We start from the raw sequence: 56,927 nt of genomic DNA, 5'->3' as shown, positions 1-56,927 counted from the left end.
TCTCACCGCGGAGCCACGCGGACGCCTGGCCACCGAGCCCGGCGCAGCACCCGTCCAGGAGTGCCCCGTGGCTCAGCAGCGCTTCATGCGCCGCGGCATCACCAAGATCTACTGGTTGAGAGGTGTCGCCGCCGAGTCCAAGATCCCCACCCGTGCGGAGCTCTCCGCACCCAACGCCACCGACCTGACCGAGGCGATCAGCGACGTCGACGGCTGGTCGTTGACGAACGAGGCGATCGAGACGCCGGACATGGCGTCGACTTTCTCGTCGTCGATCCCCGGCAACGACAAGGCCGACAACTCGTCGATCACCTTCTACGAGGACCAGCTCAGCGACACCATCGAGACGCTGCTGACCAAGGGGACCGTCGGCTTCGTGGTCTTCCTGCGTAAGGGCGACATCCCGGGGTCCAGGTCGATGGACACCTTCCCGGTCCAGGTCGCCTCCCGCACCGCGCAGTACAACGCGGGCAACGAGGCTGCGAAGTTCCAGGCCGTCTTCTCCATCACCTCCCCGCCCGCGCTCGACGCCCCGGTCCCGGCTGCGGCGACGGCCTCCACGGCATCGGCCGCGAAGGAGAGCAGCTGATGGGCGGCAAGGGTGCGGCGTCCTGGGAGGAGAAGATGGAGCGGCTGCGCCGCCGCTCGCTGCCAGAGCGCGTTCTGCAGATCTGCGACGACGCAGCGCTGCGGGCAGCGTACGACGAGGCCAGTCGGGCCGCCGACCGAGCGCGGATCCTGGCCGAGAGCGACCCGGACAACGGCGTGCTGGCCGAGCGGGCGTCTGCCGCGGCAGACCGGTGCGAGACGGCTGCCGGCGCCCTACGAGAAGCCTCGGTGTTCCTAACCTTTCGCGCTCTGCCGCGGCCGGTCCTCGAGGAACTCCTCAATGCTCACCCTCCGACCGACGAGCAGGCCGCCGACGGTGCCGCGTTCAACCCCGACACCTTCCCAGCCGCACTCATCGCCGCCTCCTCCACCGACGGCATGAGCGAGGCCGAGGCCCGCGAGCTGCTGGACACCTGGTCCGCGCCGGACGCCAACGCCCTGTGGGAGGCCGCCTGGGAGGTGCAGCAGGAGTCCCGGACCACGCGGGCTGATCTGGGAAAAGACTGAAGGCCGACCCGTGGCTGCGGGCCGAGCTGGAGCTGTGCGAGCAGTACGGCATCCCTCACTCGCAGTTCCTCGGCGGGAACGGCCGCTGGAGTGACCTGGACCGGGCAAAGGCGCTGGCCTGGCAGCAGTGGCAGCGCACCCTGTGCCCGGACTGTCGTACCCGGCTCGACGAGTGGGACCCGGCCAGGGGAGGGGACCGACACGCGTACGTCACGGACACCGTCCGTTGCCCGGGCTGCGAGCTGATCGCCCAGGAGCGGGATCAGGTGCCCGAGGGGCGCTCCGGGTACGGCGTGAAGGTCACCCTGATGCCGCGACCGGCCTACGAGGCACTGCACCGCAACGGCCGTGACGAGCAGTGCGTGCAGACCCAGCAGACCGATCCAGCGGACGGACGGTGAGCCGGGCGGATGGCGACGTACAACCTCACCGTCCAGCTGACGGCACAGGCCAACAGCCTCATCACGGGGCTGCGTTCGGCCGCCGATGCCGCTCAGGCCCTGGGGCTGCGTACCCGCGAGCTCGATCACCGACTCGACGCGCTCGACGCCTCCAGTCGACGTACCTCCCGGCAGGTCGATCTCCTCGGCGCCCGCGCACAGGCAGCCGCGACCCGGCTCGGCGCCCTCGGTACGCGCGGCGGCCGGACGGGCGGTGATCTGCGCCGTGCCGGCAGGGACGCCGGCGTGTTGGAACGCTCCCTCAGCGGTGTCGGCCGCCAGGCCGGCGCCCTCGCACGCCTCCTCGCTGGAGGTGCCCTCGTCCTCGGCACCGGCCAGCTCGTCGAGGAGGGCAACCGCTACCAGCGGCAGATGAACGCGTTCCAGGCGGTGACCGGTGCGACCGCCGGGCAGATGCGGCGTGCCGCCTGGATGGCCAACCAGCTCGGCAACGACCTCACCCTGCCGGCCACCACCGCGGCAGACGCCGCCGAGGCCATGGTGGAGCTGGCCAAGGCGGGCTTCCGCACCGACCAGGCGATCACCGCGACCCGCGCATCGCTCCAGCTCGCCTCCGCCGCCGGGGTCAGCGCGGCCGACTCGGCCCGCTACCTCGGCGACGTCATGGACCAGTTCGGCCTCGGCGCCGACCAGGCGGCGCGTGCCTCCGACATCCTGGCCGCCACCGCGAACAACGCATCCGGCGGCATCATCGACATCTACTACGCGATGCGGTACGCCGGTCCGGTCGCCGCCGGCCTCGGCGTGAGCATGGAGGACGCGGCCACCGCGGTCGGCATGCTCGGCAAGGCCGGCATCCTCGGGCAGACGGCCGGTACCGCGTTGCGCGGCATGATGGCCAACCTCGCCGCGCCCACCAAGGAGATGCGCGAGGGCCTGCGGGCCCTCGGCATCCAGGCGTGGGACGCGCAGGGACGCTTCAAGGGTCTGCGGTACGTCATCGAGGAGCTGAGCCGCGCCCAGCACGAGATGTCCCAGCAGGACTTCACAGCCGCGGTGAAGAAGGCGATGGGCAAGCCCGCCATGTCGGGCGCCATCGCGCTCGCCCACCAGGGCACCGAGTCCTTCGACGCGCTCAGCCGGGCCGTCCGCGAATCAGGCGCCGCCGCGCAGATCACCGCCGCCCGCGGACAGGGGCTCGCGGGCGCGATGACCCTGCTGCGCAAGCAGACGCAGCAGACGGGACTGGCGCTGTACGACGCGATGGCGCCGGGCCTGGAGTACGTCACCCGGCTGATGACGCACGGGATGTCCGGGGCGACGCCGCACCTCGTCGCCGCCATCGAGTACGGGCGCGACCTGGCCACCCTGTACGGGCCGGAGCTCAAGGACAGCGCCCGTAGCGGCCTCGGCGAGCTGGTCGACGAGGCCGAGCAGCTCCTCGGCCCGCTGCAGGCCATCGGCGAGCACGGCCTGGCCGCAGGGCTGAACCTCCTCGTCAACGCGGTCCGCGCCCTGGGGGATGTCCTCGCCAACGCCGCCGAGGGCGCGGTGCCGGTCGCCTCCGCGCTCGGCGTGCTCGGCGACGAGTCCAGCGGCGCCAGCACCGGCCTCGACCTCCTCGTCACGACCGCCGACCTGGCCATGTCGGCGGTTGCCGGGCTGTCCGCCGTACTCGTCCCGGTGGGGGAGGCCGTCGGGTCCCTGGTGCGGGCTTTCGGCTCGCTGCCCGGCCCCGTGCAGACGGCGGTAGCCGCCATGTTCCTCGCTAGGCGCCTCACCCCGGTGCTCGGCGGACTCGCCTCCACGGTGAGCGGCCGGCTCACCGGGGCGTGGCGGAGCTTCGGCGCGCAGATGCAGCTTCAGCAGAACCTGGCCGCGCGTGCCGGGATTTCTCTGTCGCGGTACGCGGCGGCGTTCGCCGTCCTGGAGACGCGAATTCCCGTCGTGGGACGGATGGGCGCGGCCTTCCGCAGCGCCCAGGGACCTACCAGCGGCTTCACCAGCACCCTCAACGGCGCGGTCCGGGCGGCCGGCGTCGGACTCCTCGGCGCTGGACGTGGCCTGGTCGCCTTCATGGGAGGGCCGTGGGGCGCCGCGATGGTCGGGGCCACGTTCGTCCTCGGCCTGCTCGCCGACCGGCAGCGGAAGGCGGCCCAGGCCGCGGCCGAGCACCAGCAGCGGGTGAGCTCGCTCACCGACGCCCTGCGCGAGTCCGGCGGTGTCATCGACGACAACGTCCGCCGCGCAGCCGCCCAGACGCTGCTCGACACGCAGGTACGCGACGGCAAGGCGAAGCTCGTCGACGTCATGGAGCGCGCGGGCGTCTCCATGACCGAACTGACCGATGCCTACCTGGGGCAGGGCCGGTCACTGGGGGACCTGCAGGCGCAGCTCGACGCCACGGCGGAGGCGAACGTCCGGTGGCTCGCGACTTCCGGAGGCGCCGCCAAGGCGTACACCGACGAGGGCCTGAAGGCCAAGGAGGCCGCCGACGCCCTGGGAGGGCTCAAGGGTGAGATGAGCGAGTCGGTGAAGAACGCCCGGCGTCTCGCCGAGGCCGGCAGCGGCACCGGGGACGGCGCGAGCGCCTACGACCGGCTCAAGAAGGCCGTGGGGGAGCTCGCCGACACGACTGCCGACGCCGACACCCGCACCCGCGCCCTCAAGGACGCCCTCGACCTGCTGTCCGGCGGCAGCATCTCCCTCCAGGCCGCCGAGGCCCGCGTCAACAGCGCCGTCCTCGACGTGAACGAGGCCCTGGAGCACGGCGTCGACAAGGCCGACGGCTTCGGCAGGGCGCTGCTGAGCAGCAACGGCACGCTCAACACCACCACGCGCAACGGCCAGCAGCTCTACCAGTCCCTGACCTCCCTCAGCGACGCCGCCGCCGACGCCGCCGTCTCCGCTTACTCGCTCGCACAGCAGAACGGCCAGTCGCTCTCAGCGTCCCTCTCCGCCGCCCGCGCACAGATGCAGAAGGCTCGAGCGGCAGCGGTCGACGCGGCCCAGGGATACGGCCTCACCCGTGAGCAGGCCGAGCGGGTGGCCGACACCCTCGGCCTGTTGCCGTCGAAGGTCTCGCTGCTGCTGGAGACCGACGGCATGGACACGGCGCTCGCCGATCTCCTCGCCGTCCAGGCCGAGTTCGACCGCTTCCCGAAGAAGACCACGATCCATGTGGACTCCCTCAGCGCGGAGGCGCGGAAGGACCTCGAGGACCTCGGCTTCAAGGTCAAGACGATCCCGGGCACTCGTCAGATCAAGATCACGGCACCGACGAAGGGCACCCGCGGCGCGCTGAAGGCGCTGATCGACGATCTCGGCCGGGTGCCCAGCCGCAAGCGCGTCAGCGTCACCGCGGTGACCAGGGCCGCCATCAAGGACCTCGAGCGCGTGCAGGCCCGCGTCCGCGCGACCAAGGGCAGGACCATCACCATGCGCGCCCCCACCGCGGAGGCCCGTCGGCAGCTCGAACTCCTTGGTTTCAGGATCAGGGACACGAAGGGCAAGAAGGTCACCATCACCGTGCCGACCGGCACGCAGAAGGCCAACGTCGAAGCCCTGGCCGGCGCGATCAGGAGTCTGCGCGACAAGTCGGTGACCATCACCACGCACCACGTGAGCGTCCTGGAGTCGATCGTCAAGCAGTCCTCCAACACCGCCGACCTGTTGCGTAAGCAGGCCGACAACCTCAGCAAGCACGCCGACGGGGCCGTGGTCGACTACTTCGCCGGGGGCGGCGTACGGCAGGAGGACCACGTCGCGCAGATCGCCCCGGCCGGCGCCTGGCGCGTCTGGGCGGAGCCGGAGACGGGCGGCGAGGCGTACATCCCGCTCGCTCCCGCCAAGCGCGCCCGCTCCCGGCGCATCGCGGAGGAGACCGTACGGCGCCTCGGCGGCGGCCCGGTCCAGTGGTACGCCTCGGGCGGCCTCTCCGACTGGTCGTACGAGGTGGAGTCCGGGCAGGAACTCGAGTCCGCCTCGACCATCCGCTCGCGCTCCACTCGCACGATCAAGCGGCACGGCGAGGAGGTCGAGGTCTTCGACCTGAACCTCTTCGAGAAGAACCTGCGCAAGTCCGCCTCCCGGGCCGCCCGGTGGCGCAGGGACCTGGCCACCGTCGCCCGTCGCGCGGGCAAGGACGTGGCCGACGCCCTCGCGGCCATGGGCGAGGACGGCGTCCAGCTGACCCACAAGATGGCCACGGGCACGACGAAGTACGTCCGCGACATGACCAAGCAGCTGGAGAAGCTCGCCGGCACCGCGAAGGCGTCTCTCAGCGACTTCACCACGCAGCTCAACCAGGCGGTCAAGGACCAGACGACGTTCGAGAAGAACCTGACCAGGCTCGCCGCCCTCGGCTACGGCGACCTGGCGGCGATGCTCGCCGAGCAGGGCGACCAGGACGCCGAGGAACTCGCCGGCGCCGCGGTGAAGGACCACAAGAAGGCCAAGAAGGCCAACGACGCCGCCAAGGCGGCCGACAGGACCCTCGCCGCCGATGATCTGGCCGACCTGCTGGACGTCATCAGCGCGATCAGGTCGCCGACGACGGGCATCCACAAGGTCGCCGACACCACCGGCCTGCAGGAGGATCGCGTCATCGAGGTCGGCAACCTCGGCAAGTCCCGTATCAAGGCCGCACTCGGCTCCCGCGCCGCGAAGTTCCTCCACGACCTGGCCAAGGCGAGCAAGGGCCTGGCGTACGCGAGCGGTGGCATCTGGGAGCCCGGCATCTACTCCTCGCCGACCGCGCTGATCAAGTTCGCGGAGGCGAGCACAGGCGGGGAGGCGTTCATCCCGCTCACACCGGCCAAGCGGGCGTCGGCCACGGCGGTGCTCGCCGATGTCGCACAGCGCTTCGGTCTGCAACTCGCCCCGTCAGAAGCGCCGTTCGCCCCCGTGCCGGTCCGTACGGTCGACGCCCGCCCCGCCGGCTCTGTTCAGGTCGTCGTCGTACGGGAGCAGCAGCCGCTGATCGGCACGATGCCCGTCACCGTCTCCTCACCTCAGGCCACCCCGCAGCAGATCGGCGCCGAGGTGATGCGCCGCCTGCGCAACGCGCAGAGGGGAGGCCGGTTGTAGTGGCGGACCTCGCCGAGTGGCAGATGGAGATCGCCGGCGTCCTCATCGGCGCCGGAACCGACGTGCTGGTGGGCGACGTCGAGGGCCTTGGCGTCCCGGAACTCCGTACACAGGATGTGGACAACCCGGCCGGTGACGGCGCCTTCCCGGGTGTCGACCTCTACGCCGCCCGGACGATCCGTATCGAAGCAGGTATCCGCACCGCGGGCGACCCGGCCGCCGCCCTCGACGTCCTCGCCCGACTTCACCGGGCCGCCGACGACCCCGCCGTCCGGACCGGTGCGGGCACGCAGACGGTACTGCGCGTGCGCTGGCCCGGCCGTACGACGCGCCGCCTGTACGGACGACTCCGCCGCGTCGAGGCGACGAGCACCACGAACACGCTGCACGGCTGGATCCCGCTCGACCTGGAGTTCGCCGCCCTCGACCCGCGGTTCCACGCCGACGACGCCTACGCCCTCACCCTGGCCTTGTCCGCCGACGGCCTGGGCGGCTTCCGAGCCCCGCTCGTCGTCCCGCTGACCACCGGCGTCGCGATCCCCGACGAACGGCGCGGCTGGGTCCGCAACGACGGAGACCTGGCGGCGTGGCCGTCCCTGAGGATCACCGGCCCGTGCACCAACCCGCGGATCCGGCACGTCGAGTCCGGCCGGGTCATCGAGCTGTCCGTCGCACTGCGGAGCGGACAGTGGATCGACATCGAGACCCGACCCGGCACCCGTTGGGTCCTGCGTGACGGAACGGGCAACCTCGCCCCTGCCCTGTCGTCCGCCTCCCGTCTGGACGCCTTCGTCATCCCGCCCGGCACCAGCGAGATCTGGTGGACCGCCCGCGACTACAACAACGCCACCCGGCTGGCCGTGACCTGGCGCTCGGCCTACGCGGCCCTGTGACCGCCCCACACCCTAGACCTGGAGGAGCTGTTCGTGACCCTCATCAACCCCCCGCTGCTCACACACGGCGGTACGCACGCCGCCCGTGCCTTCCGCATGATGGTCCGCGACCTCGCCCGGGGCTCGCAGGGCGTGACCGAGGGCGACGATCTCAAGGTGAGACAGCTGTCCACGCCCGGCGCCGGTGTGCGCGTCATGGACGGCTCCGCGGTGATTCGCGGCGCGGCGTGGGGGCAGGGCTCGTACACCCAGTACAACGTCGGCGAAGCCACGGTGCCCGTCGCACCCACGGGCGCCAGTGCCCGCTCGGACCTGGTCTGCCTTCGCGTCGAGGATCCGGAGTACGAGGGCACCCGCGACCCCGAGACGGACGAGATCGGCTACTTCCACGTGGTCAGCAACGTCTCGGCCACGACGACCACCGCGCCGACCGGCATGACCGCCATCCCCCTCGCCCGGATCGACCTGCCGGCCAACACCACCCTCGTCACCGATTCGATGATCACCGATCTGCGACGGATCGCGAACCCCCGCCGCGAAAGGACGCTCTACACGGCGTTCCCCGGCTCGACGAGCACGCTGACGTACTCCGACAACAAGTGGCACACCTGGCCGACCGCGGCCAAGTGGTCCGTCCCCGTGCCGCCCTGGGCCACCACGGCGAAGGTGGTGACCATCATCGCGGGGCTTCGACTGACCCGCGCGGACGTCTACGCCCGCATGCAGAACGTCCTCGGCGGCATCCTGCCGGGGCAGGACACCGCCGTCGACGACGACCAAGGCAAGGGAACGCGCCGCAACACCGTCGTCCTGGCCGACACCCTGTCCATCCCCGCCGCCCTGCGCGGCACCACGCAGAATCTGTACTTGCAGACGTACATGTCGAAGAGCGAGACCGGTGACCTGTCGGTCGACGGCGCCACGTCACTGGTCGCGGACGTCGAGTTCACCGAGGGCGTCCGGTGAGGCCGACGCGATGAGCACCCCGTACCGCTACAGCAGCTGGGATGCCCTGACCGGCGAACCACTCGCCTCCGACCTGCCGCTGTCGCAGGTCGAGTTCGGTCTGTCCCGCAACGCCGCCGGCGACTTCTCCGGCCGCCTGGAACCACGCTTCGCGCACCTGCTCAGGGAGCAGCTGGACCCGGGCAACACGCTTCTCACCGTTGAGCGGAACAGCACGCTGCTCTGGGGCGGCATCGTGTGGCGGGCCGAACCGGAAGGCGCCGCCTACCCGATCGAGGCCGCGGGCTGGGGCAGCTACCTCCAACGTCGCCACGATGTCCACGGCAACCTGAACGGCCGCGGTCCGTACACCTACGCCGACCCCTGTCAGGTCATCCGCGACGTCTGGGCGTACGCGCAGTTCCAGCCCGACGGCGACCTCGGCGTCACCGTGGACACCACCACCAGCAAGGCGAAGGCCGGCACCCCGGCCGAGCCGTACAGCACCGACTGGTGGGAGGCTCCCGTGCTCGGCGAGGTCGTCGACGACATGACGGAGATCGACGGCGGACCCGAGTGGACCGAGACGACCGGCCGGGTGGCTGGGGGTCGGCCCGGCGGCCGCATCCGTCTCGGCTGGCCGCGCCTAGGGGCCCGCCGGACCGACATCTCCTTCACGTCCGGCATCAACGTCGCCGCCACCGTCCCGATCACCTATGACGCCGACGAGTACGCCCAGGTCGTGATCGCCCTCGGTGCCGGTGAGGGCCGCAACCGGCGCCGCGCAGTCGATGCGGTCCGCAACGGACGCCTGCGCCTGGAGCACGTCCTCGAGGTCCCCGCCGAAAAGGGCAACGACCGGCTCGCCGCCCGGGCACGCACCGAACGCACGGCCCGTCAGGTCCTCGGCGAGGTCACCGAGATCCAGGTTCTCGACCACCCGGCGGCACCCGTCGGCAGCTGGCAGATCGGCGACGACGTCCGCGTCTCCCTCCACGACCAGTGGTCGGAGTTCGAGGGCTGGTGCCGCATCACCGCCTGGAAACTCCGCCCACCCCAGGGCAACGACCCGGAGCGCATCACGCTCACCCTCGCCCGTGCCGACCGCTTCACCTACGGGAGCTGACCACCGTGGCCGACGACCTCGCGAAGCTGGCCGCCCGCATCGCGGCGCTCGAACGCCGCCTCACGCAGCATTCCCGGACCTCCCGGCTCGCGTACTCCTCCCTCGAGGACGGCGCGGTCGAGGTGTACGACGCGGGTGGCTCGCTGCGTGCCGTCATCGGCCGGCAGCCGGACGGCACGACGGGAGTCAACGCGGTGAACGGCCCACCCCCACCGCGTCCCTCCGCGCCCCAGGTGGATCCGGTCCTCAACGGGCTACGGATCACGTGGGACGGCACCTTCGCCGACGCGGACGCCGCCCCGCTGGACTTGTCCCGCGTCCAGGTCCACCTGCTGACCTCGGCGGACACGGAGCCGGACGTGATGTGGCCGGCCGCGACGATCGAGGCGGCGTCGGGGGCGTCGGTCACCATCGCCACGAACCACTACGGCGCGCTCTGGGTCCGTCTGGTCGCCGTGAACACCTCGGGCGTCCCGAGCGCCCCGTCGAACACGGTCCAGACGTCGGCCCGCCGTGCCGCCTCCACCGACCTGGGCACCGGCGTGGTCCAACAGGGCCACATCGCCATCGGTGCCGTCACCACCCAGCACCTGGCGGTCGGCTCCGTCACGCCCGACCAGATCGCGGTCGGCCAGGGCACCAACCTGATCCCGGACCCCGGCTTCGAGGGCGCCGCCACCGCGGCCGCGGTGGCGGCTGCCGGAGCCCCCTGGTCCCTGGCCCGCGGCAGCCGCACCGGCGTAGGCGTCCGCGTGGACTGCCTCGCCGACACCGCCACCGACTTCACACTGCCGCTCGCCACGGTCCCGGTCCTGTCCGGCACCCAGCTCTACCTCGCCGTCGACATCCTGGTGTCCGAGGACCTCGACGCCCAAGCCGTGAAGATCCTCGCCCGCTGGGAGAACGCGGTGGGAACGGCCCTCGGCCAGGGAGTAGTCGAGAAGACCGACGCGGTGCCGGGCATGTGGCAGCGCATCACCGGCCAGGTCGCCGCACCGCCCGGCACCACCCAGGCGGTGATCACCCTGGAGGCGTCCGCCGCGTCGACCGGTTGGGCCGTCTTCGACAACGCCGAGGCGCACACCATCTTCGGCCGGGTGGTCGGAGGCGCCCGGGCCGAGCTCGGCCCCGACGGACTGCGCCTGTACGACGAGTCCGGAGAAACGGCGGTGTCCCTCGTCTCCGGCGCACCTCAGTACCTGACCCTCCGCAGTGGCGGCCAGGCCGTCGCGACCATCGACACCCAGGGCAACGCGGGCTTCGCCGACCTCAACGTCGCCGGCGAACTCACCATCGACGGCGACCCGGTGTCGGACCTGCTTGGCGCCGGCCCGAAGGGCATCGTCGCCCGCGCCCACCCCAGCGCCACCGTCACCTCGACGGGAACCGAGATCGGCTACTACGAGCTGCCGTTCACGGCGGAGGCCGGGCGGCTGTACCGGGTCCGTTTCGAGGCGACCGCGGACCTCGACAAGGCCACCGACGGAGAGATCCGCCTCTACCTGCGCGACGGCGGAACCGCCAAGCCCACGATCACCTCGACACTGCGAGAGACCACGATCCTCACCCCCGCGCACACCGGCCGCTACCAGCGCGTCGGCCTGGAGCACGTCACCAGCACCAGGACTATCGGCACCGGGCTGCACCGCCTCCTGCTGTCCTTCCACAACTCCGGCGGCACCAGCGGCCAGACTCTCGAACTCGGCCTCACGACGACCGGCCGCACAAACGCCTTCTACGTGGAGGACATCGGCCCGGAGATCCCTGTCACCGGCGGATACAACACCGGCGGCGGAAGCGCAGCCGACCCTGTGCAGACCTACACCAAGACGTACAGCGCCTCGTGGTCCGGTTCGTACGCCAACCGCTCCGGTTACAACTCGTACTACGGCAACGCCTGCCTGCAGGGCTACTACAGCAGCAACAACGGTGTCCAGGCTGCGCTGATCGGCTTCCCGGCGCAGCTGGCGACCGACCTGTCCGGCGCGGTGATCCAGAAGGCGGAGATCTACCTCTACTTCGACCACTGGTACAACGCCGGCGGCGGTACGGCCGTCATCCGTGCGCACTCGCACACCTCGCGGCCGACGAAGTTCTCCTGCGACGCCGAGGCCAAGAGCGTCACCTGGTCCCGTAACCAAGGCAAGTGGGTGGACATCACCTCGGTCTTCGACTCCACCAAGTGGAGGGGAATCGCCCTGGACCCCAACTCGACCAACCGCACGTACTACGGCCGCGCCCGCGGAGTCGGCCAGACGTACCCACCCAAGCTCCGCGTCACGTACACCAAGTGACGTCCGACGAGAGGAGACCCGGTGCCCGCCCGCTACGGGGACCTGATCACGAACGGCAGCTTCACCAACGGCTTCACTGGATGGTGGAGCGCCGATCCCGCCTACGTCACCACCGCCACACCAGGCACCGGCCTGGAAGCCACCGCCACCACCGACGCTGCCAACCTGTCGGACGCCCAGGTCGGACAGGACAACCTCCTGCTGCGCCCTGGCTGCCGCTACACCCTGTCGTTCACCGCCCGGGCGAGCCAGAGCGGCACCACACTGCGGGCCCAGGTCGCCATCGGCGCCGCCCCCTGGACGCCGGCGATCGACAAGACGGTGACACTGGGCCTGGGGGACACCTGCTACACGTTCGCCTTCACCTCGCCGCTCGACACGGCAACGGGGCGGCTCACCTTCCAGTTCGGCCAGTCCACCGCGGTCACCGTCTACCTCACCGAGGTACGCCTGACCTGCAGCACGGTCGGCGAGGGCTTCTACGTCGACCCGGACTCCAGCGCCGCGAGGTGGCTGGCAGCGAATCCGGACGACCCACGCGCGAAGAAGATCGAACGGTCCCTGGTTCGACGCCCCGCCGCTCGCTGGTTCGGCGCCTGGAACGAGGACATCAAGGCCGACCTCGACACGTATGTGGCGGCCGCGGCTGCGAAGGGACAGCTCCCGATCATCACCCTCTACAAGATGTCTGGCCAGGGCTCCGGCAGCGCCCCGTCCCAGGAGGCATACCGCTCCTGGATCGACGCGGCCGCAGCAGGGATCGCAGACCGCCCAGCCCTGGTGATCGTCGAACCGGACTCCCTGGCGCAGCTGGGCAACCTTCCCACCGATGCCGCCCGAGCTGAGCGCACAGGTCTTGTGGCCTATGCAGCCGAAGCCCTCGCCGCGCTGCCAGCGGCGACGGTCTACCTGGACGGCGGCCACACCACCTCAACCCGTCCCACCGAAATGGCCACCCGCCTGCGCGACGCGGGAGTCGCGCACGTCCGCGGCTTCGCGGTCAACGTCGGGAACTTCGACGCCGTCGACGTCTGCTGCACCTACGCCACCCAGATCACCTCGGAACTGACCCGCCTCGGCGACCCGGACACCGGCTTCGTCGTGGACACCTCCCGCAACGGCAACGGCGCCATGGACGCCGAGGGGCAGCACGTCGACTGGTGCAACCCGGCCGGCCGCCGCCTCGGCGTCGCCAGCTCCATCGGGGTCGGCGGAGCCGACTACCTACTCTGGATCAAAGTTCCAGGCGACTCAGACGGATCGTGCGGCTTGGGCGAGGGGCTCCCCGTAGGCACGTTCTCGCCGCTTCTCGCGGAACGGTTGATCGACGGCTGGTAGGGCATGACTCATCTCAGGTTCGGAAATCTCGGGCGCCATCCGAATTGCCTCAGCCCTATTCTGTCCACGATGATTTCACGGTGTCCCAAGCGGAGGCTGAACGCCTCTTCGTAGAAGTGAAGGTTCCGCGTCGGCAGGTCGGGGTGCTTCAGTAGTTCGACGACGCTGCGAAGCGACGGTGGGTCTCCAGCTTCGAGAAGGTAGCGCAAAGAAGTCGCGCAGATGCCCTGGACGGAAACCGGACGCAGACAGAGTTGCTGGGGCGTGCCGACACCCCAGGTCATGTCTAGTTCACTCAGCTGCGGCCATCCTGCCGGAAGCGTTGCCACCGCAGTCCCGGACTGTAGCTCGTCACGGACTCTTCCCAACTGGTCGGCGGCGGATGTGACCAGGGTCTCGACCTTCTCCACCTCCCGCCGCGTGACAGCGTCAACGGGCCATTTGACTTCGAGACAAAGTCCCAATCCATTCTCGGCATCAACAGCAATAACGTCGAGATCGCCAGCAGGCTTGCCGTCTCCGCGCCGCACCCTCACGTTGCTTCGCGCCTCCACCCCCGGGATCGACGCAAGCCACGTCTCCCATGCCTTCGCCCGCTTTCCAAGGTTCTGCCCAACACGACCGAATCGACTCGCATCGTGAGCTGCGGTTCTCAAAGCGATGACATCAACCGCCCTTGAGGTGATGAGCGGAGGGTTGAGAATGATCTTGTCTCCGTATGCGACGAGGGGCGCAGTACGTGCGGAGCGACCTACACGATAGGTCAGCCGCTCAAGCAGGTCATCAATACGAGAAGTCGGCACCTCGGGGTACAAGTTGCTCAGAGCATTGACTAATTCTTGCCGAGTAAGGTGAGCCAGCGTGGTCTCCAACCTCGTGGCGGAACGGGCGGCCAGTTCACACAAGTCGGCGAGTCCCATGACGCCAGCCAGGAGTGCTGCGGCCACCCCCACTGTGAGCCCACTGCCGAGGTCAAATGAGTCGGGTAAATACCCTTCGGGCGATGCGCTTCTCCATGCATCGATTGACACCATCGCGCGCTCTGCGGAGGCCCTCAGAACCTCCATTGGTGGCCCTTGTCGTGACTCAACGGCTCGCGTGCTCGCCCATTTTCGCTCCATCTCGGAGAAGGGCGGTAGCTCTTTGGGGCGCGACCGAGCCTCGAGGTACATGTCGGCAGCCTCTCGGGCCGGATCCCACGAGTGGCGTACACGAAGTTCCCTCCCTCTGCGCCTTACCTGGTAAGCCCCCACTCGAACGCTGTGCTCGATTTGCTCCCAGCGTGAGAACTCGAGAGCAATAACCAGCACCTCAAATGCCGCTTCCTCGTCACACTCTCCGTCTCCGAGCGGGAGTGCGTGATGCCATTGAATCAGTAACTCAAAGAGCGTCTCCCACGGAACATCGGATTGTATTCCAGAATCAATTTCCTTAGCTCTAAACTCAGCCGCCTTTCTCAGGAGTGTGTAGATGCGGCTCTCTCCAGCCCTCCACGCACGGTGGAGGTGCAGTGCATGCCTCTTGCTGGCTATCTCTTCCAACAACTCTTCGTCCGGTTTCATGCTTCTCCTTCTCATCTGCGGTATCTGACGGTCTGCAGTCTCGACCCAGGTCCCGGTTGGAAGCGCTACTGCAGTGCCGCTGCTCACACCCAGAAGAGGATCCTCGTGTACCGAGCCGGGCAGACGCCAGCAGATGAGCGTGGTTGGAGCCCGATGGGTTAGGCTCCCCGCGCCGGGTGACCCTCCACCCTGCGATCGGTGCCGGACAGGTGCTCGAAGGTTGCTCATTCCGAGGGACCGCCAGCTGGCTCCTGGCGCTGTTGCAGTACACGGAGGCGCGGGGGAGAAAGCGTCCCGAAGTGGCTCAGCCACTGTCCGCAGACCAGTTCCTCTCCGTCCTGAAGAGATCCGGCGTCCGCGTCGTCGAGCACGGTAACTGGCGCACGCACAACCGCAACCACAAGGGCGCCTGGGGCCCGGTCCACGGCGTCATGATCCACCACACCGGCCCGTACTCCACCGAGTCCGGCATGTTGGAGCTCTGCCGCACCGGCTACACCTCGCTGCCCGGCCCACTCTGCCACGGCGTGATCGACCGCGCCGGCACGGTGCACCTCGTCGGCTACGGCCGCGCCAACCACGCCGGCTCAGGAGACGACGACGTCCTCAAGGCGGTCATCGCCGAGAAGTCGTTGCCCCCGGACAACGAGGCCAACACCGACGGCAATTCGCACTTCTACGGCTTCGAGTGCATCAACACCGGTGGCGGCCAGACCTGGCCGCAGGCCCAGCTCGACGCGATGCACAAGGTCAGCGCAGCCCTGTGCCAGGCCCATGGTTGGAGTGCGCGATCGGTCATCGGTCACAAGGAGTGGCAGCCCGGCAAGCCGGACCCTGCCGGCATCACGATGGACGACTTCCGCACGGCCGTCACCGAACTGCTGGACGGAAAGCCGACGAGTGACACCCCGGCCGCAGACGAGCCGGAGTACGCCCCCTTCCCGGGAACCGAGTTCTTCCGCGCCGGCCACCGCTCGTCCGTGATCACGGCGATGGGCAAGCGGCTCGTCGCCGAGGGCTGCGGGAAGTACGCCAAGGGCCCTGGCCCCACATGGACCGATGCCGACCGCCGCTCCTATGCCGTCTGGCAGCGAAAGCTCGGCTACTCCGGCACCGACGCCGACGGCATCCCGGGCCCGACGAGCTGGGCCAAGCTCCGCGTCCCCAAGCCCTGACCCGGCCACCGAAAGGATCTCTGCCTCATGGCAACCCGCACCGCGCCCAAGCTCTTCGCCGACATCGCCGAGCGCGCCGTGCTGACGTACGTCGAGGCACTCCTCGGCCTCCTCCTGGCATCCGGCACGACCAACCTCATCCACCTGTCCGCTCTCGAGTCGGCGGCCATCGCCGCGATCCCGGCCGGCCTCGCCGTACTCAAGGGCGCCATCGGCTCCCTCCTCGGCCGCGCCGGTACCGCGTCATGGCTCCCAGCCGAAAGCGACCCCGCCTCCACCGCCACCAACTGACCGCAGGAGCAGACGCCATGCCCGACGGAGAGATCGCACTCGAGCTCGCCGAGCTCCGTCGCGCCCTCGAAGTCGGGCTGGCGCGTATCGACGGCCAACTCGCCCTCTTGGTCCAGCGATCCGACCAGATAGACAAGGCCGTCGAGGAACTCGACGCCCGCGTCACCGCTCTCGAACGCTCGCGGTGGCCGCTGCCCGCCATCAGCACACTTACGGGGCTTGCCGCTCTCGGCCTCGGTGTCTGGTCGGCGGTCGGCCGCTGAGAAACCACTTCACCCAGGCCGGCCTTCCTGCACTTGGCCGTGTGTCTGTACGAGCTGTCCATCCCCCCGTCAGCAGGCCAACACGCCGCCCCCACCTCAACTCAACCGCCAGCCAGCGATCTTGAAACCACCGTGTCATTCCTGACTCCGCCACTGACGGACATCAACCGGTGGATCGGGCTCATTCACAGCTAAGTCCGCCCGGGCTCGCGGAGTTGCGGTGCCTTCACGGCACGATGCTCTATACCCCCCGGTCGTGTTCGCGGACGTAGGTGTAGCCGCGGGGCAACTCATGGGGACCAGCAAGGCCGGCTCTCTGGTGGTCGTGTCGGTATGCGGCTCTCGCTTCGGCGCTGGCCTCCTTGCCCAGGTGGCCTATGCGCATCAGATGACCTGCTACTCGATGGGCGCTCACGGCGTTCGCCCCGTGCCCACCTGCTGTCGGCAGGTCCTCGTGGTCCACCTCGCACACAGTGGGGGTGTAGCAGAGCAGTTCGACCGGGTTCTCACCGACACGGGCGGGGTAGCGAAGCATGCCACCCGCGCCGAGGCTGCCCCACTCCCACGTCAGCAACTTCCGTGACAGAAGGCGCTGAATCGCGTTTCCGATCTCCGCTTGCGACGTCTGTCCGGGCTCAGCCCGTTCGGTGGCGTTGCGGATCAGCGCCGGTTCCGGGAGCAGTGCGCGGCCCTGTTCGTCGAGGTACCCGAGTTCTCGCAGCGTGACCAGGACAAGCTCCTCCGTACGGTCCGCTCGTACGTCAGCGGCGGCGAGGTCACGGGTCATGATCCGCGGGTCGTAGGCGTAGCGAACCATCGTGCCGGCGAAGATGACCGGCCTGGGCAGCCGGGTGTAGGCGATGTGAAGCCTCGTCCTCGCCCTCTGGTCCCACCGCGCGGCGATCCGGGTCCCTGGGAGGACGAACGAGTGCCATGACATGCCTGTGAGGAGCGGCTGTACTCCGTCCGTCTGGAGATTGGTTCCCGGCTGGTAATCGAGGATGGGCACACGTTTGGCGCCCTGCACGAGAGCGAGTTTGCCGCTCGGTACGCGAGCGATGTTGAGGGATGTCCCCGGTGCCCGCTCAGCCAGCTCGACCGGGACGGGGAACGTACCGCGCAGCAGATGCTCCGCACGTACGTAAAGGTTCCACGTCACAGTTCGGCCGGTGCTCACAACAGAGAATGGCAGCCCCCGGTCAGGCTCCTCGACAACCACGCGGGCAAGGTCCTGGGCTTCGGGTGTTGGCGGCTCGGCATGCCGCACTGCCGACGAGGACTCGGAAACGGTGAAGGGCTGGCCGGTCTTTCCGGACAGGCTCTGCTCCGCCGCTTTGGCGTTCGCTTCCACGCGCCCATAGCAGCCGTTGCAGAACAGGGCGTCGCCATGCACAGCGACGAGCCGTGCTCTCTTCGTCTGCGTGCACCGCGAACACATGAACTCTGCGGCCGCGCCGAGACGGACAAGTTGCATGCTGCCCCGGCGGGGGTAACTTTTCGTGATTCTCTCGCCGAGAAGCGTTCCACCGACGTTCACAACAGCCAGTCCCCCCAGACGAGCCCTCCCCAACTCTCCCCAACTGAGGCAGTGCCCCGGGCAGAGTGCGAGTCAGATCCCGGGGCACCGTTCCACAAGGGAAAGAGGACGTCAGCCTACGGTGGCCGCGCCGGGTCGGACAAGGCGGTCCTTCCGCCTCCTCGCGGGCGGGACGACACTCATAGCTGTTACCCGGGTTGGCAGAAGAGTGTTTCCTCAGGGCCTTCAGATGGCTCAGTCGCCGTGCCATAGACAATCGCGTCGATTCTGGCGCTGTGAGCGGTCCACAGATCCCGGATCAGGGCGGCGGCACGCCTCGCGTAGACGTCGACAGGGTCCTGTCGCGTCCCTGCTTCTTCCAGCCCCATCGGCAGATAGTCCCAGTTCACCCCCCATTTACCCCAGGACTTCATCGGTCGGTCGACCAGCACTTGGTGAAGAGTCGGGTCGGAAAACCAGATGCCGCAGAAGGGCATGTTGTGTTGGGTCCAGTTGTCGTCATCGTGGTAGCGGTGTTCCCGCACGGCGAGCCCGACCCCGGCTCTGGGCTCGTCCTGTTCGTCCAGCCACCGTTGGTGGGCCAGCAGCACGATGCGCTCGTCGCGCAACGTGTCCTTGCCCTGAACCTCTTCCAGGCGAATGAAGGTGCGGAAGTCGCTGCCGGCGGTGCCGCAGTGCTCCGCAAGTGCCTGTGCCGTTCGGTCTGGGAGTTCCCTGAGCAGAGTCCAAGCCGCCGCCTTGGCATCGCGGAAGGCGCGGTCGTCGCCGTGTCGCAGCCAGAACCGGGCTGCCGCCTGGGACGTGGCGTCCATGCGTGTGAGCCTCCCGAGCGTCTCCAGGTAGTCGGCCGCGGTACGGCGGCCCACGATCTCGGCGGCCCGGGTCGGCGCCGGAGCCGCCGCCAGCGTTTCACGCAGGTCGAACGCCACCTCCTTCAATCGCACCGGCCTGAAGGCGTGGTGATCCGCGTCCGAACCGTCGAGGGTGAGATAGATGAAGAGTGGCGAGTCGTGAAGAGCGTGGAAGTGGCCGGCCAGGTCTCTGGTCTGGTCAGTGCTCTCCTTGGCCCTGACCTTCATTTCGATGACGACCGGCGTACCGGCTACCCAGACGACGATGTCCGCACGTCGATCCGCGTGCTCAACGCTGCCCTCCAGCACGAGTTCCCTCTGGACGCGAATCCGCTCCGGGAGCAGAGACGCCGCGAGGTCCTCGCGCCCCGACCGTCGCAGGAGGGCACCGAGCATCCGCAGACCGAGTCCATGGGATCCCGTGGGGTCGAGCAGCCACCTCAGCACGCGGCTGTGCGGGACTTCACGCTCGTCCAGCCCGAGGACCTCCATGGCGGTGGCAGCAGGCGGATTCCAGAAACCCGCCGCTCGCAGAGAGCCGATCTCCTCGTCCGCGTCCGTCCAGTTCACGCCCATGACGCCCCCTCCCCAGAACGCCGCCGCCCGTAACGATATCGATCACAGCAACGGCAGTCCCCTGAACGGTCATCCTGAGACGTACGGCGGCGGCACTTGGCACGGACCCGGCGGTCACCGGTCAGGCCGATGGTGGCCATCGAGCTGCTCGCCGCTCAACTACACTTGACGCATCAAGTGTCATGTATAGACGTACGGAGTCGAGAGGTACCGAGAATGACCGCGAGGCGGTTCCCATATCTTCTGGGGCACGCAGAGATCGCGTTCCTGTACGGCGTGGAACGGCAGACCTCCCAGCTGTGGAAGACCCGCGGCGTGCTTGGTGAGCCGGACGTGGTGATCTCCGGGAACCCGTACTGGCTCCTGCCGACCGTGCTCGGCCTCGCCGAGGACGGGACACGCGAGTACCTGCCGGAGCGGCTCGAGGAGTACAAGGCCGGCATCGACGGCGGGTACGAGGTCAGGGACGCGGCGAAGCTGCCGGACCTCGTCGGCCTGAAGGAGATCCCCTGGATCTTCGGTAAGAAGTACATGGACGTGTACCAGTGGCGGGTCCGGAAGAGCTTCGCGCCCGAGGATGCGGTGATCTCCGGCTCGCCGCTGTGGCTTCTCGACACGGTCCTCGCGGATGCCGAGCAGCGAGGACGAGTCACGGTCCAGGAGGGCATCGACCGGATCCGGGCGGGTGAACGTGAGCAGATCAAGCCCCGTGGTCGAAAGCCTTCAGCCGAGCCGAAGGCTACCCCGCCATCGCTGCCGACGACCCGAACGTTCACGCCCGCGGAGCACTCGGTCGAGGACGTGACCGCCTTCGTCTCGGAGCTCTTCGCCGGCGGGTTCTCCCTGAGTGTGCGCCCTCGTCGATAGCGGACACTTCCGTGGTCACAGCCACTCGATGTGCTTGAGCGTCGGAACCACACGGGTGGTCACGTACAGCATGACGGGGGCAACCTCACTGGCCGGGTCGAGGAGCGCACAGAGTCGGTTCCTCTGCCTCCCTTCCTCCCCGAGAATCGTCTCCCTCGTATCGATCTTGGTGACGCCGTGGTCTCCCAAGGCATCCAGGAGTTCGGCTCCGCAGGCGTCGACCAACTCGTCTGCGCTGCACCACTTCTGCTTCGGCCACCCCTCGCGGTCAGGGTCGGGAAGTACGAGGTAGACCGCCATCCGATGTTGCCAGCGCCCACGATCTTCCCAATTGTCCACCCCTGCACGTTTCTTGCCGAGAAGGGCTGACAGCGGCTTCGGCATCGTGGGTACCTGTGTCGGACGGGCTGTGACTATGTCACGCTCGCCTGTGCGCCACTGCCTGTCATGGACGAGCAGGTCCGGGTGACCACTGATGCCAAGGTGCCACACCGTTGCAATCCCGGTGGAGAACGCCCCGGAGAGGGTTTCTCCCTCGATGGGTGAACTCCCAGGTTCCTTGCTGAAAGTGAGTGAACTGCCCAGCTTGTACATGAATATCGCTTCCCCCTGGCCGCACTCGATCGACGACAGTCGTCCGCCTGCAACAGCTGCATCGTGACCTTCATACCCGTCCGCCATGGGGGAGGTAGAGGTTTCCTGCCTCCCTTCAGCCTCACGTGAACCGGAAGTTTGTGCACCGCTGGTCATGCAGCTCTAAGGTGGGGTCTACATGTGTCCCAACAATCATCAGTCAGGTGACGTTGCTGATGCATCAACAGCCCGAACTCCCGCTGGGGATAACCAGTCGCGAGCGACCGCCAGCAAGGCGGCCTCCCGGAGGTGCAAGTCTCGACGAGCGCTTCGACGCCTTCCACTCGGCACACCCGTGGGTCTACGAGGCCCTGGAGGAGCTGATGGTCGAGTGGGTCAAGTCGGGTGGCGGGCCGATCGGCATCAAGGCGCTGTTTGAGCAGCTTCGCTGGTCGTCGCGGCAGGTCGACGGCGGTGAGCCGTTCCGACTGAACAACAACTTCACCTCGCGCTATGCGCGCCTACTGTGTGCTCGGCATCCGGAATGGGCGGGAGTGTTCCAGTTGCGCCACCTCCGCACGCGTGGCCGACGAGAGCTGGAACTTGACGCCGGCGATCACGTGAAATAGTTTTTTATTTACACTCTCACCGTCTTTGACATGTGTCGTAGCAGTGTGAGGCCAATGAAGGGTAGACATGTTCGGAGGGGACATGGCCGACGCTCCGGTCACCTGGCTCGCGATCCGCGAGGACCAGAAGGCGTTCGAGGACCAGCAGTTACGCGCGCTGCGCGCGGCGTTTCCGGACCTGGTGGAAGCCAGCCCGGCTCAGCTGGGGATCTTCTTCCACTACTGCAAGGCGTCCGGGCTCGACCCGTTCGGTCGGCAGATCTACATGATCAAGCGGAAGTCGCGCGGCGAGATCCGATGGACGATCCAGACCGGCATCGACGGGTACCGGTTGATCGCCCGGCGCGCTGCCGACAGGGCCGGCGAGTCCATCGCGTACGAGGACTTCGTCTGGTTCGACGCCGAAGGCGGTGAGCACAGGGTGTGGCTGCGCGAGGAGCCCCCGGCCGCCTGCAAGGCCGTCGTCTGGCGGGGGAACTCCCGGTTCCCGGCGGTCGCCCACTGGCGGGAGTACGCGCCGAAGGTGTGGGACTACGAGGCCCAGGAGTACAAGCTCGGCGGACTGTGGCCGCAGATGCCCGCCAGCCAGCTCAGCAAGGTCGCCGAGGCACTCGCCCTGCGCCGGGCCTGTCCCGCGGACCTGTCCGGCCTGCACGTCGACGAGGAACTGCACGCGGCGGACGCCGAGGAGACCCGCCTGCGCGTCCAGGCCGCCGCCGCGCGGCTGCAGAAGGGCGAGGGGGAGGTGCCGCACGACTCGGCGCGCGACGGCGAGCAGCTCTCGTCCGATGCCGTGGTAGAGGGCCAGGTCGTCGAGGAACGGAGCGACGACGGAACGCTGAGCGACGAGAAAGCAGGGGAGGAGTCGGAGTCTCATCGGACCGATCCCCACGCCGAACTGGACGAAGTACGCCGTGAGGTGCAGCAGCTCGCAGGCCGTCTCGGCATCGACTTCGACTCCGTCAACGAACAGTGCTTCGACGACTTCGGGGTCTCCTATCAGGACGCCGACGCTGAGCAGTTGAGGGCTCTGCTCAGCGCACTGCAGCCGGGAGACGACAGCGTCGGCGACGCGTCCACACAAGCCGACCCGACAGCCGAGGCCCCGCGCACGCGCCGACGCGCGTCGGCCAAGAAGGCGGCGCCGCGCAAGGCCGCCGCGAAGAAGGCGACGACGCGGAAGACCTCCGCGGAGACGCCGGCGGCGCGGAAGTCCTCCCGCAGCAGGACGACCATCCGCCCGGCGAAGTAGCCCTCCACCAGCCCGGAGCTCCCAGCCGGGCAGGCCACCCAACAGAGTGCGAGATCTCCATGACCACCGACAGCACCGTCGACAACCTCGGCGTCCCGGTCCCCGACCTGTGGAAGGGAGCGCACCGTGACGACCGCACCAGACCCCGCTCCCGGCAGCGCCTCCTGGGCCCCTCGTCGATCGGCCTGTGCAGACGCAGGGCCGCCTATGAGGTTCACGGCACCTGGCCGACCGACCTCGCCGACAACATGCACGCCGCGATCCTCGGTACCTGGCTGCACGAGGGCATCCTCCGCATCCTGCGGGAGCAGTACGGCGCCTGGACGGAGCTGGAACTCACCGACGGCGTGATCCTCGGGCACGCCGACGCCTACTGGGCTCCAGGCCACCTCCGCCAGGCCGCCGACCAGCGGACGACTCAGGGCTTACCACCCGGCGACCTGGGCGTCGTCGAGGACGTGAAGACCAAGAGCACCCGTGCTCTCGACGTCGTCGTACGTCAGGGACCCAGCCAGGCCGAGTGGTTCCAGGTCCACCTCTACGCCCACCTGTTGAGGACCGGCGGCCTCAAGGACCATCCCGGTCTGCCGACCGGCGAACCGCTCCCCGTCGACGTCGTACGGCTCCGGTACGTGGGCCGTGAGTACGGGCAGGTCGTCGTGCACCAGCGCCCGTACGACGAGGACGTCACGAAGCAGGCGCTCGCCTGGGCCGAGGACGTTCTGACCAGCCCGGAACCGGAGGCCATGCCGCGCGACCTGGACGGCCCCGGTTTGTCGATCATCTGCGACAACTGTCCCTTCAGGACGGCCTGCTGGAAGCTCGACCAGCTCTCCGACGACCGCGCTCCGCAGACAATCCTCGCCGAGGACACCACGGCCGTCACCGAGGCGCTGCGCGCGTACGCGGACGCGGCCGAGGTGGAGAGCGCCGCGAAGAGGCGCAAGGCCAAGGCCCGCAAGATCCTGGACGCGGCCGACGCCGGCACCTACGGCGCCTTCAAGCTGTCGTGGAGCGGAGGACGTCCCCGTCCGCCGGAACCGGACCCCGAAGCGATGATCCGGATCCTCGAGGGCCTGGGCATCGACATTCCGATGCGATCCGGTGGGCGGACTTCCCGCACGATCAGCGTCTCCCGCGTTCCCGAGACCGGCTGACTTCCACACGCCCCAGGGCCACCCCGCCGCCGGCGCAGTGCGCAGGCGGCACCCCGGCCTACTCCTGATCACCGGACACGTCCTTGGAGGGGGAACCATGTCCACATCCACGTCCGCACCCCGCGACCGCCTCGCCGACGCCCTGACCCCTACGTACCGCGAGCGCTCGAGGTCGGCCTGGCACGGCCGTGACCTCGACGGCGAGGGGTGAGCCGGTGTCGCGCACCATCCACGCACTCCGAGCGCACAACGTGACGTCCGCGTCGGCTGTCGAGGGCACGGACCTCACCCGCAGGCCCGCGCGTCGCGTCTACGTCAGCACCACGACCACGGGGGTGCCCGGGATCGACTTCCTCGCCGTCGAGCGGGTCGTCAACGGGGACCTCCCACTGCCCCGCTTGAACGAGGCCGAGCAGGAACTCGCCGCCCGTCTCATGACCCGGGAGGCGCTCGGCGCCGAGGAGATCGCCGAGCGCCTCAACGTGGAGCCCCGCATCGTCAACCGCTGGCGGGCGGCCTGGAGGAAGGAAGAGGAAGGCAGTTGAGCATCGAGGCCATGGCCTGGGCCTTCCGGCAGAACATCGCCAAGCCCGGCGCGAAGCTGGTGCTGCTGGCGCTGTGCGACTTCGCCGACGAGTCGTGGTCCTGCTTCCCCGGACAGGCGACGCTGGCGGAGAAGACGAGCCAGGGAGAGCGCACCGTACGCCGACACCTGGAGTGGCTGGAGCAGGAGGGGTTCATCGTCTCCCACGCCCGGTTCTCGGACGGGCGCCGCACCAGCAACCGCTACACGATCCACGTTCCGCGTGCGCAGAGACCGCCGTCGGCGTCGCCGACCTCGTCGACCACCGGATCCGGCACCTCCGCCCAGAAGCCCAGGAGGGCTGACGGGGAGAGGGGCGGAAGGAAGACGAAACAGGCGGCCAGGATGGCCACCGGCCAGTCCGGCCACCGGCCAGATCAGGCGGAGGAACCGGCCGATCTGGCCGGGGAACCGTCAGATAACCACCAGGGCTACGCCCCCTTACCCCCGGGTGACGGTGACGTCCGCGGTGATGCCGTCGGAGACTGCCCGGCTCACCCGGACGCCCCTGCCGCCAACTGCCGCGGCTGCGGCACCAGCACCCGCGCCCGGCGCGCCGCTGCTGCGGCTCAGGAGAAACGCGAGAAGGACATGCGCGCCCGTCGCCGGGACCGCCAGTGGTTCGAGGAGGACCGCAAGCGACGGGCCCTCGCCGCCCAGCTCGAGGAGAGCGGCGCTCTGGACGGGCCGCGCCGTGCCGTGCGGGAGGCACTCAGGTGCAGCCAGCTCCCGAAGACCAAGTCAGTCGATAGACAACACTTGACACAAAGTGATCAAGGTTGATAAAATGTTATCAACATCATCGCTCAACAACCCTCGGAGGTCGACCAGTGTTCCGGCAACTGACTCCTGGCGAGTGGCGAGCGCTCGTCGACGGACTCGCCGCCCGGGGTGTGACTCCCCAGCAGTTCGCGGAGGCCCAGGAGAAGGCGCGCTCGATCAGCGAGGCTCTGGCTCGCGCCTACAGCGAGGAGGTGGGGCATCCGGTGACCCCGGTGCAGTTCGTGGCCGACGTCCTCGGCGTCGAGGGCGCCGGTCGGCTCCTCGCCTGCGCCCTGCGTGAGACCACCGGCCGCCCGGACCTGTATCGGGACATCTGACGGAGTCAGGTGTTTCAGTACGCCCCTGACATGTGTGGTGACAAAGGACTGATGCCGGTCGGAAACGGTCGGCACCCCGACAAGAGCACGAGGAAACCGATGACCAGCATCCCCCTCTCCGACATCGCCGAGATAGTGGCCGCCGCCCGCGTCCAGGGCCCGCCCGCCCTCCGTACCGATCCAGACGGCAGACCTGTGCGGGTCCTGACGCTGCGCGGCGCACGCCACGGCGAGTTGTTCGACTTCACGCTCGACGACGGTCACCGCCGATGGCGCCTCGAGTCCGTCAGCCACGAGAGCGGCATCGACATGCACAGCCGCACGCTCGGCAAGCGCCTGTCGGCCCGGCTCGACGCGCTGCACGGCATCGCGGCCGAGCACTTCGGACAACGGCTCCCGTCCCTCCCGTAACGCCCGCACCGACCACGGGCCCGGGCAGCGCCGGACCCACAACCACGAAGGAGAGAGCGAAGTGGACCAGCCCACGCGCGAGCAGTTACTGCACGCCGAAGCCGCCAGGTATGGCATCGCGCCGGCCGTGATCGACCGCGCGGTCGGTGTCATCGCCGCCGTCCAGCGCCGCGACCGCGCCGACTTCCGGCAGAACTTCGGCGGAGAGCTGACCCCCGACCGATGGCTCGCCGCCTACGGCGTCTCCGGTTTCCGGGAACTGTGCGCGTACGCGGCCCGCAAGGCCGGGCTCGGCGAGGACGGCGACCTGATCATGCGCATCGTCTCCGCCGTCGCCCCGCCCTCCGAGCAGCACGCCGACGACCGGCCCCTCCAGTTCTGGGCCCGCCCCCTCACCGACCCCGACGAAGCGACGTTCCCCGCCTACCGCGTCACCTACGAGGACCCGCAGGTCGACAGTGGCACCGGCTTCGACTGGTCCGGAGCCCTGTTGCGCCGCACCCTCAGCCAGACCACCCGGCACGGCCGGGGCGCCGCGAGCCTCGAGGAGGCCACCGGGGTCGTCGTCTTCACCGACGGGGAACTCCCCGGGGCCTACGTCGCACGCCCCGCTCCCGGCCACGCCCAACCCACCTGCGCCCGCTGCGGCCAGTGGGAGAGGGAGCACACGCTCCACGAACGCTTCGGCTCCTGCCCGCAGTTCATCGCCCCGGCTGCCCAGCAGGTCGGGGTCGGCGCGCCCTAGCACTCCACACCCCCGCCCGGGGTCGCGCCGGTGCGAGCGGCTCCGGCCCCGGGCGGTCCGCCCTCGAATCACCTCATCCCGCAAAGGAGTTCAGACATGTCCCGAACACCGTGGCGCGTCGGCGGCGCACAACGGCAGGGCCGACGCGAGGTGCAGGCGGACGCTTTCGCCGTCACGGGCGACCGGGCCACAGGCCGTATCGCCGTGGCCGTGACCGACGGCATCGGCGACACCGCGGACGCCGCCGACGCGGCCCACCTCGCCGCCGAGGAAGCCGCCGGCGCGACGCTCGTCGCCACCCCCGAGGTTGCATGCGCCAGGGCCCGCGACAAGCTCGCCGCCAGCAGCATCACCGCGGACGCGTCGATCGTCGCCGCGCTGTTCGACCCCGACCACAGCCGCATCCGGATCGCGTGGGCCGGCATCTGCCGCGCCTACGCCCTCACCACCGGCGGGGAGCTCCAGCGTGCAACGTACGACCACACGCTCGGCGAGCGCATCCGCGAGCACTCCACACACCGCGGACCGCTGCGGATGTACGACCGCAAGCTCACCCGCACCGTCGCGCGCCACGAGTTCGTGACCACCTCGCTGCCGGCGGAGACCACCACCGCGGTCCTGCTGTGCACGGACGGCGTCAGCCAGAGCGTCGACGAACGAACCATCACTACCGCTCTCCGCTGCGCCGACCCGAACGACGGCGCCGAACTCCTCGCGAGCGCGGCCGGCATCAACGGCGCTGACAACGCGACCGCCCTCGTTCTGCGCCGAGAGAAGTGACCACCGAACTCAGACAGGAGTAAACCCCCATGCCGAGAAGACCACTTCGGCCCACCGAGCTGCCGCTCAACGAACTCGCGACCGCCTACGTCCAAGCCGGCGAAACGCTCTACCTCGCGATCCACGACGACATCGCCGCCCGCGTCCGTATGGCTCACCCCGAGGCCCAGCACCTCGAGATCGGCTTCGACTCCGACGGGGACCTCCGACTGCACGGCATCTGGGGCGGCCAGGAACCCGGGATCGGCCACTGCCGCCTGCTCTACGACCCCCAGAACGACCCGCAGCAGGCGTGGCGCGACGGCCCGCTGGACATCGACGAACTGGTCAGCGACCTCGACCGCGTCCTGGACGCCTCGTTCCTCTACCGATGGGGCGTCGTGGAGCCGCATCCCGTCCACGAGTACCGCGACCGCCGCTGGATCACCTTCCCGCCGGCCGACCGACCCGCCGCCGTCGCGGAGATCGTCCGCAGGCACGTCCCCGAGGCCGAGTCGCTCATCTGCCGATTCGAGGCGAACCACAGGGGCATCGCCGTCGGCTTCGAACAGCTGACGCTCAGGGGCGGCGAAGCGGTCAGCATCCCGTGTCCCCGTTGCTCGCCGGAGACAGAGGAGAGCCCCTGGCCGCACGACGTCTCCCACCACCTGGCCCGCATCCTCGGCCAGCTCTACGCCCTGCCGCACCTGCGCAGCCGGCACCTCACCCCGTGCGTGGAGGTCACCTCCGAGCACGAGGGTCAGATGTGGCAGCTGGTCTTCCCGTACCAGCCGTCCGCCTCGCCCAAGGTCGCTCACCCGTGACAGCCGTCCTGCCCTGGAAGGGGTTACCCCCGATGACCGAATCCGCAGCGCAGCGGTCCGCCACGGCCCTGCGTCACCGGAAGCTCGCCGTCGACGCCTTCAACGCGGCGCAGGCTCAGTACGAGATCGCGGTCCTGGACCATGTCACCGCACAGCTCGTCGAGGCGTACCCGACGACGACCCATCTGACCTTCGACCAGTCCGCACACGACCGGAGAGTGCGACTGCACGGCCTGTGGGCCACGCGCCAAGGCGCCGAGGAACTGCTCCTCGATGTACGCCAGGAGGCCGAGGACACGGCGCTCGACCTGGAGGAACTGGCAGACGATCTGAGCGACGCGCTCGCCGGGCCACGCTCCGCTGCCTGGACCGCCGTTCGTCCGACACCGACGCCGGACAGACGCCGGGTGCTCGACCTTCCGCCGGCCGACCGCGTCGTACGGATCGCGGAACTCGTCCGCGCACACCACCCGAACGCCGGGCTGATCACCGTCGACCTCGCGGGCGACACCTGCCGAGTACTCGACGTCACGGGGGCGGACACCGAGGAGCTCAGCCACCTGATCGCCGGACCGGCCCCGGCTGACCGCCGGCACCCGCTGTGGCCTGCGGAGACCGAGCGGCAGATCGCGGTCCTGACCCGGCAGATCCACGCCCTTCCGCACCTGCGAGCGCAGCACCTCGTCCGCATCGGTGGCCCGACGGAGCACAGGGCGTTCCTCCTGCTCCCACAGATCGAGCCCGAGGCGGAGACCGAGACCGACCCCGACAAGGAATGACCTGTCATGCCCCTGCACATTGAGCGCACGCCGGCGCCCGCGGTTCCCGCCGTACACGCCCAGACGATCGCGGCGAACGTCCTGAACACCTGGCCGACCACCATCGGCCTGACCGTCGAGTACCTCGCCCACCACGACCAGGGGCCGCAGGGTGCCGTCACCTTCGCCATCGTGCGCGCCCAGGAACCGTGGCCCGGCCCCGTCCTGATCCGCTGCGACGGCTACGGCCACATCACCCGCGGCTGCGAGCACCCCCGCCCCGACGGCGAGCCCTGCTGGCACCCCTCTGCGCAGCACCTCTCCCTGCGGGACCAGGGCCGGTGTCCGCGGCATCTGCCGCCCCTTGCCGTCCACGACTGGGTGAGACACCCCGAGCAGCCCCTGTACGGGCGCGTGACCCGCGTCGCCCCGGACGGCACCGTGGCGGTCGACTTCGTGAGCGGCGAGCTCACTCTCCACGCCGCCAGCCTGCTCCGCGTCCCTCCGCACATCGCGGCGGAGCTCGACCGAGCACCCCTCGACGGCCCGGTCCACGTCATCGACGACTGACCGGCCCGGCCACTCCGGCGCCGTGTGCGAGACGGCCACCGGAGACGACACCACACCTTCCCAACGGAAAGAGAGCACTCAACATGCGAGGCCACGCCGTGGTCACCCTCAGCTTCAGCGGACCCGTGTACACGCACGAGCTACGCCCCGGCGACGTGTTCGCCTTCCCCGACGCACCGAGCACGCCGCTCGCGGTGGTCGGCGTCAGGGAGACCGTCGTCCACCCCGATCTCACGCTCCTCGCCCTCACCATCCCCGGCCGGACGGAGCCGCTGCACCTCCCGGCGAGCACCCCGGTCCGAGCGCTGCGCATGGTCCGTACCGTCTCCCTGGCCTGCCTGCTGTGCCGCCAGCCCCAGGACGTCGAACTGGACCTCCCCCGTGACGGCGAACCCCTCTCCCTCATCTGCGCCGACCACGTCCCCGACCTGGACCTGAGTAAGGAGGCCGAGTGATGGCCCTCCACTACCTCAGCGCCGTCCAGCTCCTGCGCCGTGCCGACGAGGCGAAGGCCCGCGCCCTGTACGCCGACGTCATCGAAGCCCTTGAACAGCACTGCACGGACGTCGGCGTGGACTGGTGCGGCAACGAGCTGCACATCACCGTCCAGCTCTCGACCGACGGCGAACAGTACGTGGCGATCGCGGGCCGCGAGTCACTGCCCTGGCACGACGACCGCAGGCAAATCGGCGGCTGGCTGGCCGAACACATCGACAAGACGTACGGCACGTCCAAGGTCATCTACGACACCACCACGGCCGAGGACGAGCCACCCGGCGACATGTCCCTGGAGCCCCTCGCCGAGGAGGTCGGCTCCTACGTGAACGGCTGGCGCGCCGAACACGGCGGATAGCGCCAGCCCACCCACACCACATCAGGGGGCCGAGCCCGTCACCACCCGGCCGGCCCCCTACCCCACCCATGCCTGATTCACGAGAAAGGGCACCCTTGTGCTGACTCTCACCGTCGGCGACGGACCGGCCCTCGAGGCCACCGAGTTCGCCGACTTCGACACCGGCCAAGCCGTCTACCGCGTCACCGACGTCGGCGCCTTCACCCTCGGCTGGGACCCCGACCACCACCCCGAGGCCGACCAGGACCCCATGGAGGAGATCCTTCAGGTCGCCTACGGCACCGGACCACTCGGCTTCCAGATGGACGAAGCCCCGGTCCTCTTCGGCGTCACGCTCGCCGGCGCCGAGTCCTTCCCCCGCTCCGCTCTCGTCGCGGGCGACCTGCGGCTCCGTCCGCACCGGCTCATCATCAGCGCACCCGTGCACGCACCGAGGGGAACGGCCCGCCGAGCCTCCGCCATCGTCTCCGCCCTGGCCAGACACTGGCTGACCCAGCCCTGGACGCCGGAGCTGCGCCGCGCCCACGAGCACCACTGCGCGCCGCGCTCCCTGAACCGTTACGGCCAACTCGTCGCGCAGCACGAGGAACGCATGCGGAGCCTCTGCGAGGCCCACACCTACTACGTCCAGCGCGCCGAACGCGCAACGGCGATCCTCCAGTCGGGCCCGGTACCCGCACCCGAGGGCGCTCCACCGCACCCGTTCGCCTCGGCCGAGACCGCGGGGCGGTGAGCAGCGTGGTCCAGTTCGACCTGTTCGGCGAGGTGGAGGAGAAGCTCCAGGAGCGCACCCGGCGGCGTGAAGAGGAAGCCGCCAGGCGGCCCGAGCCTCGGCCCGCCCGCAGCCCGCGCCGCAGGCGCCGTGCCCTCCCGAGCGACCCGCACAGGCACGCCGGCTCAGTTGCCGAGAGCGTGATCGCCGCGTGGTTCAGCCACTACGGCGGCAGCCGTATGGACGTCCCACTGGGAACCATCGCCGCCCTGGCCTTCTTCCGGGAGCCGCTCGTCGCCGACTGGCTCCTCACCCTGGAACCCGCCCAACTGCCCCAGCTGCTGCGGGAGATCTGGGCAGCCCAGTGGATGACACGCCCCGACCTCGTCGAGGTCGCACGGCCGCTTCACGACTGGGTGGAGGAAGACCCCGACGAACACCAACTGCGTGCGGTGCAGGCCGTCGTGCACACCGCAGTCCACGGCGGCCTGTTCGACCTCACCGCCCGGGACGATCCGACCGAGCGGTCCGAGGCCGACGTCCTCAGCCCGCTCCTGACGGGCCTGCGCCACAAGAGCGACAAGAAGTGGCGCGGCGAGTACCACACCCCGTCCTGCGTCACCGACCTGATGGCCGAGGTCCTCGCCGTCGGCGACCAAGGATCGACCATCCGCGAACCAGCCCTCGGCACCGGCGGCATGTTCCGCTCCGTCGCCCAGACGCTGCGCTTCCGCGGCCTCAACCCGCACGACTACACCTGGCTCGGCAACGACATCGACCGCCTCGCCACCGCCTGCGCCGCCGTCAACGCGATCCTCTGGGACCTCGGCCCCAAGACCGTCATCTGGTGCGCCGACACCCTGGCCACCAAGGACGCTGGCCTCACTGAGGCCCTCGACCAACGCGCCGCGGTCATCAAGCACCGCAATGCCGTCGTCGAGCAGGCCCTCTTCGAGCGGCGAGCTCACCAACTGCTCCAGGCCCTCAACCAACTGACCGAGGGAGCCGCAGCGTGAAAGCGCCCTCAACCTCGACCCCCTTGCGGAAGCCCGACCCAACCTCACGGACCCGGAAGGAAAGCGCATGAGCCCAGCGAAGTCGAACGCGCCCAAGGACACCGACGCGCCGAAGAAGCAGCGTGTCTTCCCAGCGGACTTCGAAGAGTTCGTCACCGCCACCGCGGCGGGACTCGGTGACGGATGGACCGTCGACACCGACAACAAGCCCAATCCGGGTGTGTCCGCATACCTCGTCCACCCCGACGGCCGCCGCATCGGCATCAAGCACATCTGGAAGGGAGCGGCGGTGCAGACCTGGGCACTTGACGTGCCGCCCCGCACGTTCGACAACGAGGTGGACGCCGAGGCGCACGCCTGGAGCGTCAAGCAGCTCACCCCTGGCGTCCGCTACAACGTCGGCGTCTGCTTCACGAACAACCCACCCGCCGCGACCACCGCGCGGAACATCCGCACCCGACTCCTGCCGGCGTTCGACGGCAAGCGCCCACCGCTGCGCGCCTTCCCGAAGAAGCGCTCCCGACGCGTCCCGGCCATGGAGAGGGACACGGCAGCTACGGGCCTGACGGAGACCAACAAGGGCGAACAGGCGGCGACCGAACCCGAGCCGCAGAAAACCGCCGCTCCGGCGAAGCCCGCACGACGCACAGCCAAGAAGGCACAGCCCGTCGGATCGGAGGCCGAGTCGAAGAAGCCGCCGACCATGCCCCGCCCACGGCGCTCCACGGCGCTCCACGGCAGCGGCCACGAAGGCCAAGAAGGCGCAGGCCGCCAAACCGCGGCAGCCTCGAGCGACCGACACCAGCACCGGTAGCTGATCAACACCCAGGGTGCGGGGCGTCTCTCACGTCGCCCCGCACCCTTCGCATGTGGCTGAGCCTGAGAAGCACCGTGCCACACACCCTTCTGGGCTACTCGGCCGGTCGCGGACCAGCGCTGCAGTAGTACCTCCTACGCGCCTGCTCGACCGCGTCGCGCGCCACCCCCCGCTCCGCGCCGTTGACATTGAGTGGCGGACGCAACCGGGAGATCAGCTCTCCTTCTACCGCGAGTGGATCAGCATGCTCGGTCCAGGTGAGGGCGAGGTGCCTGCGCATCCACTCGCTGAGACGCTCCTCGTCCTCCGGCACGAGGACCACCCGGTCGGTCCAAGCCGTCCAGTAGCCCTCGGTAGGCATGAGCAGCCCCGCCAGCGTCCGACGCAGAGTGGAGCTCCCGGAGCGCCTCAGATGGTTCGAGGCGACCCGGCTCCGCAACCGAGTGGCCTTGCCGAGATAGAGCAGCCGTCGGTTCGGATCCGCGAGGTTCGCCGGTCCCGGAAACGACGGCAGAACGCTCGGTGCCGCCCACCAGGCGTACAGCCCCGCTGTTCTCGGTAGCGCGGCCGCCGCCTCGCACAAGGAGAGCGGACTGGTGAACAAGGCTGTGATGGTCCGTTGCACGGCCGTCTCCTCCGGCATGGCCGGAGGATAAGGGCACAGCGGAAGGTTCGCACTGCCTTCTGCAGAGCAGGGGCGGACTGCGGCTCAGACGTGCCATGGTCTCCCCACCGTTATGAATCCTGGGGAGATCATGCGCCTGACGAGGGAAGTGCGCCAGCAACTGCTGGTGCAGAACGAGGGCTTCGAGCTGCAGACCAGCTACGAGGGAAGGAACTTTCGCGAGTACCGGCGGTACCGGATCACGGGAGGCGAGTTGCGCATCCGCTCCAGCGGCAAGACGTCATGGGCAGACAGCCGCTTCGACAACGAATACGTCGCCACCGACGAGCAGACACACCGGTTCCTGCGGGAGCACCTGGATGAGCTGAACACCGACGGGCTGTAGGGGAGTCCCAAGCCGAACGCACAGCGCCCGCACCGAAGCCTGATGCGGGGCGTCTCGGCCGCTTCCTCAGCCACGTCAGGGGGAGCAGCATGCCGATTTCACGGAGTCTCCTCGGTTACGCGAAGTGACCGCTTCGGGCGTCGCGGCGGCGCGGAGAAAATGGCGAAAAGTGAACGGGCTCCATCCAGTGTTGCCGAGCCGAAGGAGGGGCCAACGCCCTGCCCGGAATGAGACTCCGTCGCCTGCCGCTTCGGGTCCTGGCCTCCGACGTGGTCGTTCACCGTGACCCCGCGGTGCGACGCTCCGTACCGTCCATCACTGCCCCGCCCCGGGGAACGGGCTGAGGAAACCAGGTCGATTCGGGCGGGCCGGGGAAGCGCTGGGGAAGTACCGTCCGTGACCGTCCGGCATGATCACGCACAAGCTGACACGATCTGACAGGTGCGAAACCGCAGGTGGTAGCCGTTCCGCTACGCAGCCTCCAGGGCACCCGCTCCAGCGCTGGCCACGGAGCGTGTGCACTTTCGAGCCTTGATCGTCCTCATAATCCGTCGGCCGTGGGTTCGAGTCCCACCCGCCCCACCGCGCACTACGCGGGCAGACCCGTCTGACCAGCGATAAGGGCAAGGCCCCCACTCCCGCGGGGGCCTTTTTCGTGCGGCAAGATCATCAGCTCGGCCAGTGCTCGGCCGAAGTGAAAACCCACCACTCGGGTGGCCCGGCTGCCCGTGCAAGGGGAGCGGTGGGCTGGCCAGCGCTGGAGCGGAGCCGCCCGGTCAGGGGCTGCTGCTACCCGGCCGTCTTGCACTCGTCGAGCCAGGGGAACCAGAAGCACAGGCAGTCGTGGGCCGGGTCGTCGGCGGTCGGGGACGGTGAGGGGCTCGGGGGCGTCGTCGACGGCGACGGGGCGGGGGCCTGAGTAGGCGGTGCGGTCTGGGCGGGCTCGGTGGCGGACGGCTGCGGCATCGTGCCTGGGGCGCTCGGGGCGGCGGGAGTGGGCGCGGGTCCGTCCTCCTCGTCTCCGCCCCGGCTCGGACTGCTGCTGGGCGTGCCAGAAGCCGTGCCCTTCGAGTGAAAGGAGGTTGGTGGTGGCCCCCCGGCCTGAGCGTGATCGCCGGCGCCTCGTACACGGCCGCCGGCTGGCCGCGCGGGGGCAGGCGCAGGCTTCGGCATCCTCGCCCAGCGGATCCACGCCGTCGCGATGCGCTTCGCCGGCTGATGACGACCGATGTCGAGGAGCCAGACCGTGCTGTGCATGGCCGGCCCCGGCCTGCGGCCGTGTCCCGGTCCGCAGGCGGCCGTCGGCACGGTCCGGGAGGCGGCGGGGCGGGGGCGGAGCGTCGGCGGCCCTGGGCTGCCGAATCGCGGGGGGAGCCGGTGCTGGTGGTCGCGCGCCGACGGGCGGATGATCATGACAATCCCGCTCCTGCTGCGGTGTTCGCCGCGCCCCGGAGGCTGGGACAGTCAGAAGGTTGCAGATTGTGTTATACAATCTTAACCTATAATTTTCTCTCTCTGAGGCGCAGGTCACAGTGAAGTATCAAGGGCGATGCTTCACTGATCGGTCGAATCCGACTGGAGGCGTAGAGGGGAACGCTGGCCATGCATTTACCGCACGCGCAGCACGTTCTGGCGAGACCGGGTGCCCAGTCCGTGTCTGTCGACACCTTCGCCCAGCGGATCTTCGGCTACCTACCACGAGCCGACCAACGCCGATGGGCCCAGACCTACCTGAAAGGGCTGCTGCTCACTGACGGCAGGAAGTCGATGCGGCGAGTGGCGGAGTCCGTGTCCGGCTCGCCCACCGTGTGGTACTCGCTCCAGCAGTTCATCAACAGCAGCCCGTGGGAGTGGGGGCCGGCTCGCGACGCTCTGGCGCAGTGGATCGAGGAGCGGTCGTCCGTGCGGGCGTTGACCATCACGCCCGTCGCCCTGCCCAAGCGCGGCGACCAGTCCGTGGGCGTGCACCAGCGATTCGACGTCTCCAGCGGGCGAACCGTCAACTGCCAGCTCGCGGTCGGCCTCTTCCTGTCCTGTCCCGGGGCCAATTTCCCCGTCGACTGGCGGCTCGTGCTGCCACGGCGGTGGACCGACGAGCCCGGTCTGCGCCGGCGCGCCCGCATACCCGAGACCGAGAGCTACCGTCCCCAGTGGAGACACATGGTGGACCTGCTGCTGGACGGCCATGTCGGCAGCACCTGTTCGCCGGACGTGCCGGTGGTGGCCGACATGGGAGACGCGACCGAACTCGCGGAGCTGACGGACCTTCTGGACAGCACCGGGCGCGACTTCATAGTCGCCATCAACCCCCGGCTGGTGGCACCTCGCGAGGGCAGGGTGCCGGAACAGCGCTTGCCCACCCGCCTGCAGAGAATTCCCTATGGCCGAACTCCCTATGACAGAACCGCCCATGACGCCCTCCGCCGCAGGACCGGGCGCGTGGCCGGCCACCGTCCGGCCGGGCCGGACGTGCGGCGTACGTGGAGCCAGCACACCGCGGCCGTCACGGGTGCCGACGGGAGGTTCCGTCAGGCCCAGGTCCTGTCCACCCTGCTGAGGCAGCCGGCCCGCAAGCCGCAGCAGGGGAGCGGTGAGCGTGAGCAGTGGGCGTACAGGTTGTTCACCGAACTCGCCGCGGACGGACGGCCGGGCTCCCGGATCTGGTTCACCAACCTCACCCACCACCGGCTCGACGAGCTTCTCGAACTGACCCGCCTCTACGTCAGTTCCACGGTCACCGCCGACTGCATGGACGGTCGGTACGAGCTGCTGGACTTCGCCGGGCGTTCCTTCCCCGCCTGGCACCATCACATGACCATGGCTTCGGCGGCGTACGCCCATCTGCGCCTGGCGGACTCCGGGTGCCCGTCCCTGTCGCACCTGGTCGGGCAGCGCGGCGCCTGAGAACGGCACCGGCCGGGGAGCTGTACGCTCCCCGGCCGGTCGGCGCGTTCTGACCTCACACCGCCGCGGAGGTGCTCCCGACCTCGGATGCGGTCGCGCTGCCCAGCAGGCGCAGGGCCGCCTCGGAGGGTGAGCCCGGTTCGGCCGTGTAGGCGATCAGACGCTGGCCGGACGAGCCGGGGATGACGAGGTTCTCGAAGTACAGGTCCATCGTGCCGACCAGCGGGTGACGCAGCTGCTTCACCCCCGAGGTGCACGTGCGCACCGGATGGCGGGCCCAGCGGGAGGCGAACTCATTGCACTGCACGGTGAGTTGGCCGACCAGTTCGGTCAGCCGACGGTCGTCGGGGTGCCGGCCGGCGATCAGCCGCAGCGAGGCGACCGCGAGCTGCGCCTCGTCGTGCCAGTCGGTGTACAGGGCGCGGTAGCGCTCGTCCAGGAACAGCATCCGCGTCACATTGGGCCGGGTGGCCGGTGTCTCGGGGCTGTCCGCGGGCAGATGCGCGGCGAGCAGCGCGTGCCCCAGCCGGTTCCAGGCCAGGATGTCGTTGCGGCGGTCCAGGACCAGCGCCGGCACCTCCGACATGGCCGCCAGTAGCTGTCGTGCCGAGCGGCTGGCCTGCTCCGCGCGGGGTGCGGCGGGGCGGTTCGCAGTGGTGGGCCGGGCCAGGTCCTTCAGGTGCGCGGTCTCGTCGTCGGTCAGCCGCAGGGTGCGCGCGATCGCGTCCAGCACCGAGTCCGAGGCGCTGAGTGCGCGGCCCTGTTCGAGACGGGTGTAGTGGGTGATGCTGACCCCGGCGAGCATGGCCAGCTCCTCCCGGCGCAGCCCGCTGACCCTCCGGCGGGTCGGATGCGGGGTGATGCCGACGTCCTCCGGGCGCAGTGCGGCACGGCGGGACTTCAGGAAATCCCCCAGTTCGGACGCAGTCTCCATCGATGCCTCCCGTTCACTCCCCTCCATGATGCCCGCCCGCCGCGCCGGTCGTGAGCGGTAAGGGTGGTCATGTGATGACCACCCTTGCGCTGGCTGCGCGAGACAGGGGGCTGGCTGGGGTCCCGGGCCGGGACGAGTCTCGTTCCAGCGGTGCGCACCACCGACGCACCAAGGAGCTCGAACGAAAGGGACTCGACGTCATGTCCGTCACTGATTCGGACACGGCCCGTACGGCCGTAGGAACGGCCCCAGCCGTCCTCACCCCGCGCCTGCGGCTGGTGCTGGTGCTGCTGCTCGCGGCCCAGTTCATGCTGGCCGTGGACTTCTCCATCCTGAACGTGGCACTGCCGGTGATCGGCGAGGGCCTGGGCTTCTCCCTGGCGCACCTGCAGTGGATCGGCACCGCGTTCGCCCTGTGCGCGGCGGGCTTCACCCTGCTGTTCGGCCGGGTCGCGGACCTGTTCGGCCGCCGCCGGCTCTTCCTCGGCGGTCTGATGGTGCTGGGCGCCGCCTCGCTGCTGGGCGGTCTGGCACAGAACCCGGAGGTGCTGATCGCGGCGCGTGTCTTCCAGGGGCTCGCGACCGCCGCGGTGACCCCGGCCGGCCTCTCGCTCATGACGACCTCGTTCCCGGAGGGACCGCTGCGGGAGAAGGCCCTCGGCCTCAACGGGGCCCTGATGTCCGCCGGATTCACCACCGGCGCCATCCTCGGCGGCCTGCTGACCGACCTGCTCTCCTGGCGCTGGGCGTTCTTCATCAACGTGCCCGTCGCCCTCGCCGTCCTGATCGTCGCCCCCACGGTCATCAAGGAGTCCCGGCCCGACGAGCGCCCGAAGCTGGACGTCCCCGGCGCCGTCAGCGTCACCCTCGGTCTGCTGGCCATCGTCTTCGGCCTCACCCAGGCCGGTGAGCAGGGCTGGGGCTCCGCGAGCGCCCTGCTGTCGCTGGCGGCCGGCGTGCTGCTGCTGATCGTCTTCTGGGCCGTCGAGCGCAAGGTGAGCGCCCCGCTGGTGCCGCTCGGCGTGCTCGGCAAGCGTTCGGTGGCCTGGGGCAACATCGCCGGTCTGATCGCCTTCCTCACCGAGACCTCCCTGGTCTTCCTGCTGACCCTCTACCTCCAGGAGGTGCTCGGCTTCTCCCCGCTGGCCGCCGGACTGTCCTTCGGCGTGCTGGGCATCGGAACGGTCGTCGGCGGCTCGATCGCCCCCAAGGTCATCGGGAAGATCGGCAGCAAGCAGACGCTGATCACCGGCGGCATCCTGCAGACCGTGTTCACCGCCGCCCTGCTCGGCCTCGGCGACAACGGCTCCTGGATGTGGCTGCTGCTGGTCGCCACCTTCGCCGGCGGTGTCGGCAACATGCTCGTCATCGTCGGCTTCATGGTCACCGCCACCTCCGGTCTCGCCGACCACGAACAGGGCCTGGCCACCGGGCTCGCGACCATGACCCAGCAGATCGGCATCACCATGGGCACACCGATCATGAGCGCCATCGCCACCGCCGCGATGACCGGAACGGGCGCCGCGGCCGTCCTCGGCGGACTGAAGACGGCCATCGCGGTCAACGCCGCCATCGTCCTCCTCGGCGTCCTCACCAGCGCCGTGTTCCTGCGCGGTGATCGGTCGAGTGCGCAGTAACTCGAACTCCCGACGCAACTCACGGCGGTACGAACCCCACGCCGGCCCGGCCGGTACGGACGAGGACTGGGCCGTACGCCCGGACACCCGGCGGTCCGGTGCGGTGGAGTGGCGGCCGAGCTGGCTGGACGCGGGAACCCACCGCATCCCGGTACGGATCTACCGGCCCGGACCGCGGTCGTACGGCTGGCTGGTCTGGGCGCACGGCGGCAGCTGGCAGGCCGGGGCGGTCGAGCACTGGCACGGGCCCGTCATGGACCTCGCGAAAGCCTCAGGGTGCACGGTGGTCAGCACCGGCTACCGACTGGCCCCCGGCTACCGGCACCCCGCCCAGCTGGAGGACGTGCTGACCACACTCGCGTGGGCCGGGGAACAGGCGGCGGACGGCGAGCCGCTGGCGGTCGGGGGCGACAGCGCGGGCGGCACCATCGCCGCCTGCGCGGCCCTCGCCCGCCGCGACCGCGACCAGCCGCTCGCCGCCCAGGTGCTGGCCTATCCGCCCCTGGACCCCGACTGCGCAGCCGCCTCCTACACCAGCGAGCCGGGCGCCTTCCCCGCGGCGGAGGACCTCCGGCTGGCCTGGGAGATGTACCGCGGCGGAGTCGAGACCGCCGTACGCGGCGGGACCCCGCTGTACAGCACCCCCCTGGCGGCGGAGCGGCTGGACGGCCTGGCCCCGGCGGTACTCGCGGTCGGCGAGCTCGATCCCGTCCGCGACGACGTCCGGGAGTACGCCCGGCTGCTGCGCGAGGCGGGCAACGCCGTATGGCTGAAGACCTTCCCCGGCACCCCGCACGCGGCCTTCCTCGCCGCCGGCGGCCCCGGTGCGGGGAACCCGGGGCTGCGGCGCTGGCTGGGCGCGGCGCTGCGTGAGCAACTGGAAGCACGGAAGGAGACACCATGACCACCACACCACCCGAGACGGTGCCGCAGCACATCGCGGCCCTGCTGCGCCACTTCGGTGACCTGCGCGACGGCACCCACGGCGAGAGCGGCGACACCGTGTCGCGCCGCGGCAAGGAACGGCACTTCGAGAAGGCCGTCGAACTGCTCCACCCGTACGCCGTCCAGGTGCTGGAGGAGTTCGACACCGTCCTGCTCCTCGGTACCGGCGAGGTGACGGCGAGCGGGATCCGGCGCACGCAGGACGGGGGCCTCGGGGCGAGCTGGACGCTGTCGTGGCCCGAGCAACGGGAGGCCGGGATCGCGCCGATCACCCTTCTCGCGTACTACGGCGGCGGCTTCCACCACCCCCATCTGCGGGGGGCGACCGTGCACGACTGGCCGCTGAACGTGTTCACTCCCGAGCAGGCGGCGGCCGAGGTGCCCACGCTGCGTGCGATCGCCACCGGTGATCTGCACAACCTGGTCTTCCAGCGGGACTACCAGATCGTGCCGGCGACCGTGCGGGGCGGGCGATGAGCGGGGCGGCCGCGCGGGCCCCGCGCCTGTCGGTGCTGGACCAGTCACCCGTCGGCACGGGCTTCTCACCGGCCGACGCGCTGCGAGCGTCGGTCGAACTGGCTCAGGCTGCCGAGGAGTTGGGACACGTCCGGTACTGGACTGCGGAACACCACGGTTCCCCGGGGTTCGCGGGCTGCGCCCCGGAGATCCTCGCCGCCGTCCTGCTGGGCCACACCCGGCGGATGCGGGTCGGCACCGGAGGGGTGCTGCTGCCCCGGTACTCGCCGGCGAAGGTGGCCGAGGTCTTCTCGGTCCTGTCGTCGGTGTACCCCGGCCGGGTGGACCTGGGCCTGGGCCGCAGCGGAGGTCCCGCCCACGACTATCCGCAGCGGGTGCTGGCGGTGCGGGCGCTGCTGGGTCTGGACGGCGCCGACCCGCTCGCCGGGGGCGAGACGGGGCTGGTCCCACCCGTGCGGCCACAGATGTGGCTGCTCGGCGCCGGGGCGAGTTCGGCGCTGCTGGCGGGCGAACTGGGGACGGGGTACGCCTTCGCGCACTTCCTGGTGCCCGGCCCGGCCCGGGAGGCCCTCGCCTCCTACCGGACGACGCTCGCCGAGCACGGCCGGGCGGTCCGCGGGGGCGTGCTCGCGGTACGCGTCGTCACCGCCGAGAGCGAGCAACGGGCCGAGGCGCTCGCGCAGAGCGTGCTGCTGTGGCGGGCCCGCAAGGACCTGGGCGAGGACCTGCCGTTGCCCAGCGTCGAGGACGCGCGCAAGCACCGGTGGGATTCGCTGGAGGCCGAGCGGGCCGCTGTCCGCCGGCGTTCCCTGGTGTGGGGGACGCCGGAGCAGGTGCGGGAGCGGTTGACCGAGCTGGCGGCCGAGCACGGGGTCGACGAGATCATGGTCAACACGCTCACCTGCGCGCCGGAGGACCGGTTGCGGTCGCACGAGCTGCTCGCGAAGGCCTTCGCGGAAGAGGCGCGGGCGGTGCGGGTGTAGCCGGCCGTCGTCGGTCGCGGGTGCGTCGAGGCTGGTCGCGCCCGCACCGCGAAGCCGCATGCCGATACGGGTCCGCGCCCCTGGAGGGGCGCTCATGGGGGCCGGGGTCCTGAACCCCGGCCCCCGTCGCTTCAGCGGCGGCTCAGAGTGCTCGTACCGACGTCGGCCGGGATTCGGCCGGGGCCGGCGTGGCCGGTTCCGTCGTGCGGCGGCTCCGGCTGAAGCGGCGCATCGCCGGCATTTCCACGAAGCGGTACAGGAGCCAGCCGGCCAGCAGTGATGCGGCGAAGAAGCCGATGATGAGCAGGATCGACGCCGGTACCGAGTAGGTGGCGCCGTCCAGGAGCGAGCGAAGGTAGAAGATCGTCACCCCCTGGACCAGGTAGAAGCCGAAGGAGACCTCACCCAGCCAGACCATCGGGCGGCTGCGCAGCCAGGTGTGCCGGCCGGCGACGTCGGATGCGGCCACCGAGGCGATCAGCGCGCCGATGGGGACGATCGTCACGGTGACGAACGTGTACTGGAAGGGCACCAGGAAACCGGCGGCGTACCCCAGTGCGCACAGCACCAGCGACTTGCCGATGCCCATCCAGCGGGGCCAGCGGTCGGCCAGTACGAGGCGCGCCAGCAGGACACCCAGCACGAACTCGAAGAGGCGGCCGGGCGGGAACAGGTAGCCGAACCAGAACTGCTTGTCGGAGATCGGGGTGATCGCCGACTTGGGGGTGTCGGGGACCAGGTAGGTCGAGACCAGCTGGACCAGCACCGTGCCGGCGGCCATCGCCGCGGTCCAGCCCCACAGCGCCCCCGCGCGGATCCTGCGGATCGGCACGATCAGGAGCGGGAAGAGGAGGTAGAACAGCAGTTCGCTGCCGAGGGACCAGCTCGGCGGGTTCATGCTGAGGTTGATGTCCGCCTGCGGGAAGAAGGTGTGCACCAGCAGCATGTTGGGCAGCCACTGGCTCACCGACGTGATGGTGGCGCCCGCGAAGAGGATCAGCGAGGCGAGGAACACCACCAGGTGGTTCGGGAAGATCTTCGTCATACGGCGGCGCCAGAACGCCACCATGGACTGCCCCGGCCGCGCCGACCAGGTCAGCACGAAGCCGGAGAGCACGAAGAAGAACGACACCCCGATGTAGCCGGTGTGCAGGAACGCCTTGGTGTAGGCCTTCGCGACGGCGGAGTCGGCGAACGGGTTGATCGGGTCGTTGGGCGGGATGGGCGAGTCGGTGAGGGAGGTGTGGAAGAAGAAGACCAGCAGGGCCGCGAAGAAACGCAGGCCTGTGAGGGAGGGGAGGGCGGCGACGCGGGCGCGGGCCATGACGATGCTCCTCTTGGGGAAACGTCCCGGGGCGGCCGGGCACGGCCGCCCCGGGACTCAGGGGGAGGGGGCCTACTCGGCGAGGTCGATCTCGTTCCGGTGGATCACGATCTTGGCGTCCTTGGCCACGTAGTAGTTCTGCACCGAGTACGCGATGGTGGCGAAGTCGAGCCGGCCGTCACCGTTGAAGTCGGCCGTGGCGATCCGCGCGACGGACTCGTCGGACACCCGCCACTTCGCCCAGATGCCCCGGGCCGCGTCGACGGCCTTGTAGTACATGACGCCCTGCCAGGGCCACGGTCCGCGCAGCGCCACCAGGAACTCGTCGTCGCCGTCCCCGTCGAAGTCGGCGCACACGATCTGGTGGCCGGGGCCCTCGCCGTTCTCGTTCGGGTCGCCGTACACGTCCAGCAGCGTCCGCTCCCAGCCGCCGCCTTCGCCCTTGGTGTAGACGGCGACCGTGTTGCCGTGGAACGGTTCGATCGCGGCCACGTACGCCATCGGGTCGTCGCCGAGCCGTCCGGCGTTCAGGTCGCCGCTTCCCCGGAAGCCGGTCTTCTCGAACTGGCTCAGCTCGCCGGTGCCGATGAGTTCGCGCACCCATTCGCCGCGCTCGGCGTCGAAGTACAGCCAGGTGACGCCCTCGTCGGAGGCGAGCAGCAGTGAGTCCCGGTCGGAGCCGGGGATCAGGCCCCGCTTCTTCTCCGCGCCGTGGATCATGCGGAAGTTGCTGTCGTCGATGACCGTCATCGGCCATTCCTCGGCGCCGAGCACGTCGTCGGGCTGGGTGAAAAGCACCACCGGCAGCACCCCGTGCACATCCGCCTCGGCCACGATCGGCAGTCCGATGATCTCCAGGCGTTCTGACTGGGTGAAGTAGCCGGCCCGCAGCCGGTGCATACCGGTGGCCCGGCCGACGTAGTGCTTCTTCCAGCGGGAGGGGTCCTTGTCGGGCGAGCCGGGGTTCTCCAGCCAGGCGATCTTGCCGCCCTCGGGGTCGGGGTCGACGATGGTGCCGATCGGGCCGTACAGCTCGTAGCAGACGATGATGTCGGGGGAGCCGTTGCCGCTGACGTCGGCGTAGTCGGCCCCGACCGGCATCCGGAAGCCGTCCGCCGCCAGGCGCCGGGTCCACCGGCCGTCGTTCTGGTACCAGTAGATCTCACCCAGGCGCAGGCCGTAGCCGAACAGGTCGGGGCGGCCGTCGCCGTCGATGTCGGGGGCCTCCAGCCAGTAGCCGTCGCGCAGTTGGTCGGCCACCAGTTCCGGGGTGAACTTCGGGATCCGTATCTCGTTCATGGTCATGTCTCCGCTCGACGGTCGGTCACCGCGGGACGCGGTGGTACTCGATGGCCAGCCAGACGCAGTCGGTGTCGGCGCGGTACTGGTGCCAGGGGTAGACGTAGGTGTGGTCGGGCCCGAGGGAGCAGAACGGGTCCGGGGTGGTGTAGCCGGGGCTCATCGGGAGGTCCTGGTAGAGCGTGGAGTGGTCCTGCTCCCGGAACTTCTGCATGCGGCCGAGGCCGGCCACCTGCGTGTGGACCTCGATGAAGTCGTGCCGGTTGTGGATGAAGCAGTCGGTGCCCGCGGGGGCGAACCACAGGTTGACCCGCACCTCGAAGGTGTCCGGCGTGCCGGCCGCCGCGGGCTCCCGCAGCACCCGGGCGGGGTCGAACTCGACCCGGCCGATGGTGTGCTGCGGCCCCCGCGACAGCGGGATGCCCTTGTCGAACGGCAGGCCGCCGGTGGTGCCGTGACCGTCGCCGATCCGGTCGCCCAGCAGCTCGCCGAGCAGCGCCCAGCCCGGCTCGTCCGCGATGCCGGCGATCCGCTCCGCCTTCTCGTCGTCCGTGCGCAGGACGACCAGGAGTTCGGCGCCCTCGATCGTCGTGTCGGTCACGATCGTCGAGGTCATCGGTGGGATCGGGCGCCGCGGGGACTCCGCGACCCAGGCGTCGCCCGGCGCGCAGTTCACGACGACCGCCCGGCCGCCGACGCGGTGCCCGGCCGCGCCGGCGACGACCGTCGCGGCGACGAAGGAGCCGCCCAGGTCCAGCGGGCGTTCCACGGTGTCTGTCATGTGCGTCCCGTTCGTCATGCCCGCGCGTACTCCGCTGACCTGGCCAGCTCGACGGCGAGGCTGTCGACTTCGGTCTCCGGCACGAACGGCTCCGGTGCCGGTCCGTCGCCGAAGAAGTGCGCGATCGCGTCGACCGTGCGCTGCGTCGCCCGTCCGTCGCCGTACGGGTTGGCCGCCGAGGCCATCCGGGCGTACTGCTGCGGGTCTCGCAGCAGCCGGACGGTGTGGCCGTACACGCCGTCGTACGCGGTGCCGACCAGCCGGGCCGTGCCCGCGACCACCGCCTCCGACCGCTCGGTGACATTGCTGATCACCAGGGTCGGCTTGCCCAGGGCGGGGCCTTCCTCCTGCGCGCCGCTGCTGTCCGAGAGGATGATGTCCGCGCGTCGCATGAGCCGGAAGAAGTTCAGGTACGGCAGCGGGTCGACGATCGTGATGTTCGGGTGGCCGCCGATCTGCGGCAGCATCGCCTGCCGTACCGCGGGATTGCGGTGCAGCGGTACGACGACCCGGGTGCCGGGCTCGTCGGCGATGTCGGCGAACGCCCGGGCGATCTCCGGGAGGCGGGGCCAGGCGTCCCGACGGTGCGCGGAGGCGACCACCACCCGCCGGGGGTCGGTGTCCAGGTCTGCCAGCGCGGGGTGGCCGTAGCTCTCCGCGCGGTGGCTCGCCCACTTCAGCGCGTCGATGACGGTGTTCCCGGTGACGGCGATGGCGTCCTCGGCGATGCCCTCGGCGAGCAGGTTCGCCTTGTTGCCCGGGGTGGGGGCCAGATGCAGGGCGGCGATCTGCGCGACCATGCGGCGGTTGCCCTCCTCGGGGAAGGGCGACCCGAGAACGCCGCTGCGCAGCCCCGCCTCCACATGGATGACGGGGATCTGGAGATGGAAGCCGGCCAGGGCGCCGGCCATGGTCGTGGCGGTGTCGCCGTGCACCAGCACGGCCTCCACGTCCAGGGTGCGGAGCCTGGTCTCCAGCTCGCGCAGCGCACGGTAAGTGGTCTGCGAGAGCGTCTGCTTGGGGACCATGACACCGAGGTCGATGTCGGGGCTCAGAGCGAACGCCCGCATGGTCTCGTCCAGCATCTCCCGGTGTTGACCGGTGGAGATGACGATCGGCGCGAAGCGGGGGTCGTCCCGCAGCGCGTGGATGACCGGGGCGAACTTGATGGCCTCCGGGCGGGTACCCAGGACCACGGCAACAGATCGCATCAGGTGTCTCCCGATTGAGGTGTCGCGTCGACGGTGGTGTACGCCCTGTGACAGTCCTCGGGGCCGGGCCCTAGCTCTTGGCGGGCTCGACGGAGAGGGCGTGGTGGAAGAAGTTCGTGGGGTCCCAGCGCTTCTTGACCTGCTGCAGGCGCGGGTAGTTGTCCTTGTAGTACAGGGTGTGCCAGGGGACGCCCGAGGTGTTGTAGCGGGGGTCCGCCATGTCGGTGTCGCAGTAGTTGATGTAGCAGCCGTCCGTGCGGCCGCCGATCAGCGGAACGCCCTTGGTCTCGGCGAAGAACTCGCCGTACAGACCGCGGATCCACTCCAGGTAGAAGTCGTCGTCCGCCGCGTCGGGCCAGAACGTCTGGAAGCACATCTTGAAGGCGCAGTCGCGCTGCGCGTTGGCCGTGTCGTTCGGCCCGACCGCGTTGACCTGGCAGCCGAAGGAGAACAGCACCAGCATGGTGTCGGGGTTCTCGAAGTCCGGCCGGGTCATGTACTTGTACAGCGCGGCGATCTGCTGGTCGCTGAAGTTCTTGCGCATGTAGGCGGACTTGTGCACGGCCCGGGACACCGGGTTGGTGATGGTCGGGTTGTTGGTGCCGACCATCCGGGTGGCGTTCAGCCACGGCATCTCGCGCGGTTCGGCCAGGTCCGCGAGGTGCGGGATCTCGCCGTTCGCCTTGGCCATCGGCTTGGCCGTCAGGCCGGTGCCGGCCGTGATCGCGGCGAAGAAGTCGTCCAGCAGCTTCCGGGCGCCGGGCACGGTGGCGTCGACCTGGGTGAACATGCCGAGACTGCCGTGCGCCTTCGCGCTCACGTTGAACAGGCTCGACAGGTGCCGGTACGGCGAGTCCGGCGCGCTGTTGGCCTCGTGCCAGGCGCCCCAGTTCTTCAGCAGCCGGGTGAACTTCGCCTCGTCCAGATCGGCCCAGGGCAGGTCCACCGCATGCACCAGCACCTTGGACGGCGGCGAGACCAGCTGGTCGCCGGGTTCGGTGCCGTGGGCGTCGGGCGAGCGGAACCAGTAGCGGGTGATGAGGCCGAAGTTGCCGCCGCCGCCACCGGTGTGCGCCCACCACAGGTCGCGGTTCGGGTCGTTCTCCTCGCGGGTGGCGACAGTGGTGCGCACCTTGCCCTGCGCGTCGATGGTGACCACCTCCACGGCGTACAGGTGGTCGACGACCAGGCCGTGGGCGCGGGAGAGCAGCCCGTAACCGCCGCCGGATATGTGGCCGCCCGCGCCGACGCTGTAGCAGATGCCGCCGGGAATGGTCACGCCCCAGCCCTTGTACAGCGCCTCGTAGACGTTGAGCAGGCGGGCACCGGGCTCGACGTAGAAGGCGCGTCTCGCCGGGTCGTAGCCGACGTCGGTCATCTCGGAGAAGTCCAGGATGACCTCGACATCGGGGTTGCACACCAGGGCGGCGAAGCAGTGGCCGCCGCTGCGTACGGAGACCCGCTTGCCGGCCTGGTGGGCGGCGCGCAGCGCGCGTTCGGCGTCGGCGGTCGAGCGGATCATCTTCACGTACTCGGGCGCGGCGACGTACCGCTGGTTGTTCCCGGTGGCCAGCAGGGGGTAGCGGGGGTCGTCGGGGCGGATGAGCGCGCCGACCTCGGCCGGCTCAGCGGCCTGGGCGGGGGAAGCGGTGACGGTGGTCAGTCCGGCGGCGGCCGCCGTGGCGGTGCCGGCGAGGGCGGCGCCGCGGGTGAGGAGGGAGCGGCGGTTCAGGCCTGGGCGTGTCATGAGCACCTCAATAGAAAGACTCGGATTGATGGGGGTGGGTCCAACTGATCGGGGTGGCGGGGGTCAGATCTGGCGCAGCGCGCCGCCGTCGACCGCCCACTCGGCGCCGGTCACCTGACCGGCCAGGGGGGAGAGGAGGTAGGCGATGATCCGGGCCACGTCCTCGGGCCGGCCGATGCGCCCGCTGGGCAGCCTGCGCTCCTCGCGGATGAAGTGGTCGACCGCGTCGTCGGGGGGCATTCCGTACCGTTCGGCGAGTTGGTCGGCGAAGCCGCCCGGCGCGTCGAACAGTGCCGTCCTGGTGGGGCCGGGGGAGACGACGTTGGAGCGCACTCCCTGGGGCGCGAACTCGGACGACAGGGACTTGGACAGGGACAGCAGCGCGGTCTTGGCCGCCGCGTAGTCCAGCAGCGGTGCGTCCGGGAAGCGGGCCGCCTCGCTGGCGATATGCACCAGGCTTCCCGAACCCTGCTCGACGAGCGTGGGCAGAACCGCCCTCGTGAACCGGACCGCCGAATGGAAGTTGAGCTCGAAGGTGGCTTTCCAGTCCGCGTCGGTGGTGTCGAGGAAACCTTGGCGGGAGGTGAGTCCGCCGGCATTGTTCACCAGTCCGTCGATGCGTCCGTGACGTTCCAGAACGGTTTCCGTCACGCGCCGGGCCGCGTCCGGATCGGTGACATCGGCGGAAACCGACGACACGTTCTCGGCGATCGCGTCGACGGCCTTCGTATTGCGTGCGACACCGACGACCAAGGCGCCTTCCGCGGCCAGTAGTCGTGCGGTTGCCGCGCCGATCCCGGCCGATGCGCCGGTGACGATGTGCACCGTGCCGGACAGCTGGAGATCCAACGGAACTTCCTCTCTGGTTCGGTCAGCGGGCGGCTACGCGGCATCCAGCCGCTCCGGCGCGGCGGTGAGGCCGGTGCGGGATCCGACGAACTCGCCGAGCCACGCCCGGAATCCCGGCCCCAGGTCCTCGCGCTCCCAGGCCAGCCGGACCACGGCGCGCAGGTAGTCACTGGGGTCCCCGGTGTCGTAACGGCGGCCGGAGAACACCACGCCGTGCACCGGTCCCGCCGTCCCGCTCTCGCACATCTCGTTCAGGGCGTCGGTGAGCTGGATCTCCCCGCCGCGCCCCGGCCCGGTGCGGCGCAGTACGGTGAAGACCTCGGGCGCCAGCACATAGCGCCCGATCACCGCGTAACTGCTCGGCGCCCGGGCCGGCGAGGGCTTCTCGACCAGGCCGGTCACGCGCAGCACATCGTCCTCTCCGGTGGCCGTCACGGCCGCGCACCCGTACCTGGAGATCTGGTCCGGGCTCACCTCCATGAGGGCCAGGACGCTCCCGCCGTGCCGCCCGTGCACCTCGGTCATGCGCGTCAGCAGGTCGTCCCTGGCGTCGATCAGATCGTCGCCGAGCAGCACGGCGAACGGGTCGTCACCGACGTACGACGCCGCCCGCAGCACGGCATGGCCCAGGCCGCGGGGATCGCCCTGACGCAGATAGTGGATGTTCGCGACGGAAGATGGGGAGTCCAACCGGGAGAGCTTCGCGACATCTCCCTTTTCCCGCAGTGCGCTCTCCAGCTCGAAGCTGCGGTCGAAGTGATCTTCCAGCGGTCGTTTGTTGCGCCCGGTCACCATCAGAATTTCCGAGAGGCCGGCCGAAACGGCTTCCTCGACCACGTACTGAATGGCGGGCCTGTCCACCACCGGCAACATTTCCTTGGGTACGGCCTTGGTTGCTGGCAGGAACCGCGTGCCCAGTCCGGCGGCCGGTATGACCGCTTTGATTATTCGGCGGTTGCTGGTCATGTGGGAGAACTTAACCTCGCCCCGAGCCCTTCCGGTAGCTGATCGGCAAGTGCGGGCCTACTTCAGCAGTTCGCGCCTTTGCCTCCGTCAGGTAGATCGTTCGGTGCCGTTCTGAGCTGCAGAGTTGGATTTGCGAACGGAGCGTGGCGCCGCAGACTTACCGAAAGGGAAGCCGAGTGGTCCCTTCCTGGCTGACACCCTCGGCGGCCCGGGGCAGTCTGGTGGGCCTCGCAGGTCGTCGACGAGTTCGCCGGCACCCCTCTCGGTTCCCGGCCGGCAGGCACCGGCTGTCGCCCGGGGGCCGGCTGCCGACGCGTGGGCAGCGCCGCCGTGCGGTCGGTCGGACGCCTCCGGGGCGCGCGGCTCGCCACCACTGCCGCGCTCGGGCGGCCCGCGGTCCTCGAGGCGGGTCACGAGCCGCGTCACGAGCCTCGTGCCGGCGCCGACTGGATCAAGGGCAGGGCGCTGATGCAATTGCCCACCCTTGCACTTAATAGGCTTCTGCAATTATTGTCTGCGGAGGTAAAAGGCATCCGCAATCGTCCGGGAAGGTGTACCCCTCATGCCTCTCGCGCTCCTGGCACTCGCGATCGGGGCCTTCGGCATCGGAACCACCGAGTTCGTGATCACGGGCCTGCTGCCCGAGGTCGCGGGCAGCTTCGGGGTCTCCATCCCCACCGCGGGCCTCCTGGTGACCGGTTACGCGCTCGGCGTCATGCTCGGCGCTCCCCTGATGACAGCGCTCGGCACCAAAATCTCCCGCAAGCGCATGCTGATGCTGCTCATGGGCCTGTTCATCGCCGGGAACCTGCTGTCCGCGGTCGCGCCCACTTTCGCCGTGATGCTGATCGGCCGCGTAGTCGCCTCACTCACCCACGGCGCCTTCTTCGGCATCGGCTCGGTCGTCGCCGCCGAGCTGGTCGCCCCGGACCGGAAGGCCGGTGCCATCGCGATGATGTTCAGCGGCCTCACGGTCGCCAACGTGGTCGGCGTGCCCCTGGGAACTCTCGTCGGGCAGCACGCCGGCTGGCGGGCCACCTTCGCCATAGTCGCCGGGCTCGGAGTGATCGGGCTCCTCGGTGTGGCCGTGCTGGTCCCCGAGATGCCCAGGCCGGAGGGCGTGCACCTGCGCCATGAGCTCGCCGCGTTCAAGAACGCCCAGGTGCTGCTTGCCATGGCGATGACCGTCCTCGGCTTCGGCGGCGTCTTCGCGGCCATCACCTACATCGCGCCGATGATGACCCACGTCGCCGGTTTCGCCGACGGCTCGGTGACCTGGCTGCTGGTCCTCTTCGGGCTCGGCATGGTCGGCGGCAACCTCGTCGGCGGCCGCTTCGCCGACCGCGCCCTGATGCCCATGCTGTACGTCTCCCTCGGCGGCCTGGCCGTCGTGCTCGCGCTCTTCACGCTCACCGCACACCACAAGGCTCTTGCCGCTGTCACGATCGCCCTGATCGGAGCCCTTGGCTTCGCCACCGTGCCGCCGCTCCAGAAGCGCGTCCTCGACCAGGCGAGCGGCGCCCCGACGCTGGCCTCGGCCGTGAACATCGGCGCGTTCAACTTCGGCAACGCCCTCTCCGCCTGGCTCGGCGGTCTCGTCATCGCGGCCGGCCTCGGCTACACCGCCCCCAACTGGGTCGGCGCCCTCATGGCCCTGGCCGCCCTGCTCCTCGCCCTCGTGTCGGCGGTTCTCGAACGCCACCAGAGCGCCCCCGGCGCTGTCGTCGCGAGCGGCGGCACTCCGGCCGAGCGGCAGGCCGCCGTCCGTCACTGACCGTCCAGGACGCCGAAGGGCCTGCCGCTGCCGGCTCCGATGTCGCCAGGACAAGGCGTGCGGCAAGTGGACGATCGACCAGCCGTCCTGTGCGGGGGCGATCCAGTTCGTACGGGACCTGCGGCTGAAGTACCACGTGGGCGGTTCCCGCCTCGGTCACCGGGCTCGCCGAGTACGAGCCGAGTACGAGCGGCACCGGGTCCGCGCGGCCGCCGACTCAAGTGGCCGGCGCGTTCTCGCCGCAGGCCCCGCCCGGCCTGCGCACCGCGCACATCCGCACCATGCTCGGCACCCCGGACCATGTCGTCGCCCAGGCCTACGCGGGCATGTACACCGACCCCGGCGCCGTGGGCATCCGCCCGCACAGCGAGGCATGTCTGCGGCGCCGGCCGCAGCCGGTGCTGACCGTCTGCACGTCCGCGCGGGCCGCCGAGTGGGAACGCGGAGCGCTGCGGGTGCCCGGCTCACGCATCGAACACTGGGCACAGACCGGCCACTACCTGCACGAGGAGCGGACCGGGCGCACGATCCGCCTCATCCGTGACCGGGCGGCCGGGGAGACGGTCCGGTCCGCGACTCCGCGCGGAGGGTGATCCGGGGCGCGGGCGCCGCACGCCGGTGAGGCCGGCGGTGCGGGTGCCGTAGTGGAAGCACGAGGTTCTGCCGTCGGCTCCGGTGGGTGGTCACTTGTCCCAGATCTCGCGGTAGGCGTTGCGGTAGCCCTCGGAGTCCCAGGACAGCGTGCCGCCGCTGTTGGCCGCGACGGTGATGTGCACGGGGGCGACGTATCCGCTGGACGGCTTGCCCGCGAAGGCGCGGTTGAACTCGTCGACGATCTGCCAGCCCTGCTCGGACAGCGGCTCGGGCACGGTGGCCGCCTGGTACGCCTTGCCGTTGATGCGCTCGAAGGCCGACGGATCGCCGTCGCCCGCCCCGATGTTGAAGGGGGCCCCGGCACCGTCCTTGCCGGCCGCGCGCAGGGCGGACTCCGCGTAACCGAAGTACAGGTCGTTGATGGCGGCGGAGTGGGTCCACCGGGCGCCGAAGCGGGTGGCCAGGGAGGAGACCCGCTTGACGGTGCGGGTGTTGGCCTGGGGGATCGGGATGTTCTCGTAGCTGAGCAGCTTCACGTCGGAGCAGGTGGCGAGCTCCTTCTTGATCAGGTCGGACTTGCGCTTGGCGAACGGGATGGAGGCGTCGGTGAACAGCACGACGCCGGCCCGGCCGTTGGACTGCGCGATGATCCAGTCGGCGCTGAGCCGCGCCACGTCCTCGACCCTCGTGGTGATGTTGGTGAACAGCTTCGGGTTCTCGCTGGGGCCGGGCGCGGCGACGGCGTGCCAGCCGATCAGCGGGATGCCGGCGGCGTTCGCCCGCTCGACCTGCTTGGCGGTGGAGCTGGGATCGAAGCCGCCGATGACTATGCCGTCGGGCTTCAGGGCGAGTGCCTGGTCGAAGGCGTCCTTGAGGCCGGCGGGCGTGCCCTGGCCGTTGATGGTGTGCACGCGCCAGCCGATGACGTCGGCCGCTTCCTGGACGCCCTGGGCGACGCCCTCGACGCCGGGATTGGTCAGCGTCTGCGCGATGTAGACGATGCTCCGGCCGGGGACGGCCCGGGGGCCGCTGGTCGGCCCGGACCAGGGGGCGTTGACGTCCTCGGCCGCCTTGACGTCGCGCTTGACCCGGGCGAGGGCGCCGGGGCAGCCGGGTCTGGACGAGCCACCGGAGGGCGCGTTGACGGATTCGGCGGTCGTCGAACCGCTCTCGCAGCCGGCGACGAGGGTGACGGTGGCCAGGAGGGCTGTCGCGGTCACGGCCGCCTTGCGGGTGGGGTGCACGAGGTCTCCAACACAGGCGAGGAAAGCAGGCAGGGCTGGGCGGGGGAGGGGGAGTTCGGGGGCGGGCGACGGCTTCGGCGTACGGTCGCCGTCGCGAGGACCCGCTTCGCCTCGGGAGGCTGCGGGGACCACGGGACTACGGCGGGCGTCGATTCCCGAGCGGTGGCCCGGGGCCGGCGGGGGTGGCAGCAAGCGTGCTGCCGAGGATCATGCTCAACCGGTCGGTTCCCGTCAATTCCCCCGTCGGCACAGTACATCGGCCGGCGGCACATGGGGCGACGAGGGCCATCGGAGATGAAGCATCACGATCCGTGCAGCACCCGTGAAGCTTCTGTAATCATCTTTTGATCACTGGAAAGCTGTGATGTCGCTGTAAGTACGGCTATGCTCACGCAGCCGGTTTTGGACACCTGGCGTGATCTCTTCACTCCTCTCAGCGGCGAACGCCGCGAATGTGTCACGTCCGCTGCCGGCCATCGGCGGTCCGGCGGTGACGACGGCGCTGCCACCGCTCGGCAACACATCGAAGGAGGCATGGGTGTCCGCGAACAGAGGCAACCCGCCGCTCGCCCCCGAGCCACCGGGGGCGGCCGACCGGAGTCCGCGGTCGCGCCGGACGGCGGCGAGCGTCCTCGACCGGTGGCCCTTCCGCCGCAAGCTCAACGTCCTGGTGATCGCGCCCATCGTGGCCGTCGGCGTGCTCCTCGGCATCGGCGCCTACGGCCAGGCCCGGCAGGCCCGGGACGCGGACCGGATAGCGGAACTGGTGCGCGACAGCGGACAGGTCGCCAAGCTCATCAACGACGTACAGGCCGAACACCAGCAGGCGCTCCTGCTCTCCGTGCAGTACGCGGCGTCCCGCCCCGAAGCGCCGCTGCCGTCGACCGCCGACTACCACCAGGCGCAGCGGGACACCGACCGGCAGGCCGCCGCGGTGCGTTCGGCGTTCGCCCCGGACCTGCCGCACGAGGAGGCGCAGGCACTCGACTACATCCGCGGCCTCGGCGTCCTGCGCGCCAAGCTCGAACGGGGCTATGTCTCCGTCGCCGACATCGACCCCGCGTACGCGTCCGCGGTCGACTACCTGATCGACGGCATCGGCCTGGACCGTTACTCCGGCACGTCGTCGTCCTCCGTCACGGCGCGCCTCGACGCGGTGCTGCGCGCCGACGCCGCCCACGCGGCCTTCGAGAGCGCGGTGTTCTCCGCGCAGACCCGTGACGCCAACCCCCTCACCGAGTACAGCCGCGCGGTCGACGCCCGCGCCCTCTACGACCATCAGGCGCAACGGTTCCAGCGGATCGCCGCACCCGACGAGGTGCTGCGGATGGAAGGCATCGAACGCAGCTCCGAGCAGAACGGCATCACCGCCCAGTACGCCCAGTTGCAGATCGACCCCGGCGCCCTGCAGGGCAAGTCGCCGGCCGAGCTGCGCAAGGCGATGACCGACGGGGACCGGCAGTCCGAGACCCGCCTCGGGATCACCTGGTCGCTGATCGAGCAGACCGCCGTACAGGCCGACGCCGCCTCTTCGAAGGCGCTGCGGGGCGCGCTGTACCTGGTGGCTCTGGCCCTTCTCGGCTTCGTCGCCTGGCTGGCCTTCTGCGTCATGGTCCGGCGCTCGGTGGTACGTCCCCTGGTGGCCCTGACCGACGCCGCCCAGCAGGTGGTCGACGTGGCGGGCGAAGAACTCGCCCGGGTCGCGGACGACGACTCCGGCGACATCACCCCCCTGCGGCCGCGGCCGATCCCCGTCCCGGTGCGCGACGAGATCGGCGGGCTGGCCGAGGTGTTCAACCAAGTCCAGGTCACCGCCGTGCAGCTGCTGGAGCGTCAGATGCTCAGCCGCCGCAACGTGGCCGAGATGTTCGGCAACGTCGGCCGCCGGGTCAGCAACCTGACCACGCGTCAGCTCTTCCTCATCGACGAGATGGAGAAGGAGGAGACCGACCTCGAGCTTCTCGAACGGCTGTACCGCATCGACCACATCGCCGTACGCCTCCAGCGCAACGCCGACAGCCTGATGCTGCTCGCCGGGATCCGGGAGCGCGGCGTCGACTCCCGTCCGGTCCCCCTGTCCGACGTCATCCGGGCGTCGCTCGCCCAGATCGAGGGCTACTCGCGGGTGTCCCTGCGGTGCGAGACGGAGGTCGCCGTCGCGCCCGACGTCATCGGCGACCTGAAGCTGATGTTCGCCGAACTGCTGGAGAACGCGGTCTCGTTCTCCCCCTCCGACACGTCCGTCGAGGTGGTGGTCCGCCCCGGCGCCGACGTCATCGAGGAGGGCGGGGCGCTGGTCGAGATCATCGACCACGGTCTCGGCATGAACGCGGAGCGCCTCGCCGAGGAGAACGCCCGGCTGATCCGCCGGGAGCGGCTCGACCTCGTACCGACCAAGGTGCTCGGTCTCTTCGTGGTCGGCAGCCTCGCCCGGCGCTGGGGTGTGCGGGTCTCCCTGAGCCGTACGCCGGGCGGCGGCGTCACCGGCACGGTGTGGATCCCCGCCGCGCTCCTGCCGGCCGCGGACCCCGCGGGCCTCCCGCAGCCCGTGGCCACGGGCGCGGTCGCCAACGTGACGCCGCTTCCGGTGCGGCCCGGGAAGGAGACCGCCGCGCCGGCACCGTCGCCGGTACCGGCCTCCGCCTCCGGCGTCCCCGCGCAGAGGCAGGCGCAGGCACCGCACGGCGAACTCCCGCGACGGGTCCCGGCCGCCACCGGCTCGGGACCGGCCGTCGCGGAACGGACCGCCGCGCAGACCGCCGCGCAGACCGCCGCGCAGACCGTCGCTCAGTCCGGTGCTCAGGCCGGTGCTCAGGCCGGCGCGGCGCGGACCACCGGCTCGGACGAACCGCCGTCCGCCCGGACCTCCCGGCCGCTGCACCGGCGGGTGCGGGGAGCCACGCTCGCCCGGACCGCCGCACCGGCCGACCGCGTGCCGACGGGCGTGCGGCAGCCCGCGGACGCCGAGGCCGTCCGCTCGGAACTCGACGAGTTCGAGGCCGCCGTACGCCGGGCGGAACGGGACAGCGCCAACGTTCCGGCCGAGTCGCCGGCATCTCAGTACCAGGAAACACAGAAGGAGTCGGGCAGTGGCCACGTCGATGGATGACAGCACCTCCGAGCAGCCGGAACCGACCGACCTGCGAGCCGCCGCAGCCGATTTCAC

55 protein-coding genes (1 of these 55 cut by a window edge) are annotated in these 56,927 nt (G+C 69.9%); 40 read left to right on the top strand and 15 right to left on the bottom strand.

The genetic code is table 11. The features are described from left to right. Positions 1-67 precede the first annotated feature (67 nt). The 9 genes from ACH4ZX_RS12485 to ACH4ZX_RS12445 all read left to right on the top strand — a co-directional run bounded on the left by ACH4ZX_RS12485 (position 68) and on the right by ACH4ZX_RS12445 (position 13,201). Complete coding sequence (locus tag ACH4ZX_RS12485; protein WP_398271444.1) at positions 68-589, top strand: hypothetical protein; 522 nt, start codon at positions 68-70, stop codon at positions 587-589. Next, positions 589-1,116 (top strand): hypothetical protein, encoded by a 528-nt coding sequence (locus ACH4ZX_RS12480; protein ID WP_398271442.1) that lies wholly within the window; start codon positions 589-591, stop codon positions 1,114-1,116. Before ACH4ZX_RS12485 ends, ACH4ZX_RS12480 begins: the two co-directional genes overlap by 1 nt. A gap of 266 nt (positions 1,117-1,382) precedes the next feature. Next, complete coding sequence (locus tag ACH4ZX_RS12475; protein ID WP_398271440.1) at positions 1,383-1,517, top strand: hypothetical protein; 135 nt, start codon at positions 1,383-1,385, stop codon at positions 1,515-1,517. Between the two features lie 9 nt (positions 1,518-1,526). After that, on the top strand, positions 1,527-6,605 hold the full coding sequence (locus ACH4ZX_RS12470; RefSeq protein ID WP_398271438.1) for a phage tail tape measure protein: 5,079 nt from the start codon (positions 1,527-1,529) through the stop codon (positions 6,603-6,605). After that, positions 6,605-7,498, top strand: coding sequence for a hypothetical protein (locus tag ACH4ZX_RS12465; RefSeq protein WP_398271436.1), 894 nt, complete (start codon positions 6,605-6,607; stop codon positions 7,496-7,498). The genes ACH4ZX_RS12470 and ACH4ZX_RS12465 overlap by 1 nt, the downstream gene beginning before the upstream one ends. Before the next feature lie 33 nt (positions 7,499-7,531). Beyond that, the gene (locus ACH4ZX_RS12460; protein ID WP_398271434.1) at positions 7,532-8,464 is read left to right on the top strand and encodes a hypothetical protein; all 933 of its coding nucleotides are present in this window, start codon (positions 7,532-7,534) and stop codon (positions 8,462-8,464) included. 10 nt (positions 8,465-8,474) lie between these two features. Further along, entirely contained in the window at positions 8,475-9,569 is a 1,095-nt protein-coding gene (locus ACH4ZX_RS12455) for a hypothetical protein (protein WP_398271432.1), read from the top strand. 5 nt (positions 9,570-9,574) lie between these two features. Further along, a complete protein-coding gene (locus ACH4ZX_RS12450) occupies positions 9,575-11,863 on the top strand; it encodes a hypothetical protein (RefSeq protein ID WP_398271430.1) in 2,289 nt (762 codons plus the stop codon). A 21-nt stretch (positions 11,864-11,884) separates the two neighbouring features. Continuing rightward, entirely contained in the window at positions 11,885-13,201 is a 1,317-nt protein-coding gene (locus ACH4ZX_RS12445; RefSeq protein ID WP_398271428.1) for a glycoside hydrolase family 6 protein, read from the top strand. Positions 13,202-13,209: 8 nt separating this feature from the next. Here the strand turns inward: ACH4ZX_RS12445 and ACH4ZX_RS12440 are convergent, their stop codons facing one another. Next, on the bottom strand, positions 13,210-14,763 hold the full coding sequence (locus ACH4ZX_RS12440; RefSeq protein WP_398271426.1) for a hypothetical protein: 1,554 nt from the start codon (positions 14,761-14,763) through the stop codon (positions 13,210-13,212). 299 nt (positions 14,764-15,062) lie between these two features. Between ACH4ZX_RS12440 and ACH4ZX_RS12435 the strand changes: the two genes are divergently transcribed. The 3 genes from ACH4ZX_RS12435 to ACH4ZX_RS12425 are packed head-to-tail and all read left to right on the top strand — an operon-like array spanning position 15,063 to position 16,492. After that, a complete protein-coding gene (locus ACH4ZX_RS12435) occupies positions 15,063-15,938 on the top strand; it encodes a peptidoglycan-binding protein (protein WP_398271424.1) in 876 nt (291 codons plus the stop codon). Positions 15,939-15,965: 27 nt separating this feature from the next. Next, positions 15,966-16,229 carry a hypothetical protein gene (locus ACH4ZX_RS12430; RefSeq protein WP_398271422.1) on the top strand — a complete coding sequence of 88 codons (264 nt, stop codon included), beginning with the start codon at positions 15,966-15,968 and terminating at the stop codon, positions 16,227-16,229. A 17-nt stretch (positions 16,230-16,246) separates the two neighbouring features. Beyond that, positions 16,247-16,492 carry a hypothetical protein gene (locus ACH4ZX_RS12425; protein ID WP_398271420.1) on the top strand — a complete coding sequence of 82 codons (246 nt, stop codon included), beginning with the start codon at positions 16,247-16,249 and terminating at the stop codon, positions 16,490-16,492. A 241-nt stretch (positions 16,493-16,733) separates the two neighbouring features. Here the strand turns inward: ACH4ZX_RS12425 and ACH4ZX_RS12420 are convergent, their stop codons facing one another. Next, the gene (locus ACH4ZX_RS12420) at positions 16,734-17,843 is read right to left on the bottom strand and encodes a hypothetical protein (RefSeq protein WP_398271418.1); all 1,110 of its coding nucleotides are present in this window, start codon (positions 17,841-17,843) and stop codon (positions 16,734-16,736) included. 374 nt (positions 17,844-18,217) lie between these two features. Further along, entirely contained in the window at positions 18,218-19,456 is a 1,239-nt protein-coding gene (locus ACH4ZX_RS12415; protein WP_398271416.1) for a PD-(D/E)XK nuclease family protein, read from the bottom strand. A gap of 129 nt (positions 19,457-19,585) precedes the next feature. On the opposite strand from ACH4ZX_RS12415, the gene ACH4ZX_RS12410 reads away from it, so the two are divergent. Further along, on the top strand, positions 19,586-20,323 hold the full coding sequence (locus tag ACH4ZX_RS12410; protein WP_398271414.1) for a hypothetical protein: 738 nt from the start codon (positions 19,586-19,588) through the stop codon (positions 20,321-20,323). 15 nt (positions 20,324-20,338) lie between these two features. Here ACH4ZX_RS12410 and ACH4ZX_RS12405 read toward each other — a convergent pair whose 3' ends face one another. Further along, on the bottom strand, positions 20,339-21,004 hold the full coding sequence (locus tag ACH4ZX_RS12405) for a hypothetical protein (protein WP_398271412.1): 666 nt from the start codon (positions 21,002-21,004) through the stop codon (positions 20,339-20,341). 116 nt (positions 21,005-21,120) lie between these two features. Here ACH4ZX_RS12405 and ACH4ZX_RS12400 point away from each other — a divergent pair, with 116 nt between their 5' ends. The 17 genes from ACH4ZX_RS12400 (at position 21,121) to ACH4ZX_RS12320 (ending at position 33,079) form a co-directional block, all read left to right on the top strand. After that, a complete protein-coding gene (locus ACH4ZX_RS12400) occupies positions 21,121-21,525 on the top strand; it encodes a hypothetical protein (RefSeq protein ID WP_398271410.1) in 405 nt (134 codons plus the stop codon). 82 nt (positions 21,526-21,607) lie between these two features. Then, positions 21,608-22,777, top strand: a complete 1,170-nt coding sequence (locus ACH4ZX_RS12395) for a recombinase RecT (protein WP_398271409.1) — start codon at positions 21,608-21,610, stop codon at positions 22,775-22,777. Positions 22,778-22,836: 59 nt separating this feature from the next. Further along, complete coding sequence (locus ACH4ZX_RS12390) at positions 22,837-23,934, top strand: PD-(D/E)XK nuclease family protein (RefSeq protein WP_398271407.1); 1,098 nt, start codon at positions 22,837-22,839, stop codon at positions 23,932-23,934. Positions 23,935-24,149: 215 nt separating this feature from the next. Continuing rightward, complete coding sequence (locus ACH4ZX_RS12385; RefSeq protein ID WP_398271405.1) at positions 24,150-24,479, top strand: hypothetical protein; 330 nt, start codon at positions 24,150-24,152, stop codon at positions 24,477-24,479. Beyond that, positions 24,476-25,300 (top strand): helix-turn-helix domain-containing protein, encoded by an 825-nt coding sequence (locus ACH4ZX_RS12380; protein WP_398271403.1) that lies wholly within the window; start codon positions 24,476-24,478, stop codon positions 25,298-25,300. The genes ACH4ZX_RS12385 and ACH4ZX_RS12380 overlap by 4 nt, the downstream gene beginning before the upstream one ends. A gap of 47 nt (positions 25,301-25,347) precedes the next feature. After that, entirely contained in the window at positions 25,348-25,617 is a 270-nt protein-coding gene (locus ACH4ZX_RS12375; RefSeq protein ID WP_398271401.1) for a hypothetical protein, read from the top strand. A 99-nt stretch (positions 25,618-25,716) separates the two neighbouring features. Next, positions 25,717-26,028: a hypothetical protein gene (locus ACH4ZX_RS12370; protein ID WP_398271399.1), complete on the top strand. Its 312-nt coding sequence runs from the start codon at positions 25,717-25,719 to the stop codon at positions 26,026-26,028. Between the two features lie 61 nt (positions 26,029-26,089). Further along, positions 26,090-26,773, top strand: a complete 684-nt coding sequence (locus ACH4ZX_RS12365) for a hypothetical protein (RefSeq protein ID WP_398271398.1) — start codon at positions 26,090-26,092, stop codon at positions 26,771-26,773. Between the two features lie 96 nt (positions 26,774-26,869). Then, positions 26,870-27,553 carry a PP2C family protein-serine/threonine phosphatase gene (locus ACH4ZX_RS12360; RefSeq protein WP_398271396.1) on the top strand — a complete coding sequence of 228 codons (684 nt, stop codon included), beginning with the start codon at positions 26,870-26,872 and terminating at the stop codon, positions 27,551-27,553. A 29-nt stretch (positions 27,554-27,582) separates the two neighbouring features. Next, positions 27,583-28,356 carry a hypothetical protein gene (locus ACH4ZX_RS12355; RefSeq protein WP_398271394.1) on the top strand — a complete coding sequence of 258 codons (774 nt, stop codon included), beginning with the start codon at positions 27,583-27,585 and terminating at the stop codon, positions 28,354-28,356. A 32-nt stretch (positions 28,357-28,388) separates the two neighbouring features. Next, on the top strand, positions 28,389-29,135 hold the full coding sequence (locus tag ACH4ZX_RS12350) for a hypothetical protein (RefSeq protein WP_398271392.1): 747 nt from the start codon (positions 28,389-28,391) through the stop codon (positions 29,133-29,135). Between the two features lie 6 nt (positions 29,136-29,141). After that, entirely contained in the window at positions 29,142-29,684 is a 543-nt protein-coding gene (locus ACH4ZX_RS12345) for a hypothetical protein (RefSeq protein WP_398271390.1), read from the top strand. 83 nt (positions 29,685-29,767) lie between these two features. Further along, complete coding sequence (locus tag ACH4ZX_RS12340) at positions 29,768-30,139, top strand: hypothetical protein (RefSeq protein ID WP_398271388.1); 372 nt, start codon at positions 29,768-29,770, stop codon at positions 30,137-30,139. Next, a complete protein-coding gene (locus ACH4ZX_RS12335; protein WP_398271386.1) occupies positions 30,139-30,537 on the top strand; it encodes a hypothetical protein in 399 nt (132 codons plus the stop codon). Before ACH4ZX_RS12340 ends, ACH4ZX_RS12335 begins: the two co-directional genes overlap by 1 nt. 97 nt (positions 30,538-30,634) lie before the next feature. Continuing rightward, positions 30,635-31,270, top strand: a complete 636-nt coding sequence (locus ACH4ZX_RS12330) for a hypothetical protein (RefSeq protein ID WP_398271384.1) — start codon at positions 30,635-30,637, stop codon at positions 31,268-31,270. Beyond that, a complete protein-coding gene (locus ACH4ZX_RS12325) occupies positions 31,267-32,265 on the top strand; it encodes an N-6 DNA methylase (RefSeq protein ID WP_398271382.1) in 999 nt (332 codons plus the stop codon). The genes ACH4ZX_RS12330 and ACH4ZX_RS12325 overlap by 4 nt, the downstream gene beginning before the upstream one ends. Positions 32,266-32,332: 67 nt before the next feature. Continuing rightward, entirely contained in the window at positions 32,333-33,079 is a 747-nt protein-coding gene (locus ACH4ZX_RS12320; protein ID WP_398271380.1) for a hypothetical protein, read from the top strand. Between the two features lie 97 nt (positions 33,080-33,176). On the opposite strand, the gene ACH4ZX_RS12315 is transcribed toward ACH4ZX_RS12320, so the two are convergent. Continuing rightward, positions 33,177-33,725 (bottom strand): GIY-YIG nuclease family protein, encoded by a 549-nt coding sequence (locus ACH4ZX_RS12315; protein WP_398271378.1) that lies wholly within the window; start codon positions 33,723-33,725, stop codon positions 33,177-33,179. A gap of 112 nt (positions 33,726-33,837) precedes the next feature. Here ACH4ZX_RS12315 and ACH4ZX_RS12310 point away from each other — a divergent pair, with 112 nt between their 5' ends. Next, entirely contained in the window at positions 33,838-34,092 is a 255-nt protein-coding gene (locus tag ACH4ZX_RS12310) for a hypothetical protein (protein WP_398271376.1), read from the top strand. Between the two features lie 789 nt (positions 34,093-34,881). On the opposite strand, the gene ACH4ZX_RS12305 is transcribed toward ACH4ZX_RS12310, so the two are convergent. After that, positions 34,882-35,058, bottom strand: coding sequence for a hypothetical protein (locus ACH4ZX_RS12305; protein ID WP_398271374.1), 177 nt, complete (start codon positions 35,056-35,058; stop codon positions 34,882-34,884). Positions 35,059-35,745: 687 nt separating this feature from the next. Here ACH4ZX_RS12305 and ACH4ZX_RS12300 point away from each other — a divergent pair. Continuing rightward, positions 35,746-36,996 carry an IS701 family transposase gene (locus ACH4ZX_RS12300; RefSeq protein WP_398271372.1) on the top strand — a complete coding sequence of 417 codons (1,251 nt, stop codon included), beginning with the start codon at positions 35,746-35,748 and terminating at the stop codon, positions 36,994-36,996. 55 nt (positions 36,997-37,051) lie between these two features. On the opposite strand, the gene ACH4ZX_RS12295 is transcribed toward ACH4ZX_RS12300, so the two are convergent. After that, positions 37,052-37,930, bottom strand: a complete 879-nt coding sequence (locus ACH4ZX_RS12295) for a helix-turn-helix transcriptional regulator (protein WP_398271370.1) — start codon at positions 37,928-37,930, stop codon at positions 37,052-37,054. 200 nt (positions 37,931-38,130) lie between these two features. Here ACH4ZX_RS12295 and ACH4ZX_RS12290 point away from each other — a divergent pair, with 200 nt between their 5' ends. The 4 genes from ACH4ZX_RS12290 to ACH4ZX_RS12275 are packed head-to-tail and all read left to right on the top strand — an operon-like array spanning position 38,131 to position 41,972. Continuing rightward, the gene (locus ACH4ZX_RS12290; RefSeq protein ID WP_398271368.1) at positions 38,131-39,567 is read left to right on the top strand and encodes an MFS transporter; all 1,437 of its coding nucleotides are present in this window, start codon (positions 38,131-38,133) and stop codon (positions 39,565-39,567) included. Continuing rightward, positions 39,557-40,471 carry an alpha/beta hydrolase gene (locus ACH4ZX_RS12285; protein WP_398271366.1) on the top strand — a complete coding sequence of 305 codons (915 nt, stop codon included), beginning with the start codon at positions 39,557-39,559 and terminating at the stop codon, positions 40,469-40,471. Before ACH4ZX_RS12290 ends, ACH4ZX_RS12285 begins: the two co-directional genes overlap by 11 nt. Then, positions 40,468-40,989 carry a hypothetical protein gene (locus ACH4ZX_RS12280; protein ID WP_398271364.1) on the top strand — a complete coding sequence of 174 codons (522 nt, stop codon included), beginning with the start codon at positions 40,468-40,470 and terminating at the stop codon, positions 40,987-40,989. Before ACH4ZX_RS12285 ends, ACH4ZX_RS12280 begins: the two co-directional genes overlap by 4 nt. Then, a complete protein-coding gene (locus tag ACH4ZX_RS12275; RefSeq protein WP_398271362.1) occupies positions 40,986-41,972 on the top strand; it encodes an MsnO8 family LLM class oxidoreductase in 987 nt (328 codons plus the stop codon). The genes ACH4ZX_RS12280 and ACH4ZX_RS12275 overlap by 4 nt, the downstream gene beginning before the upstream one ends. A 142-nt stretch (positions 41,973-42,114) precedes the next feature. Here ACH4ZX_RS12275 and ACH4ZX_RS12270 read toward each other — a convergent pair whose 3' ends face one another. From ACH4ZX_RS12270 to ACH4ZX_RS12240, 7 genes are all read right to left on the bottom strand, one after another. Continuing rightward, a complete protein-coding gene (locus ACH4ZX_RS12270; RefSeq protein ID WP_398271360.1) occupies positions 42,115-43,296 on the bottom strand; it encodes an acyltransferase family protein in 1,182 nt (393 codons plus the stop codon). Between the two features lie 72 nt (positions 43,297-43,368). Then, on the bottom strand, positions 43,369-44,601 hold the full coding sequence (locus ACH4ZX_RS12265) for an FG-GAP repeat domain-containing protein (protein ID WP_398271358.1): 1,233 nt from the start codon (positions 44,599-44,601) through the stop codon (positions 43,369-43,371). Between the two features lie 19 nt (positions 44,602-44,620). Next, a complete protein-coding gene (locus ACH4ZX_RS12260) occupies positions 44,621-45,376 on the bottom strand; it encodes a hypothetical protein (RefSeq protein WP_398271356.1) in 756 nt (251 codons plus the stop codon). 14 nt (positions 45,377-45,390) lie between these two features. Next, a complete protein-coding gene (wecB, locus tag ACH4ZX_RS12255) occupies positions 45,391-46,587 on the bottom strand; it encodes a non-hydrolyzing UDP-N-acetylglucosamine 2-epimerase (protein ID WP_398271354.1) in 1,197 nt (398 codons plus the stop codon). A gap of 70 nt (positions 46,588-46,657) precedes the next feature. Next, a complete protein-coding gene (locus tag ACH4ZX_RS12250; protein WP_398271352.1) occupies positions 46,658-48,334 on the bottom strand; it encodes an FAD-dependent oxidoreductase in 1,677 nt (558 codons plus the stop codon). Positions 48,335-48,397: 63 nt separating this feature from the next. Continuing rightward, a complete protein-coding gene (locus ACH4ZX_RS12245; protein ID WP_398271350.1) occupies positions 48,398-49,183 on the bottom strand; it encodes an SDR family NAD(P)-dependent oxidoreductase in 786 nt (261 codons plus the stop codon). A 33-nt stretch (positions 49,184-49,216) separates the two neighbouring features. Then, entirely contained in the window at positions 49,217-50,149 is a 933-nt protein-coding gene (locus ACH4ZX_RS12240; RefSeq protein ID WP_398271348.1) for a UTP--glucose-1-phosphate uridylyltransferase, read from the bottom strand. Positions 50,150-50,711: 562 nt separating this feature from the next. Here ACH4ZX_RS12240 and ACH4ZX_RS12235 point away from each other — a divergent pair. Together ACH4ZX_RS12235 and ACH4ZX_RS12230 are read left to right on the top strand one after the other, a co-directional pair. Further along, the gene (locus ACH4ZX_RS12235) at positions 50,712-51,923 is read left to right on the top strand and encodes an MFS transporter (RefSeq protein ID WP_398271346.1); all 1,212 of its coding nucleotides are present in this window, start codon (positions 50,712-50,714) and stop codon (positions 51,921-51,923) included. A 221-nt stretch (positions 51,924-52,144) separates the two neighbouring features. Then, positions 52,145-52,516 (top strand): hypothetical protein, encoded by a 372-nt coding sequence (locus ACH4ZX_RS12230; protein ID WP_398271344.1) that lies wholly within the window; start codon positions 52,145-52,147, stop codon positions 52,514-52,516. Between the two features lie 90 nt (positions 52,517-52,606). On the opposite strand, the gene ACH4ZX_RS12225 is transcribed toward ACH4ZX_RS12230, so the two are convergent. Further along, entirely contained in the window at positions 52,607-53,761 is a 1,155-nt protein-coding gene (locus tag ACH4ZX_RS12225) for a substrate-binding domain-containing protein (protein ID WP_398271342.1), read from the bottom strand. Between the two features lie 538 nt (positions 53,762-54,299). On the opposite strand from ACH4ZX_RS12225, the gene ACH4ZX_RS12220 reads away from it, so the two are divergent. After that, positions 54,300-56,870 carry an ATP-binding protein gene (locus ACH4ZX_RS12220; RefSeq protein ID WP_398271340.1) on the top strand — a complete coding sequence of 857 codons (2,571 nt, stop codon included), beginning with the start codon at positions 54,300-54,302 and terminating at the stop codon, positions 56,868-56,870. Beyond that, on the top strand, positions 56,863-56,927 hold the 5' end (the start) of the coding sequence (locus ACH4ZX_RS12215) for a roadblock/LC7 domain-containing protein (protein WP_360747059.1). Its footprint extends 400 nt past the window's final position; 65 of the gene's 465 nt are visible here — the first part of the coding sequence; its start codon is at positions 56,863-56,865; the stop codon falls past the right edge of the window. Before ACH4ZX_RS12220 ends, ACH4ZX_RS12215 begins: the two co-directional genes overlap by 8 nt.

The organism is Streptomyces sp. NPDC020490 (assembly GCF_044335305.1).
Taxonomy (GTDB): Bacteria; Actinomycetota; Actinomycetes; order Streptomycetales; family Streptomycetaceae; genus Streptomyces.
The sequence above is the reverse complement of the archived record's forward strand: the minus strand, read 5'-3'. Positions and strand labels throughout refer to the sequence as shown.

Bases quoted from the DNA above. Each gene is read 5' to 3' on its own strand.
- ACH4ZX_RS12480 (WP_398271442.1), top strand. From the start codon at position 589: ATGGGCGGCAAGGGTGCGGCGTCCTGGGAGGAGAAGATGGAGCGGCTG.
- ACH4ZX_RS12470 (WP_398271438.1), top strand. From the start codon at position 1,527: ATGGCGACGTACAACCTCACCGTCCAGCTGACGGCACAGGCCAACAGC.
- ACH4ZX_RS12455 (WP_398271432.1), top strand. From the start codon at position 8,475: ATGAGCACCCCGTACCGCTACAGCAGCTGGGATGCCCTGACCGGCGAA.
- ACH4ZX_RS12440 (WP_398271426.1), bottom strand. From the start codon at position 14,763: ATGAAACCGGACGAAGAGTTGTTGGAAGAGATAGCCAGCAAGAGGCAT.
- ACH4ZX_RS12430 (WP_398271422.1), top strand. From the start codon at position 15,966: ATGGCAACCCGCACCGCGCCCAAGCTCTTCGCCGACATCGCCGAGCGC.
- ACH4ZX_RS12425 (WP_398271420.1), top strand. From the start codon at position 16,247: ATGCCCGACGGAGAGATCGCACTCGAGCTCGCCGAGCTCCGTCGCGCC.
- ACH4ZX_RS12415 (WP_398271416.1), bottom strand. From the start codon at position 19,456: ATGGGCGTGAACTGGACGGACGCGGACGAGGAGATCGGCTCTCTGCGA.
- ACH4ZX_RS12410 (WP_398271414.1), top strand. From the start codon at position 19,586: ATGGTGGCCATCGAGCTGCTCGCCGCTCAACTACACTTGACGCATCAA.
- ACH4ZX_RS12405 (WP_398271412.1), bottom strand. From the start codon at position 21,004: ATGGCGGACGGGTATGAAGGTCACGATGCAGCTGTTGCAGGCGGACGA.
- ACH4ZX_RS12395 (WP_398271409.1), top strand. From the start codon at position 21,608: ATGGCCGACGCTCCGGTCACCTGGCTCGCGATCCGCGAGGACCAGAAG.
- ACH4ZX_RS12390 (WP_398271407.1), top strand. From the start codon at position 22,837: ATGACCACCGACAGCACCGTCGACAACCTCGGCGTCCCGGTCCCCGAC.
- ACH4ZX_RS12370 (WP_398271399.1), top strand. From the start codon at position 25,717: ATGACCAGCATCCCCCTCTCCGACATCGCCGAGATAGTGGCCGCCGCC.
- ACH4ZX_RS12360 (WP_398271396.1), top strand. From the start codon at position 26,870: ATGTCCCGAACACCGTGGCGCGTCGGCGGCGCACAACGGCAGGGCCGA.
- ACH4ZX_RS12355 (WP_398271394.1), top strand. From the start codon at position 27,583: ATGCCGAGAAGACCACTTCGGCCCACCGAGCTGCCGCTCAACGAACTC.
- ACH4ZX_RS12350 (WP_398271392.1), top strand. From the start codon at position 28,389: ATGACCGAATCCGCAGCGCAGCGGTCCGCCACGGCCCTGCGTCACCGG.
- ACH4ZX_RS12345 (WP_398271390.1), top strand. From the start codon at position 29,142: ATGCCCCTGCACATTGAGCGCACGCCGGCGCCCGCGGTTCCCGCCGTA.
- ACH4ZX_RS12340 (WP_398271388.1), top strand. From the start codon at position 29,768: ATGCGAGGCCACGCCGTGGTCACCCTCAGCTTCAGCGGACCCGTGTAC.
- ACH4ZX_RS12335 (WP_398271386.1), top strand. From the start codon at position 30,139: ATGGCCCTCCACTACCTCAGCGCCGTCCAGCTCCTGCGCCGTGCCGAC.
- ACH4ZX_RS12320 (WP_398271380.1), top strand. From the start codon at position 32,333: ATGAGCCCAGCGAAGTCGAACGCGCCCAAGGACACCGACGCGCCGAAG.
- ACH4ZX_RS12315 (WP_398271378.1), bottom strand. From the start codon at position 33,725: ATGCCGGAGGAGACGGCCGTGCAACGGACCATCACAGCCTTGTTCACC.
- ACH4ZX_RS12310 (WP_398271376.1), top strand. From the start codon at position 33,838: ATGCGCCTGACGAGGGAAGTGCGCCAGCAACTGCTGGTGCAGAACGAG.
- ACH4ZX_RS12305 (WP_398271374.1), bottom strand. From the start codon at position 35,058: ATGCCGCAGCCGTCCGCCACCGAGCCCGCCCAGACCGCACCGCCTACT.
- ACH4ZX_RS12295 (WP_398271370.1), bottom strand. From the start codon at position 37,930: ATGGAGACTGCGTCCGAACTGGGGGATTTCCTGAAGTCCCGCCGTGCC.
- ACH4ZX_RS12290 (WP_398271368.1), top strand. From the start codon at position 38,131: ATGTCCGTCACTGATTCGGACACGGCCCGTACGGCCGTAGGAACGGCC.
- ACH4ZX_RS12280 (WP_398271364.1), top strand. From the start codon at position 40,468: ATGACCACCACACCACCCGAGACGGTGCCGCAGCACATCGCGGCCCTG.
- ACH4ZX_RS12275 (WP_398271362.1), top strand. From the start codon at position 40,986: ATGAGCGGGGCGGCCGCGCGGGCCCCGCGCCTGTCGGTGCTGGACCAG.
- ACH4ZX_RS12270 (WP_398271360.1), bottom strand. From the start codon at position 43,296: ATGGCCCGCGCCCGCGTCGCCGCCCTCCCCTCCCTCACAGGCCTGCGT.
- ACH4ZX_RS12265 (WP_398271358.1), bottom strand. From the start codon at position 44,601: ATGACCATGAACGAGATACGGATCCCGAAGTTCACCCCGGAACTGGTG.
- ACH4ZX_RS12260 (WP_398271356.1), bottom strand. From the start codon at position 45,376: ATGACAGACACCGTGGAACGCCCGCTGGACCTGGGCGGCTCCTTCGTC.
- wecB (WP_398271354.1), bottom strand. From the start codon at position 46,587: ATGCGATCTGTTGCCGTGGTCCTGGGTACCCGCCCGGAGGCCATCAAG.
- ACH4ZX_RS12250 (WP_398271352.1), bottom strand. From the start codon at position 48,334: ATGACACGCCCAGGCCTGAACCGCCGCTCCCTCCTCACCCGCGGCGCC.
- ACH4ZX_RS12240 (WP_398271348.1), bottom strand. From the start codon at position 50,149: ATGACCAGCAACCGCCGAATAATCAAAGCGGTCATACCGGCCGCCGGA.
- ACH4ZX_RS12235 (WP_398271346.1), top strand. From the start codon at position 50,712: ATGCCTCTCGCGCTCCTGGCACTCGCGATCGGGGCCTTCGGCATCGGA.